This is a genomic window from Streptomyces sp. NPDC005423 (assembly GCF_040606415.1).
Classification (GTDB): domain Bacteria; phylum Actinomycetota; class Actinomycetes; order Streptomycetales; family Streptomycetaceae; genus Streptomyces.
The window spans coordinates 1-57,671 of the sequence record NZ_JBEXET010000031.1 but is presented as its reverse complement, the minus strand read 5'-3'; the positions used below and the strand labels follow the sequence as shown (position 1 = coordinate 57,671).

The 57,671-nt window shown below is 71.4% G+C and carries 45 protein-coding genes, 1 tRNA gene and 1 rRNA gene (1 of these 47 running past the window's edge); 17 read left to right on the top strand and 30 right to left on the bottom strand.

Annotation, left to right across the window (positions count from 1 at the left end):
* Positions 1-1,229 carry the 3' portion of a hypothetical protein gene (locus ABZT12_RS27440; protein WP_356389424.1) on the top strand. The gene continues 7 nt to the left of window position 1, outside the view, so the window shows 1,229 of its 1,236 coding nt (coding positions 8-1,236); the start codon falls outside the window, past its left edge; it ends in the stop codon at positions 1,227-1,229.
* A gap of 140 nt (positions 1,230-1,369) precedes the next feature.
* On the opposite strand, the gene hflX is transcribed toward ABZT12_RS27440, so the two are convergent.
* From hflX to miaA, 6 genes are all read right to left on the bottom strand, one after another.
* On the bottom strand, positions 1,370-2,863 hold the full coding sequence (hflX, locus tag ABZT12_RS27435) for a GTPase HflX (protein ID WP_356389421.1): 1,494 nt from the start codon (positions 2,861-2,863) through the stop codon (positions 1,370-1,372).
* A gap of 146 nt (positions 2,864-3,009) precedes the next feature.
* Positions 3,010-4,515: a M1 family metallopeptidase gene (locus ABZT12_RS27430; RefSeq protein WP_356389419.1), complete on the bottom strand. Its 1,506-nt coding sequence runs from the start codon at positions 4,513-4,515 to the stop codon at positions 3,010-3,012.
* Between the two features lie 69 nt (positions 4,516-4,584).
* Positions 4,585-6,732, bottom strand: a complete 2,148-nt coding sequence (locus ABZT12_RS27425) for an HD domain-containing protein (protein WP_356389417.1) — start codon at positions 6,730-6,732, stop codon at positions 4,585-4,587.
* Between the two features lie 286 nt (positions 6,733-7,018).
* A complete protein-coding gene (dapF, locus tag ABZT12_RS27420; RefSeq protein WP_356389415.1) occupies positions 7,019-7,888 on the bottom strand; it encodes a diaminopimelate epimerase in 870 nt (289 codons plus the stop codon).
* Positions 7,889-7,968: 80 nt separating this feature from the next.
* On the bottom strand, positions 7,969-8,469 hold the full coding sequence (locus ABZT12_RS27415; protein WP_356389474.1) for a hypothetical protein: 501 nt from the start codon (positions 8,467-8,469) through the stop codon (positions 7,969-7,971).
* A gap of 109 nt (positions 8,470-8,578) precedes the next feature.
* Positions 8,579-9,517 (bottom strand): tRNA (adenosine(37)-N6)-dimethylallyltransferase MiaA, encoded by a 939-nt coding sequence (miaA, locus tag ABZT12_RS27410; protein WP_356389413.1) that lies wholly within the window; start codon positions 9,515-9,517, stop codon positions 8,579-8,581.
* A gap of 183 nt (positions 9,518-9,700) precedes the next feature.
* On the opposite strand from miaA, the gene ABZT12_RS27405 reads away from it, so the two are divergent.
* Both ABZT12_RS27405 and ABZT12_RS27400 read left to right on the top strand, forming a co-directional pair.
* Positions 9,701-10,003 (top strand): hypothetical protein, encoded by a 303-nt coding sequence (locus ABZT12_RS27405; RefSeq protein ID WP_356389411.1) that lies wholly within the window; start codon positions 9,701-9,703, stop codon positions 10,001-10,003.
* 24 nt (positions 10,004-10,027) lie between these two features.
* The gene (locus tag ABZT12_RS27400) at positions 10,028-10,297 is read left to right on the top strand and encodes an antitoxin (RefSeq protein WP_356389408.1); all 270 of its coding nucleotides are present in this window, start codon (positions 10,028-10,030) and stop codon (positions 10,295-10,297) included.
* 82 nt (positions 10,298-10,379) lie between these two features.
* On the opposite strand, the gene ABZT12_RS27395 is transcribed toward ABZT12_RS27400, so the two are convergent.
* Both ABZT12_RS27395 and miaB read right to left on the bottom strand, forming a co-directional pair.
* Positions 10,380-11,090, bottom strand: a complete 711-nt coding sequence (locus ABZT12_RS27395) for a class III extradiol dioxygenase subunit B-like domain-containing protein (protein ID WP_356389406.1) — start codon at positions 11,088-11,090, stop codon at positions 10,380-10,382.
* A 78-nt stretch (positions 11,091-11,168) separates the two neighbouring features.
* A complete protein-coding gene (miaB, locus tag ABZT12_RS27390) occupies positions 11,169-12,686 on the bottom strand; it encodes a tRNA (N6-isopentenyl adenosine(37)-C2)-methylthiotransferase MiaB (protein WP_356389404.1) in 1,518 nt (505 codons plus the stop codon).
* Positions 12,687-12,903: 217 nt separating this feature from the next.
* On the opposite strand from miaB, the gene ABZT12_RS27385 reads away from it, so the two are divergent.
* Positions 12,904-13,902 (top strand): TAXI family TRAP transporter solute-binding subunit, encoded by a 999-nt coding sequence (locus tag ABZT12_RS27385; protein WP_356389402.1) that lies wholly within the window; start codon positions 12,904-12,906, stop codon positions 13,900-13,902.
* Here the strand turns inward: ABZT12_RS27385 and ABZT12_RS27380 are convergent.
* Both ABZT12_RS27380 and ABZT12_RS27375 read right to left on the bottom strand, forming a co-directional pair.
* Positions 13,892-15,298, bottom strand: coding sequence for a HAMP domain-containing sensor histidine kinase (locus tag ABZT12_RS27380; RefSeq protein ID WP_356389399.1), 1,407 nt, complete (start codon positions 15,296-15,298; stop codon positions 13,892-13,894). The two genes, ABZT12_RS27385 and ABZT12_RS27380, sit on opposite strands and share 11 nt — an antisense overlap.
* 9 nt (positions 15,299-15,307) lie before the next feature.
* Positions 15,308-15,994 (bottom strand): response regulator transcription factor, encoded by a 687-nt coding sequence (locus tag ABZT12_RS27375; protein ID WP_356389397.1) that lies wholly within the window; start codon positions 15,992-15,994, stop codon positions 15,308-15,310.
* Between the two features lie 289 nt (positions 15,995-16,283).
* Between ABZT12_RS27375 and ABZT12_RS27370 the strand changes: the two genes are divergently transcribed.
* From ABZT12_RS27370 to ABZT12_RS27340, 7 genes are all read left to right on the top strand, one after another.
* On the top strand, positions 16,284-17,060 hold the full coding sequence (locus ABZT12_RS27370) for an amino acid ABC transporter ATP-binding protein (RefSeq protein ID WP_356389395.1): 777 nt from the start codon (positions 16,284-16,286) through the stop codon (positions 17,058-17,060).
* 131 nt (positions 17,061-17,191) lie between these two features.
* Positions 17,192-18,031: a glutamate ABC transporter substrate-binding protein gene (locus ABZT12_RS27365; RefSeq protein WP_356389393.1), complete on the top strand. Its 840-nt coding sequence runs from the start codon at positions 17,192-17,194 to the stop codon at positions 18,029-18,031.
* A gap of 81 nt (positions 18,032-18,112) precedes the next feature.
* On the top strand, positions 18,113-18,781 hold the full coding sequence (locus ABZT12_RS27360) for an amino acid ABC transporter permease (protein ID WP_356389391.1): 669 nt from the start codon (positions 18,113-18,115) through the stop codon (positions 18,779-18,781).
* On the top strand, positions 18,778-19,686 hold the full coding sequence (locus ABZT12_RS27355) for an amino acid ABC transporter permease (RefSeq protein WP_356389389.1): 909 nt from the start codon (positions 18,778-18,780) through the stop codon (positions 19,684-19,686). The genes ABZT12_RS27360 and ABZT12_RS27355 overlap by 4 nt, the downstream gene beginning before the upstream one ends.
* A gap of 196 nt (positions 19,687-19,882) precedes the next feature.
* Positions 19,883-21,478, top strand: a complete 1,596-nt coding sequence (locus ABZT12_RS27350; RefSeq protein WP_356389472.1) for an FAD-dependent monooxygenase — start codon at positions 19,883-19,885, stop codon at positions 21,476-21,478.
* A gap of 245 nt (positions 21,479-21,723) precedes the next feature.
* Positions 21,724-22,257 carry a cysteine dioxygenase gene (locus ABZT12_RS27345; RefSeq protein ID WP_356389387.1) on the top strand — a complete coding sequence of 178 codons (534 nt, stop codon included), beginning with the start codon at positions 21,724-21,726 and terminating at the stop codon, positions 22,255-22,257.
* Entirely contained in the window at positions 22,254-22,670 is a 417-nt protein-coding gene (locus tag ABZT12_RS27340) for a rhodanese-like domain-containing protein (protein ID WP_356389385.1), read from the top strand. The genes ABZT12_RS27345 and ABZT12_RS27340 overlap by 4 nt, the downstream gene beginning before the upstream one ends.
* Positions 22,671-22,832: 162 nt before the next feature.
* On the opposite strand, the gene ABZT12_RS27335 is transcribed toward ABZT12_RS27340, so the two are convergent.
* The 3 genes from ABZT12_RS27335 to recA form a co-directional block, all read right to left on the bottom strand.
* The gene (locus tag ABZT12_RS27335; protein ID WP_356389383.1) at positions 22,833-23,795 is read right to left on the bottom strand and encodes a sugar ABC transporter substrate-binding protein; all 963 of its coding nucleotides are present in this window, start codon (positions 23,793-23,795) and stop codon (positions 22,833-22,835) included.
* Positions 23,796-24,316: 521 nt separating this feature from the next.
* Complete coding sequence (gene recX / locus ABZT12_RS27330; protein ID WP_356389381.1) at positions 24,317-25,216, bottom strand: recombination regulator RecX; 900 nt, start codon at positions 25,214-25,216, stop codon at positions 24,317-24,319.
* A gap of 3 nt (positions 25,217-25,219) precedes the next feature.
* Entirely contained in the window at positions 25,220-26,356 is a 1,137-nt protein-coding gene (gene recA / locus ABZT12_RS27325) for a recombinase RecA (RefSeq protein WP_356389379.1), read from the bottom strand.
* Between the two features lie 397 nt (positions 26,357-26,753).
* On the opposite strand from recA, the gene ABZT12_RS27320 reads away from it, so the two are divergent.
* Entirely contained in the window at positions 26,754-27,500 is a 747-nt protein-coding gene (locus tag ABZT12_RS27320; RefSeq protein WP_356389377.1) for a hypothetical protein, read from the top strand.
* 33 nt (positions 27,501-27,533) lie between these two features.
* Here the strand turns inward: ABZT12_RS27320 and ABZT12_RS27315 are convergent, their stop codons facing one another.
* Both ABZT12_RS27315 and ABZT12_RS27310 read right to left on the bottom strand, forming a co-directional pair.
* Positions 27,534-28,841 (bottom strand): AI-2E family transporter, encoded by a 1,308-nt coding sequence (locus ABZT12_RS27315; RefSeq protein ID WP_356389375.1) that lies wholly within the window; start codon positions 28,839-28,841, stop codon positions 27,534-27,536.
* A 59-nt stretch (positions 28,842-28,900) separates the two neighbouring features.
* Positions 28,901-29,095 (bottom strand): DUF3046 domain-containing protein, encoded by a 195-nt coding sequence (locus ABZT12_RS27310; RefSeq protein ID WP_356389373.1) that lies wholly within the window; start codon positions 29,093-29,095, stop codon positions 28,901-28,903.
* 80 nt (positions 29,096-29,175) lie between these two features.
* Here ABZT12_RS27310 and ABZT12_RS27305 point away from each other — a divergent pair, with 80 nt between their 5' ends.
* Complete coding sequence (locus tag ABZT12_RS27305; protein ID WP_356389371.1) at positions 29,176-30,120, top strand: hypothetical protein; 945 nt, start codon at positions 29,176-29,178, stop codon at positions 30,118-30,120.
* Between the two features lie 23 nt (positions 30,121-30,143).
* On the opposite strand, the gene ABZT12_RS27300 is transcribed toward ABZT12_RS27305, so the two are convergent.
* From ABZT12_RS27300 to ABZT12_RS27290, 3 genes are read right to left on the bottom strand one after another with little or no spacing between them, the layout of a single operon-like run.
* Entirely contained in the window at positions 30,144-30,452 is a 309-nt protein-coding gene (locus ABZT12_RS27300; protein ID WP_356389369.1) for an AzlD domain-containing protein, read from the bottom strand.
* Positions 30,449-31,303, bottom strand: coding sequence for an AzlC family ABC transporter permease (locus tag ABZT12_RS27295; protein ID WP_356389366.1), 855 nt, complete (start codon positions 31,301-31,303; stop codon positions 30,449-30,451). Before ABZT12_RS27295 ends, ABZT12_RS27300 begins: the two co-directional genes overlap by 4 nt.
* The gene (locus ABZT12_RS27290; RefSeq protein ID WP_356389364.1) at positions 31,276-32,166 is read right to left on the bottom strand and encodes an AraC family transcriptional regulator; all 891 of its coding nucleotides are present in this window, start codon (positions 32,164-32,166) and stop codon (positions 31,276-31,278) included. The genes ABZT12_RS27295 and ABZT12_RS27290 overlap by 28 nt, the downstream gene beginning before the upstream one ends.
* Positions 32,167-32,299: 133 nt before the next feature.
* Between ABZT12_RS27290 and ABZT12_RS27285 the strand changes: the two genes are divergently transcribed.
* The 3 genes from ABZT12_RS27285 to ABZT12_RS27275 all read left to right on the top strand — a co-directional run bounded on the left by ABZT12_RS27285 (position 32,300) and on the right by ABZT12_RS27275 (position 39,131).
* Positions 32,300-37,300 carry an ATP-dependent helicase gene (locus tag ABZT12_RS27285; protein WP_356389362.1) on the top strand — a complete coding sequence of 1,667 codons (5,001 nt, stop codon included), beginning with the start codon at positions 32,300-32,302 and terminating at the stop codon, positions 37,298-37,300.
* 122 nt (positions 37,301-37,422) lie between these two features.
* Positions 37,423-38,334 carry a DNA-formamidopyrimidine glycosylase family protein gene (locus ABZT12_RS27280; protein ID WP_356389360.1) on the top strand — a complete coding sequence of 304 codons (912 nt, stop codon included), beginning with the start codon at positions 37,423-37,425 and terminating at the stop codon, positions 38,332-38,334.
* Positions 38,335-38,366: 32 nt separating this feature from the next.
* Positions 38,367-39,131, top strand: a complete 765-nt coding sequence (locus ABZT12_RS27275; protein ID WP_356389358.1) for an SDR family NAD(P)-dependent oxidoreductase — start codon at positions 38,367-38,369, stop codon at positions 39,129-39,131.
* Here ABZT12_RS27275 and ABZT12_RS27270 read toward each other — a convergent pair.
* The 9 genes from ABZT12_RS27270 to ABZT12_RS27230 all read right to left on the bottom strand — a co-directional run bounded on the left by ABZT12_RS27270 (position 39,094) and on the right by ABZT12_RS27230 (position 53,493).
* Positions 39,094-39,357 (bottom strand): hypothetical protein, encoded by a 264-nt coding sequence (locus ABZT12_RS27270; RefSeq protein WP_356389356.1) that lies wholly within the window; start codon positions 39,355-39,357, stop codon positions 39,094-39,096. The two genes, ABZT12_RS27275 and ABZT12_RS27270, sit on opposite strands and share 38 nt — an antisense overlap.
* Before the next feature lie 351 nt (positions 39,358-39,708).
* Positions 39,709-40,083, bottom strand: coding sequence for a helix-turn-helix transcriptional regulator (locus ABZT12_RS27265; RefSeq protein ID WP_356389354.1), 375 nt, complete (start codon positions 40,081-40,083; stop codon positions 39,709-39,711).
* Positions 40,084-40,192: 109 nt separating this feature from the next.
* A complete protein-coding gene (locus tag ABZT12_RS27260; protein WP_356389352.1) occupies positions 40,193-40,738 on the bottom strand; it encodes a CinA family protein in 546 nt (181 codons plus the stop codon).
* A complete protein-coding gene (gene pgsA, locus ABZT12_RS27255; RefSeq protein WP_356389350.1) occupies positions 40,735-41,502 on the bottom strand; it encodes a CDP-diacylglycerol--glycerol-3-phosphate 3-phosphatidyltransferase in 768 nt (255 codons plus the stop codon). Before pgsA ends, ABZT12_RS27260 begins: the two co-directional genes overlap by 4 nt.
* Complete coding sequence (gene rimO, locus ABZT12_RS27250) at positions 41,499-42,971, bottom strand: 30S ribosomal protein S12 methylthiotransferase RimO (protein WP_356389348.1); 1,473 nt, start codon at positions 42,969-42,971, stop codon at positions 41,499-41,501. Before rimO ends, pgsA begins: the two co-directional genes overlap by 4 nt.
* A gap of 93 nt (positions 42,972-43,064) precedes the next feature.
* A complete protein-coding gene (locus tag ABZT12_RS27245) occupies positions 43,065-43,907 on the bottom strand; it encodes a RodZ domain-containing protein (RefSeq protein ID WP_356389345.1) in 843 nt (280 codons plus the stop codon).
* 264 nt (positions 43,908-44,171) lie between these two features.
* Entirely contained in the window at positions 44,172-46,916 is a 2,745-nt protein-coding gene (locus tag ABZT12_RS27240; protein WP_356389343.1) for a DNA translocase FtsK, read from the bottom strand.
* A gap of 123 nt (positions 46,917-47,039) precedes the next feature.
* The gene (locus tag ABZT12_RS27235) at positions 47,040-47,723 is read right to left on the bottom strand and encodes a response regulator (RefSeq protein WP_356389341.1); all 684 of its coding nucleotides are present in this window, start codon (positions 47,721-47,723) and stop codon (positions 47,040-47,042) included.
* 286 nt (positions 47,724-48,009) lie between these two features.
* Positions 48,010-53,493, bottom strand: a complete 5,484-nt coding sequence (locus ABZT12_RS27230; RefSeq protein ID WP_356389339.1) for a HAMP domain-containing protein — start codon at positions 53,491-53,493, stop codon at positions 48,010-48,012.
* Between the two features lie 326 nt (positions 53,494-53,819).
* On the opposite strand from ABZT12_RS27230, the gene ABZT12_RS27225 reads away from it, so the two are divergent.
* A complete protein-coding gene (locus ABZT12_RS27225) occupies positions 53,820-56,567 on the top strand; it encodes a SpoIIE family protein phosphatase (RefSeq protein ID WP_356389337.1) in 2,748 nt (915 codons plus the stop codon).
* A 67-nt stretch (positions 56,568-56,634) separates the two neighbouring features.
* Here ABZT12_RS27225 and ABZT12_RS27220 read toward each other — a convergent pair.
* The 3 genes from ABZT12_RS27220 to rrf all read right to left on the bottom strand — a co-directional run.
* Positions 56,635-56,710: transfer RNA gene (locus tag ABZT12_RS27220), tRNA-Thr, on the bottom strand.
* 94 nt (positions 56,711-56,804) lie between these two features.
* Complete coding sequence (locus ABZT12_RS27215) at positions 56,805-57,467, bottom strand: DegT/DnrJ/EryC1/StrS family aminotransferase (RefSeq protein ID WP_356389470.1); 663 nt, start codon at positions 57,465-57,467, stop codon at positions 56,805-56,807.
* Between the two features lie 113 nt (positions 57,468-57,580).
* A 5S ribosomal RNA gene (gene rrf, locus ABZT12_RS27210) occupies positions 57,581-57,671 on the bottom strand; the annotation flags it as partial.

The following is a 57,671-nucleotide window of genomic DNA, read 5'->3' as shown; positions in this document are numbered from 1 at the left end:
CCATACGGCCGTTCTTCACCGTCCGCCGAGGGAGGAGCGCGCCCGGCAGGATCTCCCCCGCGCCGGCCGCGCTCGTCCTCGCCTCGGTGCTCGCGCTCACCGCGACCGCCTGCGGTTCGAGCGGCACCGACGACAACGCGGGCGGTTCGGCCTCCGCCTCCGCGACCGGCGGTGGAACCGGTGACGGCAAGATCAAGATCCCGGACGAGCTCAGGCAGAAGCTCAAGGAGCACGGGATCGACATCGACAAGTGGAAGCGCGGCGCCTGGAAGAACTGGAACAGGGACGACTGGCTCCGCGAGGCCAACGACTACGTCAACCCGGTCATCAAGGGGCTGTGGAGCTCGGACCGGATGCGGGCCGCCGACGACCCGGACAAGGGCGTCGACACCAACGACCTCTCCGGCGACCAGGGTGTGACCGACCCGACGCCCGCCCCGGTGAAGGCGAAGGCCGTGACGCCCACCTACCACGCCAACGCGGCGGCGGCCGGCAAGGTGCTCTTCGACGCCCCCCAGGGCACGATGGTCTGCTCGGCGACGGTCGTGGAGGACCCCGCGCACCCCGGCAAGTCCAACCTCGTCTGGACGGCGGGGCACTGTGTGCACGCCGGCAAGAAGGGCGGCTGGTACCGCAACATCGCGTTCGTGCCGTCGTACAACAACGCCGGTGAGAACGCGGCCCAGTTGCAGGGGGCGACCCGGTCCGAGGTCGCACCGTACGGCGTCTGGTGGGGCGACTGGGCGCGGACCTCGCAGCAGTGGATCGATCAGGGCGGCGAGACGGGCGGCCAGGGATCGGCGTACGACTACGCCGTGATCCATGTGACGCCCGAGCAGGGCAGCGGCGGCAAGTCCCTTGAGGAGACGGTCGGTTCGGCGCTGCCGGTGAACTTCGACGCGCCCGCCGTGCCGAAGGTGTCGAGCCTCACCGCGACCGGGTACCCGGCGGCGCCGCCGTACGACGGCCAGACGCTGTACCAGTGCACGGACAGGCCGGGGCGGCTGTCGATCGACACGGCCGACCCGACGATGTACCGCATCGGCTGCACGATGACCGGCGGTTCGTCCGGCGGCGGCTGGGTCGAGACGGGATCCGACGGGAAGCCGGCGCTGGTCTCCAACACCTCGATCGGGCCGGTGACTTCGGGCTGGCTGGCGGGCCCACGCCTGGGTGCCGTGGCGAAGGCCGTGTACGACTCGGTCAGCAAGAAGTTCGCCGGCCAGTAGGCACCGCCCGGCCGCTGTGGGACCCACCGCGGCACGGCAGAAGGCCCGCCCCCTGTTGCAGGGGACGGGCCTTCGCTTCGTGCTGCGACCGTTGCGCCAGGGCCGTGCCTCCGGCCGTGTTCCGAGATCGGATACGGCGGTCAGGCCAGCGGTGCCGGTACGTACGGCGCGAGTTCCGCCGCCAGCTCCTCGTGCACGCGCAGCTTGAGCAGGGTGCCCTCCGCGGTGTGCTCCTCGGAGATCACCTCGCCCTCCGAGTGGGCGCGGGCGACCAGCTTGCCGTGCGTGTACGGCACCAGCGCCTCGATCTCGACCGCGGGGCGCGGCAGTTCGTTGTCGATGAGCGCGAGGAGCTCCTCGATGCCCTGACCGCTGCGGGCCGAGACGGCGATGGAGCGCTTCTCGTTCCGCATCAGCCGCTGAAGGGTCAACGGGTCGGCCGCGTCGGCCTTGTTGATCACCACGATCTCGGGCACCTGGGTGGCGCCGACATCCCGGATCACCTCGCGCACGGCGGCCAGCTGCTCCTCCGGGACCGGGTGCGAACCGTCGACCACGTGCAGGATCAGGTCGGCGTCGCCGACCTCCTCCATCGTGGAGCGGAACGCCTCGACCAGGTGGTGCGGGAGATGCCGGACGAAACCGACCGTGTCGGCCAGCGTGTAGAGCCGTCCGCTCGGCGTCTCCGCCCTGCGCACGGTCGGGTCCAGGGTCGCGAACAGCGCGTTCTCGACCAGGACGCCCGCGCCGGTGAGGCGGTTGAGCAGGGAGGACTTGCCCGCGTTGGTGTAACCCGCGATGGCGACGGACGGCACCTTGTGGCGCCGGCGCTCCTGGCGCTTGATGTCGCGGCCGGTCTTCATGTCCGCGATCTCCCGGCGCATCTTCGCCATCTTCTCGCGAATCCGGCGCCGGTCCGTCTCGATCTTGGTCTCACCGGGGCCACGGGTGGCGAGGCCGCCGCCCGAGCCGCCGCCCATCTGACGGGAGAGCGACTGGCCCCAACCGCGCAGCCTCGGCAGCATGTACTGCATCTGCGCGAGTGCCACCTGCGCCTTGCCCTCACGGGACTTGGCGTGCTGGGCGAAGATGTCGAGGATCAGGGCCGTACGGTCGATGACCTTGACCTTGACGACGTCTTCGAGGTGGATGAGCTGGCCGGGGCTCAGCTCTCCGTCGCAGACCACGGTGTCGGCTCCGGTCTCCAGGACGATGTCCCGCAGCTCGATCGCCTTGCCGGAGCCGATGTAGGTCGCCGCGTCCGGCTTGTCGCGGCGCTGCACGACGCCGTCGAGGACGAGCGCTCCCGCGGTCTCCGCGAGGGCGGCCAGCTCGGCCAGCGAGTTCTCCGCGTCCTGGACGGTCCCCGAGGTCCACACACCGACGAGCACCACGCGCTCCAGGCGCAGCTGCCGGTACTCGACCTCGGTGACGTCCTCCAGCTCGGTGGAGAGGCCCGCGACGCGGCGCAGAGCCGCGCGGTCGGAGCGGTCGAGCTGTGCGCCGTCCCGCTCTCCGTCGGTCAGCCGGCTCCAGGCGACGTCCTCTTCCATCAGGGCATCGGCCCGAAGACCCTCGGGGTAGGTGTGCGCGAGGCGCTCAGTGTCCTGGGGAGAGGAAGAAGAGGAGGTCATTGGGTCCTTACGTCGTGGGAATGCCTGCACAGGTCTCAACGCGCGAGTGCCCCTGGAGATTCCCGATGAACTCCCGGTCCCCGCGGCGTCGGCCCGACGATGGTCGCACGGCACGGCTCGTCCCGTCATCGCCTTATCCGGCGGCCCTATTTCTTGGCAGGGGGCCCCTGTGGGGCGGCGGACGGCGCCGGCTTCCAGTCCGGGTGTCCCGGCATCGGCGGGGTCTTCTCGTCGTACAGCCAGGCCTTGAAGAACCCGGTCAGGTCGCGGCCGGAGATCCTTGCGGCGAGGTCCTCGAAGTCGGCCGTGGTGGCGGTGGCGTCCCGGTGGACACGCACCCAGGTGCGCTCCACGCGCTCGAAGGCGGGGCGGCCGATCTCCTGGCGCAGGGCGTAGAGGGCGAGGGCGGCGCCGTCGTAGATGTTGGGGCGGAAGAGGCTGATCTTCTGGCCCGGGGCGGGGGCCTTGGGGAGAGCGGGCGGTCCGCCGGCGGCGCGCCAGCGGTCGGAGGCGCTGTAGGCGGCCTTCATCCGGTCCTCCATGGGCCGGTGCGCCGTCTCCTCGGCGTAGAGCTCCTCGTACCAGGTGGCGTGCCCCTCGTTGAGCCACACGTCCGACCAGGTGCGCGGGCTGACGCTGTCGCCGAACCACTGATGGGACAGCTCGTGGACCATGACCGACTCGACGTACCACTTCGGGTAGGCGGGCTCGGTGAAGAGGCCCTTCTCGAAGAGCGAGATCGTCTGGGTCTCCAGCTCGAACCCGGTGGACGCGTCGGCCATCAGCAGCCCGTACGTCTCGAAGGGGTACCGGCCGACCTTGCTCTCCATCCAGGCGATCTGGTCCGGCGTCTTCTCCAGCCAGGGCCGCAGCCGCTCGCGGTCCTGGGCGGGCACCACGTCACGCATCGGCAGGTCGTGCGGGCCGGTGCGGCGCAGCACGGCTGAGCGGCCGATCGACACCTGTGCGAGTTCGGTGGCCATGGGGTGCCGGGTGCGGTACGTCCAGGTGGTCGTCGCGCCGGACTTGTCGACGCCGGCCGGCAGGCCGTTGGCGACGGCCGTGTAGGCGTTAGGCGCGGTGACCCGGATGGTAAACATCGCCTTGTCAGAGGGGTGGTCGTTGCAGGGGAAGACCAGGTGCGCGGCGTCGGCCTGGTTGGCCATGGCGAGGCCGTCCTCGGTGCGCACCCAGCCGCCGTCACCGTCCCCGGTGGTCGAGGGATCGCTGGTGTGCCGCACGGTGATCCGGGTCCGGGTGCCCTGGGGCAGCGATCGCTCCGGGGTGACCACCAGGTCCTCGCCGGCGCTGGTGTAGGAGGCGGGCCGGCCGTCGACCTCGACCGACTCCACGGTGCCGTGGGCGAAGTCCAGGTTGATCCGGTCCAGCGCGGCGGTCGTCCGGGCGTCGATCGTGGTGACGGCCTGGAGCGGCTTGCTGTGGGAGCCGGTGTAGGTGAAGGAGAGGTCGTACGACGCCACGTCGTACCCGGGGTTGCCGAGGTAGGGGAAGAGGCGGTCGCCGACGCCCAGCGGCTCGGCGGGGGCGCTCGCCGCGACGAGGCAGACCGAGACGGCGGAGGCGAGGAGCGCCGCCTTCAGCCGGCGTGGAGCCCTGGCGCCGGGCCGGGAGGTGCGGAAAGTGAGCAGCATGCACCACCGCTACCAGCGCGCGCGTACCCGAGGACGATGACTCGCGCCAGGTCCACTCGAACGGGGTCTTCAGGAGGCCGTCGTGTGATGTTGCGCCCGGCTGACGTCGTACACGCCCGGCACGTTGCGCATGGCGCGCATCAGGGCGGGAAGGTGGGCCGCGTCCGGCAGTTGGAGCGTGTACGTGTGGCGCACCTGCTGCTGGGTCGGCGGTTCGACCGTCGCCGAGACGATCTCGGCGCCCTCCAGGGCCATCGCCTCGGTGAGGTCGGCCAGCAGATGGGGGCGGCCGAACGATTCGGCCACGAGCGTGACCCGGCAGGCGGTGGTGTCACCCCAGCGCACGCCGACCTCCGCGCGCCCCACGTTCTTCATCCGCGCCACGGCGGCGCACTCGACACGGTGGACGGTGACCACGCCCCCGCGCACCGAGAAACCGGTCACCTCGTCGGGCGGTACGGGGGTGCAGCAGCCGGCGAGACGGACGCTCGCGCCGGGCCGGTCGACGACGGGGGCGGCGAGGGGCGCGTCCGGAGCGCCGATGTCGGGGGCGCCGGTGCGGGCCGGGCGCACACCGGTGTCCCGCCCGCTTTCCGAGGGGTGCCCGGCCGCCTCGTCCTCGGCGCTCACCGGGTGGGCGGTGAGCCAGCGCTGGATGGCGATCCGGGCGGCGGCGGTGTGGGCGTGCTCCAGCCACTCCCTGGAGGGCTCGGAGGCCGGGTCCTGGCCCATGAGGAGCTGGACGGTGTCGCCGTCCGTCAGAACCGTGCTCAGGGTCGCCAGGCGCCCGTTGACGCGTGCGCCGATGCAGGCGTGCGCATCCTCGCCGTACTGCGCGTAGGCGGCGTCCACGCAGGTCGCGCCCTCGGGCAGGCCCAGGGTGCCGCCGTCGGGCCGGAAGACGGTGATCTCACGGTCCTGGGCGAGGTCTTCACGGAGGGTGGACCAGAAGGTGTCGGGGTCGGGCGCGGCCTCCTGCCAGTCGAGGAGGCGGGAGAGCCAGCCGGGCCGGGTGGGGTCGGCGCGCTCGCCGTCGGGCGCCGTCTGCTCCTCCGCGGGGGGCGCGTAGGGGTTGCCGAGCGCGATGACGCCGGCCTCGGCGACCTTGTGCATCTGGTGGGTGCGGACGAGGACTTCGACGACCTGGCCGTCGGCGCGGGCGACCGCGGTGTGCAGCGACTGGTACAGGTTGAACTTGGGTACGGCGATGAAGTCCTTGAACTCCGAGACGACGGGCGTCAGACAGGTGTGCAGTTCGCCGAGGACGCCGTAACAGTCCGCGTCCTCGTTGACCAGCACCAGGACGCGGCCGAAGTCGGAGCCGCGCAGCTGGCCGCGCTTGCGGGCCACCCGGTGTACGGAGACGAAGTGCCGTGGGCGGATGAGGACTTCGGCCGGGATGCCGGAGTCGCGCAGCACGGCGCGCACCTCGTCGGAGATGTCGGCGAGCGGATCGTCCGCCCGGGAGGCGTTGTCCGCGATCAACTCCCTTGTGTGCTCGTACTCCTCGGGGTGCAGGATCGCGAAGACGAGGTCTTCCAGTTCGGTCTTGAGCGCCTGGACGCCGAGCCGTTCGGCGAGCGGGATGAGGACGTCCCGGGTGACCTTGGCGATGCGGGCCTGCTTCTCGGGGCGCATCACGCCCAGGGTGCGCATGTTGTGCAGCCGGTCGGCCAGTTTGATCGACATCACGCGGACGTCGCTGCCGGTGGCGACGAGCATCTTGCGGAAGGTCTCGGGCTCGGCGGCGGCGCCGTAGTCGACCTTCTCCAGTTTCGTCACCCCGTCGACCAGGTAGCGCACCTCAGCGCCGAACTCGGAGCCGACCTGATCCAGCGTCACCTCCGTGTCCTCGACGGTGTCGTGGAGCAGGGAGGCGGTCAACGTCGTTGTCTCCGCGCCGAGTTCGGCGAGGATGAGGGTGACGGCGAGCGGGTGGGTGATGTAGGGCTCACCGCTCTTGCGCATCTGGCCGCGGTGCGAGGACTCGGCCAACACGTAGGCGCGGCGCAGAGCTTCGAGGTCCGCGTCGGGGTAGTGGGCGCGATGCGCCTCCGCCACGTGGCCGATGGCGTCGGGCAGCCGGTCGCGCGCGGCGGGGCCGAGCAGGGCGGCCCGGCCGAGTCGGCGCAGGTCGATCCGGGGGCGGGCCTTCCTGCGGGGCGCTGTGTCGGTCACAGGGCTCGGCGTCGCAGAGTTCGTGGCCTCCGCACTCATGGGCACCTCCGGCTGCTTGACCGGCGGACGGGTGCCCCAGGGCGTACTCGGCTCAGGGAACGACGACGATCCCCCGTCCGGGCCGGTGCTTGATGCTACCGAGCCCACCACGTGCGACGGACCGCCTCCCGCCGAGCGTGAAACGGATCACCTATTCGAGCGACGATCGGCGGGTTTACCGTTTCGCGCCACGGGATACGAGGTCGGCCGTGGTTTCGGGACACCACGGGCACCCGGCCTCTGCGGATGAGAGGATTCGAAACCGTCCTAGCTGGGATTCACCCGTTCAGCGGAGCGCGTTTTCCAGCCACTCGGTGTCGAACTCGCCCTCGGCGACGATCACCGCGGGACCGGTCATCTCGATCTCGCCGTCGGGCCGTTCGGTGACGACCAGCGTTCCGCCGGGCACGTCGACGGTGTAGGTGGCCGGAGTGCCGGTGACGGCCGGGTCCGCGCCGTCCCTGCGGGCGGCGGCCACAGCCACTGCGCACGCGCCCGTGCCGCACGACCGGGTCTCGCCGGAGCCGCGCTCGTGGACCCGCAACGCGACGTGCCGGGGGCCGCGGTCGACGACGAACTCGACGTTCGCCCCGTCCGGGTAGGCGGCGGCCGGGCTGAAGGGCGGCGGGGAGTACAGGTCGCCGGCGTCCGCGAGGTCGTCGACGAAGGCGACCGCGTGCGGATTGCCCATGTTCACGCTCCGCGCGGGCCAACTGCGCTCGCCGACGCTCACCGTGACGTCCCCCGCGGGCAGCCGCGCTCTGCCCATGCCGACGGTGACGTCCCCGTCCTTGGCGAGGTGCACGGTCTTCACGCCACCGCGCGTGGCGACCGCGAGGTCACCCTCGGTCACCCGCCCGGAGCGCTGGAGGTAGCGCGCGAACACTCGCACGCCGTTGCCGCACATCTCGGCGACCGAGCCGTCGCCGTTGCGGTAGTCCATGAACCACTCCGCCTCGGCCGCCATCGACCGCGCCTCGGGATGGGCGGCGGACCGCACGACGTGCAGCAGGCCGTCACCGCCGATGCCCGCGCGCCGGTCGCACAGGGCGGCCACGGCGGCCGGGGACAGGTCGATGACGTTCTCGGGGTCCGGGACGATCACGAAGTCGTTCTCGGTGCCGTGCCCCTTGAGGAAGGCGATCCGCGTGCTCATTCCTCGATCGTACGGGGTGGCTGTGACAGCCCGGGGGCGGGACGATCCAGGGGCGGCCGGGGGTACGGCGCTCGCGCCGGCTAACGCAGCCGGGCCACGCGCCACACGGCGAGGACGACCACCGCGGCGACGAGCACGACGTAGGCGAGGACCACGCGCCAGTCGGGGCGGCGACCGGAGCCGCGCTGCGGGAAGCCGGGCCACGTGTGGCCGACGCGGCGGGCGGCCATCATGCCCCAGCCGGCCGCGCAGGAGCAGATGAGCAGGCCGAGCATGGCGATCACGGCGCCGCTGTCGCCGAAGTCGAAGGCGAGCGGGAAGGCGAACATCAGGGAGCCGAGCGCGGCCAGGGCGACGATCGGGGCGAGCTGCCAGATGCGCAGCCGGCGCTGCGGACGCAGCTCCACCTCGACCTCGGGACCGGGGAACATCTCGTCCGGTTCGGGTCCGTCGGCGGTCACTCCGCCCGGGAGTTCGTCCGGGCCGTCCGGGCTCAGCCGGTCGTCGCCCTGTTCCGGTTCACCGAGGTCGGGGGTGACGTGCTCGGTGCCTTCTGCGGTGTCGCGAGGGCCGGCCTCCATCGCCACGCGCCCTCCCCACTCGGACTCCACTTTGGTCGATCGAAGCTCGATGATGGCACGCTCCCGGAGGCCGGGACGGCGGCCTGAGCGTCCCGATGCCATGACGTGATCAGGCTGTGACCGGTCGTTCCACCAACGCCAGTGCGAGGTGCGGAAGTTCCGTGAGATCCGCCGCGGCCCCACTCAGCCAGTGCACCCGCGGATCGCGTCTGAACCACGAATCCTGACGGCGCGCGAAGCGCTTGGTGGCACGGACGGTCTCCGTACGCGCCTCGTCCTGGGTGCACTCCCCCGCGAGCGCCGCGAGCACCTGCTGGTACCCGAGCGCACGCGCTGCCGTACGCCCCTCGCGCAGCCCTCGCGCCTCCAGGGCGCGCACCTCGTCCACGAGCCCCGCGTCCCACATCCGGTCGACCCGGCGCGTGATGCGCTCGTCGAGTTCGGGGCGGGCCACGTCGACGCCGATCTGGACCGTGTCGTAGACCGAGTCGTGCCCGGGGAGGTTGGCGGTGAAGGGCTTGCCGGTGATCTCGATGACTTCTAGGGCCCGGACGATACGGCGGCCGTTGCTCGGCAGGATCGCGTGCGCTGCCTCGGGGTCGGCGGCGGCGAGGCGGGCGTGCAGGGCGCCGGAGCCGCGCAGGGCGAGCTCCTCCTCGAGGCGGGCCCGGACCTCCGGGTCGGTGCCGGGGAACTCCAGGTTGTCGACGGCCCCGCGGACGTAGAGGCCGGAGCCGCCGACGAGGACCGGCCAGCGGCCGTCGGCGAGCAGTGCGTCGATCCGCTCCCGGGCGAGGCGCTGGTACTCGGCGACGGACGCCGTGACCGTCACATCCCAGATGTCCATCAGGTGGTGCGGGACGCCGGCGCGCTCCTGGGGCGTCAGCTTGGCGGTGCCGATGTCCATCCCTCGGTAGAGCTGCATGGAGTCGGCGTTGACGACCTCACCGCCCAGACGCCGGGCCAGGAAGACGCCCAGATCGGATTTTCCGGCCGCGGTCGGTCCGACGACGGCGATGACTCGGGGGGCGGGGGGTGCGCTGCTCACGGCCCCAGTCTCGCAAACCTCACGCACTGGTCTCGAACGAGTTACGTGACGGCGCGGTTCCGGGGTCGTTGCCCGTTGCGAGGTATTCGCCGCCGCTTTCGAGGGGCGGTGCCCCGGGGCGACGCAGACGGACGCACCGGGCTACGCGGGAGTTCGCCCGCACAAGTAACGTATGGAGTGGATATGGGCGTTTTTGCACGACTTCTGCGGAGGTCGAAGGCCACGGAGGAGGGGTCGACCGCAGAGGCACAGGCCGCCCCGGAGACGGCCGAAGCCGCCGCGGAGCAGGTTGTGGTGGGCGAAGCCACCGTTGCGGACCCCACCGGCTCCACCGACGGCACCGCCGCCAAGGAAGCCGAGGACGCCGAGGTGGCCGCCGAGACCGAGGCGGAGGGGAGCGCCGGTGCCGAAGCCGTCGAGATCCCCAAGCAGCAGTCCGCCGAGAAGGCCGCCGACAGTGGGGCCGGCGAAGGCGCCCGCACTTAACTGCCCCGCGTGGGAAGGTGGACCATGGGTCTGATGGACAACTTGAAGGCCAAGCTCGCCCCGGCCAAGGACAAGGTCTCCGACCTCGCCCAGCAGCACGGAAGCAAGATCGAACAGGGTCTCGACAAGGCCGCGAAAGTGGTCGACGAGAGAACCAAGGGCAAGTACAGCGACAAGATCGAGACAGGCACGGGCAAGGCCAAGGACGCCATGGACCGACTCGCGCACAAGGACGGCCCGGGAACGCGGGACGGCACCATCGCGCCGCCCGCGTCGCCCCCGCCGGCCTCCTGAGCGGCGCGGAGCGACCACCGGACGGCCGGGGGGCGAGAGCCTCCCGGCCGTCCGCCGTTCACCGCCTCCCGGGGCGCTGACGCTACGACCAGGCCGCGACCACGTATCCGACACCGTAGGGCGCGCCCTCGTACAGCAGCGCGCCGCCGAGCCCCGCGCCCTCGGCCGCGCCCGCGAGCACCTGCCAGGGCGCGCGACCGGAAGCCTTCAGCTCGTACGACAAATCGGCGTCCAGCGCCTCCAGGGCCGCCACGTCAGCCGCCCCCAGGGTCCGCCCGACCGCCGCGTCGAAGGGCGCCGCCCGTTCGTCGAGATAGCCGGGCGCCTTGAGCGTGCGGCACGCGCTGGCGTCGCCCATCACCAGCAGCGCGACCCGCCCGGCCCGCGCGCCGATGTCCCGGCCCACCGCGACGCAACGGTCGGCCGCCAGGGACTCCCCCACGCCGAGTCCCTCGATCGGGGCGTCGGACCAGCCGGTCCGCGCCAGCAGCCACGCGGCGACCGCGAGCGAGGGCGGCAGCGCACGCTCGGTCCGCACGCCGTCGGCGCCCAGCCGTACGTCGAGATCCACGCCGAAGCCGCGGAACGAGCCCCGCGTGCCCTCCGGGTGCGGTCCCCGCCCGTCCTTCCCGGCCGGTCCGACGACCACGAGACGGTCGGGGCGGGCGGCGGCGAGCACGCCCAGCGCGTCCGTGCAGGCGGCCCGCACGAAGTCCAGTTCGGGCGCGGCGCCGGCGGCGACGTCCGGCACGAGCAGCGGCGGGCAGGGGCAGGCTGCGGCGGCGACAAGCATGATCCGCAGGGTACGCCGTCGGGCGGAACGGCTGCGTGACAGACGGCCCGGCCCGCGCCCGGCCCGCGCCCGGCCCGGTCAGTCGCAGCCGCAGCCGCTGGCCGCCGCCACCGGGAGCGGCTGCGGGGCGCCGATCCTCGGCAGGCCGAGCATCACGCCGGCCGGCTTCGCGGCCTGCGCCGCGTTGCGCTTCTGCCAGGCGTCGCCCGCGCGCGTGGGGCGCACGTCCAGGACGGCGCCCTCGGCGAGGAGGTGGTGCGGGGCGGCATAGGTGATCTCGACGGTCACCACGTCACCGGGGCGGACCTCCCGGTCCGGCTTGGTGAAGTGGACGAGTCGGTTGTCGGGGGCGCGCCCGGAGAGGCGGTGCGTGGCACCGTCCTTGCGGCCCTCGCCCTCGGCGACCATGAGGTCCAGGGTGCGGCCGACCTGCTTCTTGTTCTCCTCCCAGGAGATCTCCTCCTGGACGGCGACGAGACGCTCGTAGCGCGCCTGGACGACCTCCTTGGGGATCTGGTTCTCCATGGTCGCCGCCGGGGTGCCGGGCCGCTTGGAGTACTGGAAGGTGAAGGCCTGCGCGAACCGCGCCTCGCGGACGGCGTGCAGGGTCTGCTCGAAGTCCTCCTCGGTCTCCCCGGGGAAGCCGACGATGATGTCCGTGGTGATCGCCGCGTGCGGGATGGCGGCGCGCACCTTCTCGATGATCCCCAGGTAGCGCTCCTGGCGGTACGAGCGGCGCATGGCCTTCAGGACCGTGTCCGAACCGGACTGCATCGGCATGTGGAGCTGCGGCATGACGTTCGGCGTCTCGGCCATGGCGGCGATGACGTCGTCGGTGAAGTCGCGGGGGTGCGGCGAGGTGAAGCGGACGCGCTCCAGGCCCTCGACGCTCCCGCACGCCCGCAGCAGCTTGCCGAAGGCCTCGCGGTCGCCGATGTCGGAGCCGTAGGCGTTGACGTTCTGGCCGAGCAGGGTGATCTCGGAGACGCCCTCGCCGACCAGGGCCTCGATCTCGGCGAGGATCTCGCCGCTGCGGCGGTCCTTCTCCTTGCCGCGCAGCGCCGGGACGATGCAGAAGGTGCAGGTGTTGTTGCAGCCGACGGAGATGGAGACCCAGGCCGCGTAGGCGCTCTCCCGCCGGGTCGGCAGTGTCGAGGGGAATGCCTCCAGGGACTCCGCGATCTCGACCTGCGCCTCCTCCTGCACGCGGGCACGCTCCAGCAGGACGGGCAGCTTGCCGATGTTGTGCGTGCCGAAGACGACGTCCACCCAGGGCGCCTTCTTGACGATGGTGTCGCGGTCCTTCTGGGCGAGGCAGCCGCCCACGGCGATCTGCATCCCGGGGCGCCTGGTCTTCATCGGGGCGAGCCGGCCGAGGTTGCCGTAGAGCCGGTTGTCGGCGTTCTCGCGCACCGCGCACGTGTTGAAGACGACGACGTCCGCGTCGCCGTCGGAACCGTCGGGCGCGCGCACGTATCCGGCCTCCTCCAGGAGACCGGAGAGCCGCTCGGAGTCGTGGACGTTCATCTGGCACCCGTAGGTGCGCACTTCATACGTTCTGACGTCCACGGCCCCGCTCGGCTCACTGCTGCTCATGCGACAAGGGTAGGCGGTCCGGCGAGTGCCTCCTCCGGCGCCCGGTAGCGCTCCGGTGGCGGCGGAGCGCGCGTCGAGGCCGAACGCCCGAGGGAACTCACGGACCAGGCCGGCGGGCGAGGAACCCACTCACCGACCGTACCGGCCGCCACCGACACTCCGGCCGCGTCCGCGCTGCCCTGGTCAGCACCGCGCACGGGCTGGCAGGATCGCGCGCATGCTCCAGGTGCTCCCCCGAATCGGCAGGCGCCGGGCCCTCCAGGGCGCGGCGGTCGGCTTCGTCGTCCTCGGGCTGCTGCTGTGGTGGCTGCTGCCGCTCGGTGAGGAGCCGCCGGGCGGGACGATCACGATCAGCACGGGCTCCCCGCTCGGGGTCTACCAGGAGTACGGCAAGCTGCTCCGCACCGAGCTGGACCAGGACATGCCGGACCTGAAGGTGAAGCTGGTCAACAGCGCCGGGTCGCAGGAGAACGTCGCGCGCGTGGCGACCGGAAAGGCCGACTTCACCATCGCCGCGGCCGACGCGGTGGAGACGTACGAGGTGGACGGCGGGCGCGGCGCCGCCGGGCTGCGCGGGGTGGCGCGGCTGTACGACGACTACGTGCAACTCATCGTGCCCCGCGACTCGGACGTCGACTCGATCACGGATCTGCGCGGCAAGCGGGTGGCCGTAGGACTGGAGCACTCCGGTGTGCGGCTGATAGCCGACCGGGTGCTGAAGGCGGCGGGCATCGACCCGGAGAAGGGCATCACGCCGATGGCGGACGGCATCGACACCGGGCCCGACCGGCTCAGGCGTGGGCAGCTCGACGCGTTCTTCTGGTCGGGCGGGCTGCCCACGGCCGGACTGAAGGATCTGGCGGCCCGCTACGCGTTCCGGTTCGTGCCGATCGAGGCGGACCTGGTGGCCAAGATGCACCAGCAGGGCGACGCGACGCGCTACTACCGGGCCACCAACATGCCGGAGTCGGCCTATCCCACCATCCAGCTGGGCTCCACCGTGCCGACGATCGCCGTGTCCAACCTGCTGATGACCCGGGCGGATCTGGACCCCCGGCTCACCGAGTGGGTCACCAGGACCGTGATCAAGAGCCGGGACGGAATCGGCGCGCACGTCCACTCCGCGCAGCTGGTGGACCTGCGTACGGCGATCTACACCGACCCGCTGGCCCTGCACGAGGGTGCCCGGCGCTACTACCGCTCCGTCAAGCCGTAGGCCCGACGCGGGGCACGGTGACGGTCACCCTCAGTCCGTGCGGCTCGTGCCGGGCGTAGGCGATGGAGCCGCCGCCCGCGGCGAGCAGGACGCCGGAGATGGAGAGGCCGAGGCCGGAGCCCTTGATGTTCTGGTGGCGGTTGCTGCGCCAGAAGCGGTCGCCGACGCGGGCGAGTTCCTCGTCGGTCAGACCCGGGCCGCGGTCCGTGACGACGACGGTCGAGCTCCCTCCGTCGGCCGCGACCGTCACCTCGACGGACTCGCCCTCGGGGGTGAACTTCACCGCGTTGTCGATCACCGCGTCCAGGGCGCTGGACAGGGTGACCGGGTCGGCCCACGCGGTGACCGGCGGACAGCTGCCGACCAGCCGAACTCCCTTGGCGCACGCGGTCGGTGACCAGGCGGCGACGCGCTCGGCGGTGAGCGCGCCGATGTCGGTCAGCCGCAGGTCGGCCTCCGCGTGCTCGGCCAGGGCCAGGTCGAGCAGGTCGTCCAGGACCTGGGTCAGGCGCTTTCCCTCGGTACGGACCGAGGCGATCTCCGCGTTGTCCTCCGGCAGTTCGAGTGCGAGCAGTTCGATACGCAGCAGCAGCGCCGAGAGCGGGTTGCGCAACTGGTGCGAGGCGTCGGCGACGAAGGCGCGCTGCTGCTCCAGCACATCCTCGACGTTGTCCGCCATCTCGTTGAACGAACGGGCCAGGCGCCGGAGTTCCGGCGGTCCGCCGGCCGCCGCGACCCGGGACTTGAGCCGCCCGGTGGCGATGTCGTGGGTGGTGGCGTCCAGGACCCGGACCGGCAGCAGCACCCAGCCGGTCAGCCGGAGCGCGGCGCCCACGGCCAGCAGCATCGCGCCGGTCTCGCCCGCGGCGATGGTCAGCCAGCCGCGCAGCGTCCGCGAACGCATCGGACCGGTGGGCGAGTCGGTGACCACGACCGCGACGACGTCACCGTCCCGTATCACCGGCGAGGCGACGACGAGGCGGTTGCGCTGCCAGGGCCACACCTGCGGCGGATCGTGGCTGCGCCGGCTCAGCAGCGCCTCCTGGAAGGCGTCCCGCACCTCGCCGGTCCCGGGCAGCGCGAATCCGTCCGGGGCGATCGCCATGGAGCTGCCGGTGCGGTAGAAGACGCCGGCCCTGATGCCGTAGACCCCGTAGTAGCTGGCGAGTTCACGGATCAGGGTCTCCCGGCGCTCGTCCTTCGTCGTGGGACGCGACCCGGTGGGCGCGTCGGTGACGAACTGGGCGAGGGCCGCGAAGCGCGCGGTGTCGTCGATGCGGTCGACGACCACCTTCTGCTGCTGGGCGGCGGCCACGCTGAGGGCGAGCGGGACTCCGAGGGCGAGCAGAACCGCCGCCATCAGGACGATGAGCAGCGGGAGGAGACGTGTGCGCACCCGGGCACGCTACGCGGCCGGGACGACGAGCCGGTAGCCGACGCCTCGTACGGTCTCGATCAGCGCGGGCAGCCGCAGCTTGGCGCGCAGGGAGGCGACATGCACCTCCAGGGTGCGTCCGGTCCCCTCCCAACTGGTGCGCCACACCTCGCTGATGATCTGCTCCCGGCGGAAGACCACCCCGGGTCGCTGCGCGAGCAGGGCCAACAGGTCGAACTCCTTGCGGGTCAGCTGGACCGGCGAACCGTCCACGCTGACCTGGCGGGTGAGGAGTTCGATGTGGATGGGACCGAGCCGCAAGGTGGTGTCGGCGGCGCCGCTCGCGTCCTCGTGGACGGTGCGCCGGCTGACGGCGTGGATCCGGGCGAGGAGCTCCCCGGTGTCGTAGGGCTTCACCACGTAGTCGTCGGCGCCCAGGTTGAGGCCGTGGATGCGGGAGCGGACGTCGGAGCGGGCGGTGACCATGATCACCGGGGTGGCGGTGCGCTTGCGGATCTTGCCGCAGACCTCGTAGCCGTCCTGGTCGGGCAGGCCGAGGTCGAGGAGCACGACCCCGAAGCCGTCGCTCTCCGGGATGAGGGCCCGGAGCGCCTCCTCGCCACTGCGCGCATGCGTGACGTCGAAGCCGTGCCGCGCCAGGACGGCGGACAGGGCGGCGGCGACATGGTTGTCGTCCTCGACGAGGAGCAGTCTCATTCCGGCCCCCTCCGCTTCATCATCGGTCTGGTCTCGGCCTGTACGGAAAACACGTCGCACGCGCGCGTGCACCCCGTGCAGTCACGCTGATGGACGAAGACGCAGTCAAGCGGGTTCCGGTTGCGCGGTGCTTCCGTTATCCAGCCGGTACGCCGCCCGCGACGGCGATTACCACACGTGTCCGATTGATATCGGATCGTGATGCTCAGATCTCCCTCAGATGTAATGACGCTGGTCGCACGGCCTCACTACTGTCCTCCGCAACCGAGGAGGACGGAGCCAACAAGCGATGACCGAAGTATCGGTGGCCGACGACAACACGGCCGCGACCGGCGATCTGGTCGCCCTGAGGAGCGTCAACAAGCACTTCGGCGCGTTGCACGTACTCCAGGACATCGACCTCACGATCGCCCGTGGTGAGGTCGTCGTGGTCATCGGGCCCTCCGGGTCCGGGAAGTCCACCCTTTGCCGCACCATCAACCGCCTGGAGACGACCGACTCCGGCACGATCGAGATCGACGGCAGACCGCTCCCGCAGGAGGGTAAGGCGCTGGCCCGGCTGCGTGCCGACGTCGGGATGGTCTTCCAGTCCTTCAACCTCTTCGCCCACAAGACCGTGCTGGAGAACGTGGTGCTGGGCCAGGTCAAGGTCCGCAGGACCGACCGGAAGACGGCCGAGGAGAAGGCCCGCGCCCTGCTCGACCGGGTCGGGGTCGCCTCCCAGGCGGACAAGTACCCGGCCCAGCTCTCCGGCGGCCAGCAGCAGCGCGTCGCCATCGCGCGAGCCCTCGCCATGGACCCGAAGGTGATGCTCTTCGACGAGCCGACGTCGGCCCTCGACCCGGAGATGATCAACGAGGTCCTAGAAGTCATGCAGCAGCTCGCCCGCGACGGCATGACGATGATCGTCGTCACTCACGAGATGGGCTTCGCCCGTTCGGCCGCCAACCGTGTGGTGTTCATGGCCGACGGCCGCATCGTCGAAGAGGCCGCGCCGGACCAGTTCTTCAGCAGTCCGCGCAGCGACCGGGCCAAGGACTTCCTGTCCAAGATCCTTCACCACTGACCCTCCCGCGGCCCAACAGGCCCGCGCCGCCCCGCCCTTGACGCACGCCGGGCGGAGTGTGCCGCCGCCCTCCCGACTCGACCCGCTGGTCCGACAACCGCCAACTCACCTCCAAGCAAAGGACGTTCACCATGCAGCTCCGCAAGGTCACCGCCGTCGCCGCCACCGCGCTCGTCCTCTCCGTCACCGCCACGGCCTGCGGGGGCGGCGGCAAGGACTCCTCCGGTTCGGGCTCGGGAGGCGGCAAGATCAAGATCGGCATCAAGTTCGACCAACCGGGTCTCGGACTGAAGCAGCCGAACGGTACCTACGCCGGTTTCGACGTGGACGTGGCGACCTATGTTGCGGGCAAGCTCGGCTACAAGCCCGGCCAGATCGAGTGGGTCGAGACCAAGAGCGCCGACCGTGAGAACGCCCTGGCGCGCGGTGACGTCAAGTTCATCGCGGCCACCTACTCGATCACCGACGAGCGCAAGCAGAAGGTCGACTTCGCCGGCCCGTACCTGCTGGCCCACCAGGACCTGCTCGTCAAGAAGGACTCTACGATCTCCAAGGGCACGGATCTCAACGGCAAGAAGCTCTGTTCCGTGACCGGCTCCACCTCGGCGCAGAACGTCCAGAAGACGATCGCCCCGAAGGCCGACCTCCGTAAGTACAGCGGCTATTCGGAGTGCATCGCGGGTCTGCAGAGCGGCGCCGTGGACGCGCTGACCACCGACGACTCGATCCTCGCGGGCTTCGCGGCGCAGGACAGGTACAAGGGCCAGTTCAAGCTCGCGGGCCTCAAGCTCAGCAACGAGAACTACGGCATCGGCGTCAAGAAGGGCGACTCCGCGACCGTCACCAAGATCAACTCCGCGCTCACCTCGATGGTCAGCGACGGCGCCTGGCAGAAGGCGGTCACCAAGAACTTCGGCCCGGCCGACTACAAGAACGAGCCCGCCCCGAAGATCGGCGTCATCGTCAAGTAGCCCGTATCAGGCCGGTACCGCCCAAGGCCCCTCGGCCTGAGCAGGGTTCCGCAGACCACCCACCCGGAAGCGCGGGAGATCGTGTTCGCTTTTCTTCAAGGTTATGACGTCCTCGGGGCGTTCTGGATGACGGTGAAACTCGCCGTCCTCTCGGCCCTGGGTTCGCTGGTCTGGGGCACCCTGCTGGCCGCGATGCGGGTCAGCCCGGTCCCGCTGATGCGCGGAGTCGGCACCTTCTACGTCAACACCGTCCGCAACATCCCCCTCACCGTCATCATCGTCTTCTCCTCGCTCGGCCTCGCCGACATCTTCGGCGTCACCATGGGCGCGTCCGACGACTTCACGGTCCAGAGCTTCCGGCTCGCGGTGCTCGGTTTCGTCGCCTACCACGCGGCCTTCGTCTGCGAGGCGGTGCGCTCCGGCATCAACACCGTGCCGGTCGGCCAGGCGGAGGCGGCCCGCGCGATCGGGCTGAGCTTCAGCCAGGTGCTGCGGCTGGTCATCCTGCCGCAGGCATTCCGTTCGGTGATCACCCCGCTGGCCAACGTGCTGATCGCGCTCACCAAGAACACCACCGTGGCGGCCGCGATCGGCGTCGCCGAGGCGGCCACCCTGATGAAGTCGATGATCGAGAACGAGGCCCAGACGGTCGCCATCGGCGCGGTCTTCGCCTTCGGCTTCGTGGTACTGACCCTGCCCACCGGCCTCCTGCTCGGCCGGCTGGGCAAGCGACTGGCGGTGAAACGATGACCTCGACCTCCGTCCTCTACGACGCTCCCGGCCCCCGCGCCAGGCGTCGCAACGCGCTCCTCGCGGTGGCCTTCCTCGTCCTGCTCGCCCTCTTCCTGTGGTGGATCTGGCGGACGATGGACGACAAGGGCCAGCTCAAGTGGGCCCTGTGGCAGCCGTTCACCACCTCCGACGCCTGGACGACGTATCTGCTGCCCGGTCTCGGCAACACGCTGAAGGCCGCCGCGCTCTCCATGGTGATCGCCCTCCCCCTGGGCGCGCTCTTCGGTATCGCCCGCCTGTCCGACCACCGCTGGGTCCGCGTACCGGCCGGCGTGGTCGTCGAGTTCTTCCGCTCGATCCCGGTCCTGCTCCTGATGCTCTTCGCCAACGAGTTCTACGTCCGCTCCACGGGCATCGGCAGCGCGGAACGGCCGCTCTACGCGGTCGTCACCGGCCTGGTGCTCTACAACGCCTCGGTCCTCGCCGAGATCGTCCGGGCGGGCATCCTCTCCCTGCCCAGCGGACAGTCGGAGGCCGCGTACGCCATCGGACTGCGCAAGGGCCAGACGATGACGAGCATCCTGCTGCCGCAGTCCGTCACCGTCATGCTGCCGGCCATCGTCAGCCAACTCGTGGTCATCGTGAAGGACACCGCGCTGGGCGGTGTGCTGCTCAGCTTCACCGAACTGCTCAACGCGCGCAGCACGCTGGCGGCCAACTACGCCAACGTCGTCGCGAGCTTCATCGTCGTCTCGGTGATGTACATCCTGCTCAACCTCGCCCTCACGACCTTCGCCGGCCGGCTGGAGCGCCGGCTGCGGCGCAGCAAGAAGAGCACCGGCACGGTCCTCGGCCCCGAAGACGCGGTGGAGCTCAACCCGGCCCAGATCGGCGGCGGCTTCGGCACGGGTGCCGCCATCTGACGGCGCGGGGCACGGTCCGATGAGCTGTCAAGTGGCATGAGAAGCACGGAGGCAGTGGCATGATCGCCACTGCCTGCGGTCACTTGACGCAAGCACCGGCAATGGGTTGCATACGTTCTGTGATCGCGCACCCCGCCCCACCTCGCTGTTCGCCCGCGTCCCCAGGGACGCCGTCATGGGCAGGGGGCGGCGCGCCGTGGACCCGGTGATCATCGTCGGCGGAGGGCCCGTAGGACTCGCGCTCGCCCTCGCGCTGGCACGGCAGGAGGTGCCCTCCGTCGTCCTCGACGAAGGGCCGGGGACGGACGAGACGCGCCCCGCGCGCACGGTCGTACTGCGCGAGGACACCACCGCGCTCGTCGAGCGGCTGACCGGTGTGCCGCTCGGCGCGGCGGGCACCCGCTGGGCCGGATGGCGGTCGATGCGGCGCAAGCAGGTGATGCGCGAGATCACGTTCGACGACACCGAACCGGGGCCCCTGCACCTCGCCCAGCACGTTCTGACCGGCGCCCTGCGCGCCGCCGTCACCGGTGAGCCGCTGATCGGGCTCGCCGTCAACAGCCGCCTCGACTCGCTCGAACAGGAGCCCTCGGGCGTCACCGCGCACACCCGCGGGCCACAGGCCACCTGGTGGCGCGGCAGCTTCCTGGTCGGGTGCGACGGCCCCCGCTCGACCGTGCGCAAACTCCAGGACATCCGCTTCCCCGGCCGCACCGCGGTGGAGCGACACGCCGTGGCGGCCCTGCGGACGGAACTTCCCTGGCCCGACCACGCGTTGCTCCATCGACTGCCGCCGTGGCGGACGTCCGGCGGTTCGAGCGGGGAGGTGACCGGACGCCCGCTGCCCGACGGCGTGTGGCGGCTGGACTGGCTGTTGCCGCCGGGCAAGGACCTGGTCACGCCCGAGCTGCTGCTGGCCCGGGTGCGCGAGACGCTCGCCGGCTGGACCGGGGGGCCGACCCCGCCGTACGAACTGCTCGACACCGGTGTGCACACCGTGCACCACCGGCTCGCCCGGCGGTGGCGGGCGGGGCGGGTGTTCCTCGCCGGGGACGCGGCCCACCTGCTCGGCGCGCTGGGTGCGCAGGGGCTGGACGAGGGGCTGCGGGACGCCGACAACCTTGCCTGGAAGCTGGCGTCGGCCTGGCACCACGGGCCGCACGAGACGCTGCTCGACAGCTACCAGGCGGAGCGGCGGGCCGTCGTCGCCGGTCGGCTGCGCGCCGCCGACCAGGCGCTCCCCCTGGTGCGCGGCGGCGCCGGACTGCGCGCGGTCGTGCCCGGCTCGGCCCGGGGCCACGACGTGTTGTTCACGGACGGTCATCTGGGGCGCGGTGCGCTCGGTGCGCCGGGGGCGTACACCGATTCGCCCCTCACGCCCCGGCACATCGAGGCGGAGGTCCCCGTCGACACCCCGCCCGGCGCTCCGGTCACCGATGTGCTGGTGACGGCGGAGGACGGTTCGTCCGTCCGGCTGCGGGACCGGCTGGGGCGCGGCGCGCTGCTCGTCGTACTGGTCGCGCCGGGCACCGGCGTGTGGGAGCGCAAGCACTGGGTCACCGCGGGGATCATGCCCCGGCTCGCGGCCGCGGTGACCGCCCTGCCGCACCCCGCCGAGCTTCTGGTCACCGAGAGTTACCCGGGCGCGGCGGCCCACACCGTGCTTCTGGTACGGCCCGACGGCCATCTGGTAACGGCGTTGAACGGCGTGCGCCCCGCCGACCTGTACACGGCCGCCGAGGCGACGCTCGGCGGCCCGGCCAGGACGGAGGCCACGGCCGGCTCGCGCTGACACCTCCCTCTTGATCACGCTGTCCACATAGTGACGGTGAGTTGACCGGCACGCACCGCCATGCTGTACTCCGGATCGTGACCGACACCTCTGTCCACCTGTGGCGGAAGGTCCATCTGGACCTAGTCCGCTATGTGGGCTGCGTGTGTCACACCTCCTGCTGAATTCGCATCCCTCTCCTTCGCGCGCGCCTTCGCGGCTTTTCGCGCGCTCTCTCGCGAACGCTCACCAGGACGGTGTACGACATGTCTGTCTCCCCCTCTCTCTCCAGCCTTGCGCCCGTCCAGGCGCCCACCCAGGCCGACCTGCTCGAATTCGTCCGGCGCGTGGCCGCCGACGCCGAACTGATCGGCTCGCTCCCGCTCGATCCCGAGGGCCGTACCTGGGTCCGGCTGGAGGGGCCCGGCGGCAGCGAGGCGTGGCTGATCGGCTGGCCGCCCGGCTCGGGGACCGGCTGGCACGACCACGCCGAGTCGGTCGGCGCCTTCCTCACCGCGTCGGGCGAACTCAAGGAACACTCGTTGGCCGCTCGGCTCCCCGCCGACGGCTGGAAGACCCTGGAACTGGAGGAGGGCGTGGACCGCGAGCGACAGCTGCCGGCCGGCAAGGGCCGCGCCTTCGGCCACCACCACGTGCACGAGGTGCTCAACGAGTCCACCGAGGAGCACGCCATCTCCGTCCACGCCTACTACCCGCCCCTGCCGCAGATCCGCCGCTACAGCCGTACCGGCCAGGTGCTGCGCCTGGAGCAGGTCGAGCGCCCGGCGGACTGGCAGTGAGCGGCACCGGCGAACAGCCTCAACGCCCGCTCGGTATAGACGAGTTGCTGGAGCGGGTGCGCGCGGAGTACGAGCGGGTCGAGCCGCGCGAAGCCTTCGAAGCGGCACGGGACGGCCAGGCGCTCCTGGTCGACATCCGGTACGCCGCCCTGCGCGCCCGGGACGGTCTCATCCCGGGCGCGCTGGTCGTCGAGCGGAACGAGCTGGAGTGGCGCCTGGACCCCCAGGGCAGCCACCGCGCACCCGAAGCCACCGGCCACGACCTGCGCGCCGTGGTGATCTGCAACGAGGGCTACGCCTCCAGCCTGGCCGCCGCGTCCCTGCACCGACTAGGCCTGCACCGGGCGACGGACCTCGTCGGCGGCTTCCAGGCCTGGAAGGCCGCGGGACTGCCGGTCTCGTCGTCACCGTGACGTCCCCGCCGGACGCGCCACGGCCCTACGACGTCAACTGCCGCACGAGACACGGGCTTTACGACGGCAAGGGCTCAATGACGTCAACGGCCGTACGTGTCGGAAGCTTTACGACATCGACGGCTCTACGACGTCACCCGCTCCCGGCGCCGGTGCCGGCGCTCAGACGTTGTCCGACGGGCAGTAGAGCGGGGCGGTGTCCGCGTTCGTCTTGGTGATCAGGCGGGCCGGGGTCGTGGCGATCTTCCGCACCTTCTCCTCGCGGAGCAGGCCGATGGTGTTCGTCACGGCCAAATCCCCAGTGTCCTTGGCCGAGTTGGAGACGGTCGCGGCGAAGCGGCCGTCCTTCAGCGCGGCCAGGGCCTCGTCGGTGCCGTTGACCGTCACGATCTTGACGCCCCGGGCGCCGGCCGCGTCGAACGCCTTGCGGGCCGCGAAGGCCATCTCCTCGTTGGCGACGAAGGCGTAGTCCAGGTCGGGATGGTCCCGGATCATGGTCTCCGCGACGCTCGCCGCCTTTGTCGCGTCGAACATGGCGGGCACGTTCGCGACCACCTTCGCGTTCGTCGGCAGCCCCTTGATGAAGCCTCCGACGAGCAGGTCGGAGGCGGCTCCGGGCGCACCCGCGATCACTCCGACCTGGACGGCGCGGCCCGCCGCCGCCTCCCCGATCCAGCCGGCGTCCAGCTTCCCCACCGCCTTCAGATCGACGACGACGGCGCCCAGGATGTCGGACGGCTCGACACTCACCGACGTCAGGAAGATCGGGATGTGCGCGGCTCTGGCCTTCGCGATGTCGCTCTTGAGCGCGTCGGTACTGACGGTCTGCACGATGATCGCGTCGACATGGCGCGCGATCATGGCCTTGATGTTGGCCAGTTCCGTCGCCGCGTTCTGGTGCGAGTCGGCGGTGACGAGCTTCGCGAAGTTGCTCTCGGCCGTGTCCTTGATCGACTCCCGCAGGCAGGTGTGGAACTCGGTGTTGCCCCCGTTGACGAACCCGATGGTGACCGGACCGGCGTCGGAGGGCGCGGCACTGGACTCCAGGCCGCAGCCGCTCAGCAGCAGACCGGTGCCGGCGAGCGAGGCGGCCAGCCTTCTTCGGGGGTGGGCGGGCAAGGACAAGGGACGGCCGCCTTTCCTGGCATGCGAGCCCATGCCAGGCGAGTCGCCGGCACGCGCGGACCGGCCGCTGGCACGGCCCGCGAACGCTCGGGCGCGCCTGTCCCGGGACTGCCTGACTGTCGGCTCGGCAGACCGGGAAGGCCGGGGTGACGGCAGCCGAAGCTACCTCCGCGGCACCTCTGCGAACCCCGCCGGGAACGCACGTTAAGCATGCGCAACGCGTGCCCCCGGAGACGCAACCGTGCGACTCCGGAATCCATGCCCCGGGGAGCGACTCCTGTTCCCCGAGTCCTGGTCCCCGGCGTCTGCCGCCCCCGCTCCTGCTCCCCGTGCCTAGCGCCAGACTCCTGCTGCTCCCGTGCCTGGCGCCCGGCTCCTGCTGCCCCGTTCCTGCTGCCCGGCCATCCCCGCTGTCGCCGTACCGGCGCGCCGGCGCGGAGGCCGGGGAGGGGGGCTCAGGGGGGCGGGGATGCCGTCCGGCGCGCGGGAACGGGGCGGCGGGCGCCCGCACCGACGAGGCGTCAGAACTCTTCGTCCGTCAGGGACTCCGTGTCCTCGCCCTCTTCCTCCAGTGCCTGTCGGACCACCCGGAGGGCGAGCCCCTGGGAGTAGCCCTTGCGGGCGAGCATGCCCGCGAGGCGTCGCAGCCGCTTGTCCCGGTCGAGCCCCCGGGTGGACCGCAGCTTGCGGGCGACGAGGTCCCGGGCTGTCGCCTCCTCCTGCTCGGAGTCGAGCTGGGAGACGGCCTCGTCGATCAGCGTCGTCTCGACGCCCTTGTTGCGCAGCTCCTGGGCGAGGGCGCGGCGGGCCAGTCCTCTGCCGTGGTGCCGGGACTCCACCCAGGCCTCGGCGAAGGCGCCGTCGTTGATGAGTCCGACCTCCTCGAACCGCGACAGCACCTCCTCCGCCACCTCGTCCGGGATCTCCCGCTTGCGCAGGGCGTCCGCCAGTTGTCTACGGGTGCGCGGGGTCCCGGTGAGCAGGCGCAGACAGATCCCCCGCGCCCGCTCGGCCGGGTCCGCCGGCGGCTCCTTCTTCTCGGCCCTCGCCGAGGGAGGGAAGCCCTCGTCGGCATCGGACGGCTCCGTGGAGCCGCGCCCACGGCGCCCCCGTCCGCCGCGCGCACCGCCACCGCGAAAGCCGCCGTCGCCCAGCCCGCCACGACCACGGCGTGAGCCGTAGCCGGGCGATCCGGATTCCGCCGATCCGCCCCGGGACCGCGAGCCCGGTGGGGGCGGACCGGCATCACCGGTGAAGCCGTCGGCAGTCCACTCGCCGCCGGACTCACCGCCGTACGGCCCGTCACTGCCGTACGGCTCGTCGGGTGCGCCGTCCGTGCCACGGGCCGCGTCGCCGCCGCTCCCCCGTCCCTGGGGAACGGCGGGTCGGTCGAACTCGGCCCAGTCGGTTCGTCGTGTCACGGGTCAGCTCTTGGCCGCCGCGGCCTTGGGCTTGGTGGCCTTGGCCGCCGCCGGAGCCGGCACCGTCTTGGCGTCGTCCGTGGCAGCAGCGGGAGCCGCCGCCGCGTCCGCGACCGCGCCCGGCTCGGCGGTCTCCTTCTCCGGCCGGACCCCCACGCCCAGCTTCTCCAGGATCTTCTTCTCGATCTCGTCGGCCAGATCGGGGTTGTCCTTCAGGAAGTTGCGCGCGTTCTCCTTGCCCTGGCCGAGCTGGTCGCCCTCGTACGTGTACCAGGCGCCGGCCTTGCGGACGAAGCCGTTCTCCACGCCCATGTCGATCAGGCCGCCCTCGCGGCTGATGCCGTGCCCGTAGAGGATGTCGAACTCGGCCTGCTTGAAGGGGGGCGCGACCTTGTTCTTGACGACCTTGACGCGGGTGCGGTTGCCGACCGCGTCGGTGCCGTCCTTCAGCGTCTCGATCCGGCGGATGTCGAGCCGCACCGAAGCGTAGAACTTCAGGGCCCGGCCACCGGTCGTGGTCTCCGGAGAGCCGAACATCACGCCGATCTTCTCGCGGAGCTGGTTGATGAAGATCGCGGTGGTCTTGGACTGGTTGAGCGCGCTGGTGATCTTCCGCAGGGCCTGGCTCATCAGCCGGGCCTGCAGACCCACGTGGCTGTCGCCCATCTCCCCCTCGATCTCCGCACGCGGGACGAGCGCGGCGACGGAGTCGATGACGATGAGGTCGAGGGCGCCGGAGCGGACCAGCATGTCCACGATCTCCAGGGCCTGCTCGCCGTTGTCCGGCTGGGACAGGATCAGGTTGTCGATGTCGACGCCGAGCTTCTTCGCGTACTCGGGGTCGAGAGCGTGCTCCGCGTCCACGAAGGCGACCTGGCCGCCGGCCCGCTGGGCGTTCGCCACCGCGTGCAGGGTCAGGGTCGTCTTGCCGGAGGACTCCGGGCCGTAGACCTCCACCACGCGGCCGCGCGGCAGGCCGCCGACGCCAAGGGCGACGTCGAGCGCGGTCGACCCGGTGGGGATCACCTCGATGGGCTCGTTCGGCCGCTCGCCCAGGCGCATCACCGCGCCCTTGCCGAATTGCCGTTCAATTTGTGCGAGCGCGGCGTCGAGCGCCTTCTCGCGGTCGGTTCCTGCCATGGGTTCCACCCGATTTGCTTGTGTCGATCGCTTCACGTCAAAGACGCTAACGCCTGCCACTGACAATGCGTCCCGACGCCCGTCCAGCCTGTGGATAACTCGGACACTTCGCCATCAAACCCCTGCCGGGATCCCCGCCGAGAACTCCGCCGGGGCTTCCATCAGAATAGATGTTCGATTTTCGTGTCAAGCGCACCACGCGACACTCGCGACCCCCACGTCCGCCATCCGACGACGGCCGGGACCTAGGAGGCGGGAGGCGGGAGGCGGGAGGCGGGAGGCGGGGCTTGCGACCGGACGGCTCCCCCGCCCCCGCCAGGGGCTACTTCCCGCGGCGTACGGCAGGTGTCTTCGGTGGGACGACGACCGGGCGGCGGGTGCTCGGGAGGCTCTGGTTATGAAGAACCGCATACGCCCCGCCGAACGGCTCTGCCACGCCACCGGTGCCGTCCTGATCCTGTCCGGCCTGGCGCACCTGGTGGTGTTCGCCGTCGACGGCGGCCCCTGGTACGGGCCGGTCTCCTGGCGCAAGCCCGTCACGTTCGGGCTCTCCTTCGGCGTGACCCTGATCGCCGTCACCTGGGTCACCTCCTCTCTGCGCGTCGCGCCCCGGCTGCGCACCGTCCTGCTCGTCGTGTTCGCCGCCGACTGCGGGGTGGAGGTCGGCGGCATCACCCTCCAGGCGTGGCGCCGGGTGCCCTCGCACCTCGACATGGAGACGCCCTTCGACTCGGCGGTCTCCATGGCGCTCGCGGTGGGCGGTGGTGTCCTGGTGGTGCTGCTCGCCGTGTTCGCGGTGGCGTCCTTCCGGCACCGGCCGGCGGGCCCCGCGGGGATGTCCCTCGCGATCCGCTCCGGGTTCGTGATCCTCCTCGTCGCGCTGGCCTCGGGCGCGGCGATGATCGTGCGCGGGGTGGTGCTCGTCCGGACCGGCCACCAGGAGGCCGCCTACAGCTCGACGGCTCCGCTCAAGCCGTTGCACGGAGTGAGCCTGCACGCCGTCCTGGTGCTGCCCGCACTCGCCTGGCTGCTGTCCCGGACGTCCTGGAGCGGCCCGGTCCGACGGCGGGTCGTGGCCACGGCCGTCGGCTGCTACACGGCCGCCGTGGTCTGGGCCGGGGTCTGGGCGCTGCTCACATACTGACGGGGGCGGACGCCGTACGGGCAGGGCGACGGCTCAGGAGGGACCGGTTCCGGAGTCCCCCGACGCGGAGTCGGGGGCTTCGGGCGAGCCTGTCGGGCGGGTGCTCGGGGTGTTGCCCGGCTGCCGTCCCTCCCACAGTCCGCGCACCCGCGTCAGCGCGCCGGGACCGCCCGAGCCTCGGACCCGGTGCCCATGGACGCGGGGATCGTCCGTGACGTCGTAGCGCTTCACATACGCCCCCAGGAAGGCCTGCAGCGTGGCGACGGCCGGGATGGAGATCAGCGCGCCGACGGCGCCCAGCAGCGCGGTGCCCGCAACCACCGAGCCGAAGGCGACCGCGGGATGGATGTCGACGGTCTTCGCCGTCAGCTTGGGTTGCAGCATGTAGTTCTCGAACTGCTGGTAGACCACGACGAAGATCAGCACCCACAGCGCGTACCAGGGGTCCACCGTGAAGGCGACCAGCATGGGCAGGGCGCCCGCGAGATAGGTGCCGATGGTAGGGATGAACTGCGAGACCAGGCCCACCCAGACGGCGAGCACGGGCGCGTACGGGATGCCCAGCGCCTGGAGCAGGACGTAGTGCGCCACACCGGAGACGAGCGCCATCAGACCGCGGGAGTACAGATAGCCGCCGGTCTTGTCGACGGCGATCTCCCAGGCGCGCAGCACCTCGGCCTGCCGGGCGGGCGGCAGTACCGAGCACAGCGCGCGCCGCAGCCGGGGCCCGTCGGCGGCGAAGTAGAACGAGAACAGCACGATCGTCAGCAGCTGGAAGAGGCCGCCGAGCACCTGGGTGGACACGTCCAGCACCCCGCTCGCACTGTTCTGCACGTACTTGCGCAGCCAGTCGGAGTGGAGCAGCCCCTTCTGGATGTCGACCCGTCTCAGGTCGGTGCGGAAGTGGATGTTGACCCAGTTGATGACGGAGTCCAGGTAGGCCGGGAACTCCTCGATCATCTTGATGATCTGGCCGGCCAGCATCGACCCGAGCAGCGTGACGAACCCGGCGGTCACGACCAGCAGGCCGAGGAAGACCAGGAAGGTCGCGAGTCCTCGGCGCATACCCCGGTTGGCCATCCGGCTCACGGCGGGTTCGATCGCGAGGGCCAGGAAGAACGCGATGAGGATGTTGATCAGCAGCCCGATGAGCTGGTGGAAGGCCCAACTGCCCAGCTGGAACACGGCGACGAGAGCGAGCGCCAGCACCATGGCGCGCGGCAGCCAGGGCGGCATACCCGTGCCCGGCACGGCGCCGTCGGCCGGCGGCCGTACCGGCGGTGTCGTACCGGAAGGGGATGTCTGCTGGGCGTCGTGCCCGGACTCGTCAGTGGGTGCCACGGTGCCAGTCTCACCTACGCCACTGACAGTCGGCCGCCCCCTGCGATCTTCGTGACCGATCAGCGACTTTCCCGCGGAACGTTCATGACGGCGCAGACCACACGCCATACGTCCTTGGTCTCCCAGCCCGCGTCCAGCGCCTCGTTCACCGTGTGCCCGCCGAGCTCCGTCATCACGTGGTCGCGGGCGAAGGTCTCGGCGTACCCCGCGCCGAAGTGCTCCGCCATCCGCTCCCAGAAGACCGTCAACCGCATGACATCAGTATCCCGCCCCTGAGAGTGGGCCCGGACCGGGACCCCTCGCCGAGACCGCTTTCCGTCCTACGGTCTGACCCATGGCCGCAACAGGAGCTTCCCCACTCCCCCCGACGCCCCCGGCGCACTCCCCGCTCTTCCGCGCCGAGCACTTCGTCTGGCTCACCGCGCGCGTGCTGGAACAGCGCCTCTTCGCGTACCACTTCCTGAACGGCGCTCCCGATCCGGTGGAGACGGCGCTGGACGCCTACCGCAACGAGGACGGCGGTTACGGCCACGCCCTGGAGCCCGATCTGCGCGGTCCGCTCAGCCAGCCGCTGCACACCGGTCATGCCCTGGGGGTCCTGGACCGCATCGGGCGCTGCGGCGGACAGCGGGTAGAGCGCGTCTGCCGGTATCTGACCTCCGTCTCGACGGCCGACGGCGCCCTGCCGGCGATCAGTGCCGGCCAGCGCGACTATCCGACGGCTCCCTTCGTGCCGATCGTGGACGACCCGCCGAGCGAACTCCTCGCCACCGGGCCGGTCGTGGGCCTGCTGCACCGCAACGAGGTGTGGCACGCGTGGCTGTTCCGGGCCACCGACTATTGCTGGCGGGCCGTCGACGCCTTGGAGAACTCCCATCCGTACGAGATCGAGGCGGCCGTGACGTTCCTGGACTCGGCGCCCGACCGTCCGCGCGCGGAGGCGGCGGCCGACCGTCTGGGCCGGCTGGTGCGCGAGCACCGGCTCGCGGCACTGGACCCGGAGCGGCTCGACGCCTGTCCCGTCGCCCCCGGCTACGCCCCCGGGGAGCACCACTTCCCGCACGACTACGCCAAAGCGCCGTCCTCCCTCGCGCGCGCGTGGTTCACGGACGACGAGATGGCACGCTCCCTGGACCACCTCTCGGCCGAACAGCGGGAGGACGGCGGCTGGCCGGTCCGCTGGCGCCGGTGGGCACCGGCGCCCGCCCTGGAGGCACGCCCCATGGTGACGATCCAGGCGCTGCGCACCCTCAGGGCGTACGGCCGTGCCGTCGGCTGACACCGGTCCCCGGGTGCCGCAATTCACCCCGCGAGGGCCCGTACCCCCGCCGTCACCACCACGGCCGCTCCGACGACGAGCAGGAACGGAGCGCGCAACAGCAGCGCCACGGCGGCCGCGGTGAGCCCCGCGGCCCGCGCGTCCAGCACGAGCGCGTGCCCGTCGGTGAAGGTCTGCTGGGCCGTGAGGGCGGCGAGGAGGGCCACGGGCAACAGGGCGGCCAGCCGCCGTACCAGCGGCCGCTCCAGCGCGTCGGCGGGCACCAGCAGGCCGGCGAGCTTGGCGAGATAGCAGCCGACAGCGGTCGCGCCGATCGCGATCCAGGTGTTCAACGGTCCTCCCCTGGTGCGTCGGTGTGCTGCGCATCCGCGTCCCCCGCGTCCGTGCCTCGGGCGTCCGCGTCGTGTGGGTCCGCGTGTCGCGGGCCTGTTTCCGCCGCGTCCGCTCGCTGTCCGTCCGCTCGTTGTGTCCGGGCCCGTCGACGGTTCTCCACGTAGAGCACGGCGGGGGCCGCGAGTGACGCTGCCAGGACCGGCACTCCGGCGGGCAGTACGGGCAGCAGACCGAGCCCCAGGAGGACCGCGAAGGCCGCGACGGCACGCTCGGTGGGGGTCCTCAGCATGCGGGCGAGCAGGGCCAGGAAGACGGCGGGGCCGGCCGCGTCGAGCCCCCACGCGTCGGTGTCCCCGAGGGCCTTGGCGCCCAGGGCGCCGAGCAGCGTGGTGAGGTTCCACAGCACGTAGAGGGCGAGTCCGGTGACCGTGAACCCGATCCGCGCGGCACGCCGGGTGGGCTGCGCCAGCGCGACGGCCGTCGTCTCGTCGATCACCCAGTGGGCGGCGAACGGCCGCACCGCGCGCGGGAGGGCCAGCAACTGCGAAAGGCGCAGCCCGTAGAAGGCGTTGCGCACGCCCAGGAAGAAGGCGCCCGCGGCCGCCGTCAACGGGCTGCCCCCGGCGGCGAGCGCCCCCACCAGAGCGAACTGGGAGGCGCCGGTGAACACCAGGAGGCTGAGCACGCAGGTCTGCGGCAGGGTCAGCCCGCCGCCGGCCGAGGTCACCCCGAAGGCGAACCCGGACAGTCCGACGGCGACCCCGACTCCGAGGGCGTCCCGGACGACGGCGGAGTCGGGTTTTTCCCGGTCCTCGGCGCGCGTCACTTCTGGAAGGGTCTGTTCTGCCACGTGCCGGACCTTAGAGCCGGTGCCTGCTCCGCGTCTTGTACGTTCTTGCGCTCCCGCTGGTAGGCGCCCGGGGGTACGCCCACGATCCGGGCGAAGTGCCGGTTGAGGTGCGGCTGGTCGGTGAACCCCACGGCCACGGCGGCCTCGGCGGGCGCCGTGCCGGCGTCCAGAAGGAGCCGGGCCCGGCGCACCCGGGCGTCGGTCAGCCAGGCGTGCGGCGGCAGCCCGTAGGCGTCCCGGAAGGCGCGCAGCAACGCGAAGGGGCTGGTCCCCAGGTCTCCGGCGAGATCGTTCAGGGTGGGCGGCTCCGCCATCCGCTCCTCCAGCACGGCACGCGCGCGTGCCGCGGCCCGGCCGCCCGCCGTCCGTACGACGCGCTGGGGCAGGGGTCCGCCGTTCAGCCGGAGCAGCCGGGTCACCGCGATCCGCAGCAGGGTGTCGGCGGCGAGCGCGTTGCCCTCGTCGGCTGCGCGCAGGATGCGGTGCACGAGGCCGACGGTGTACGGGTCGTCGAGCACGGGGCCGGTGAAACCGGGGTTGCCGCGGATCGAGGTGGTCTCGGCGGCTATCGCGGCCACCACCTCCGGCGACGGGTAGACCGCCCCGTACCGCCAGCCCTCGGGCACCCCGGCCCGCCCCGTGTGCGGGGTGTCCGGGTTGACCAGCGCGAGCATGCCAGCCCCGGCGTACTGATCGGCCCCGCGATGGTGGAAGACCTCGACGCCGTCGGAGATCGCCGCGATGACGAAGTTCTCGTGCGTGTGCCGGACGAACGTCTTGCGGATGTACCGGGCCCGCAGCAGATCGACGCCGGGAAGCTCCGCGTACCGCCAGTGCCGCGCCAGCTCACCCGAACGTGCCATGCAGCCATTCTGCGCCACGACGGCCGGGACGCACCGCGGCGGGCGGCGCCCCGCGGTGGCCACGCGGCGCTCGGCTGCGCCACCGTTCCCGCAGGTCAGGCGCATTGTCAGTGGGCGGGTGCAGGATGGACGCATGGTCAGCTCCACGCATCGAGCCCTCGACGGCTTCTCCCCCGCCACCCGCGGCTGGTTCACGGGGGCCTTCTCCGCGCCCACCGCGGCCCAGGCGGGCGCGTGGCAGGCCATCGGTGAGGGCTCGGACGTGCTGGTGGTCGCGCCGACCGGCTCCGGCAAGACGCTCGCCGCGTTCCTCGCCGCCCTGGACCAGCTCGCCTCGACACCCCCGCCCGCCGACCCGAGGAAGCGCTGCCGCGTCCTGTACGTGTCTCCGCTGAAGGCCCTCGCGGTCGACGTGGAGCGCAACCTCCGCTCCCCCCTCACCGGTATCCGCCAGGAATCGGTGCGCCTGGGCCTGCCCGAGCCCGAGATCAAGGTGGGCATCCGCTCCGGTGACACCCCGCCCGCCGAGCGCCGCGCTCTCTCCACCCGGCCGCCGGACATCCTGATCACCACTCCGGAGTCGCTGTTCCTGATGCTGACATCGGCCACGCGCGAAGCGCTGACCGGCATCGAGACAGTGATCCTGGACGAGGTGCACGCGGTGGCGGGCACCAAGCGGGGCGCGCATCTCGCGCTCTCCCTGGAGCGGTTGGACGAGCTGCTGCCGAGGCCGGCCCGCCGGATCGGTCTCTCCGCGACCGTCCGGCCGGTCGACGAGGTCGCCCGCTATCTCTCCCCGCACCGCAAGGTGGAGACCGTCCAGCCGACGTCGGGCAAGGAGTTCGACCTCTCGGTGGTCGTCCCGGTGGAGGACCTGGGTGAGCTGGGCGGCTCCCCGGTGGCGGACGGCGGCGAGGGCAAGGAGAAGCCGTCGATCTGGCCGCATGTCGAGGAGCGCATCGCCGATCTCGTGCAGTCGCACCGCTCCACGATCGTCTTCGCCAACTCCCGCCGCCTCGCGGAGCGCCTGTGCAACCGGCTCAACGAGATCGCCTACGAGCGCGCGACCGGCGAGACCCTGGACGAACACCACGCGCCGGCCGAGCTGATGGGCGGTTCCGGCGCCGCCCAGGGCGCGCCGACGGTCATCGCCCGCGCCCACCACGGCTCGGTCTCCAAGGAGCAGCGTGCCCTCGTCGAGGAGGACCTCAAGGCGGGCCGGCTGCCCGCCGTGGTCGCCACGTCCAGTCTGGAGCTGGGCATCGACATGGGCGCCGTCGATCTCGTCATCCAGGTGGAGTCCCCTCCGTCGGTGGCCTCCGGTCTCCAGCGCGTCGGCCGCGCGGGACACCAGGTGGGCGCGGTCTCCACGGGGGTGGTCTTCCCGAAGTACCGCGGTGACCTCGTCCAGGCCGCCGTGGTGACCGAGCGGATGCGCACCGGCTCCATCGAGTCGCTGAAGGTGCCCTCCAACCCTCTGGACGTCCTGGCCCAGCAGCTCGTCGCGATGACAGCGCTGGACACCTGGCAAGTCGACGACCTGCTCGCCACGGTGCGCCGCGCGGCCCCGTTCGCCTCGCTCCCGGAGTCGGCGTTCACGGCCGTGCTGGACATGCTCGCGGGCCGCTATCCGTCCGACGCGTTCGCGGAGCTGCGTCCGCGTGTGGTGTGGGACCGCGTGGCCGGCACGATCACCGGCCGCCCCGGAGCCCAGCGCCTCGCCGTCACCTCCGGAGGCACGATCCCCGACCGCGGGCTCTTCGGTGTCTTCCTCGCGGGCGCCGACCCCAAGAAGGGCGGTGGCCGGGTCGGCGAGCTGGACGAGGAGATGGTCTACGAGTCCCGCGTGGGGGACGTCTTCACGCTCGGCACGAGTTCCTGGCGGATCGAGGACATCACCCGCGACCGCGTCCTGGTCTCCCCGGCACCGGGCGTTCCGGGACGCCTGCCGTTCTGGAAGGGCGACCAGCTGGGCCGCCCGCTCGAACTGGGCCGCGCGGTGGGCGCGTTCCTGCGCGAGGTCGGCTCGCTGCCCAAGGAGGACGCCCGGCTCCGGTTGCTCACCGCGGGCCTGGACGCGTGGGCCGCGGAGAACGTCCTGTCCTACCTGGCCGACCAGCGCGAGGCCTGCGGTCACATCCCGGACGACCGGACGATCGTCGTCGAGCGCTTCCGGGACGAGCTCGGTGACTGGCGGGTCGTCGTGCACTCCCCCTTCGGCGCCCAGGTGCACGCCCCGTGGGCGCTCGCGCTCGGCGCCCGGCTGGCCGAGCGGTACGGCATGGACGCGCAGGTCATGCACGCCGACGACGGTCTCGTCCTGCGCCTCCCGGACGCCGACCTGATGAGCCTGGACCTGCTCGACCAGGAGCCGGCGGCGGCCTTCGGCACGGAGTCCGACAGCCGGCACGCGCCCGTGGGCGCGGCGGACGTCGTGTTCGACAAGGGCGAGGTCGACCGCGTGGTCACCGACCAGGTCGGCGGTTCGGCCCTGTTCGCCTCCCGCTTCCGGGAGTGCGCCGCCCGCGCGCTGCTGCTGCCGCGGCGCAGCCCCGGCAAGCGCACCCCGCTCTGGCAGCAGCGCCAGCGCGCCTCTCAACTGCTCCAGGTGGCAAGCGAGTTCGGCTCGTTCCCGATCGTCCTCGAAGCGGTCCGCGAATGCCTCCAGGATGTCTTCGACGTCCCGGGCCTCACCGAGCTGATGGGCGACATCGAGTCCCGCAAGGTGCGCCTGGTCGAGGTCACCACCCCCGAGCCGTCCCCCTTCGCCCGCTCCCTCCTCTTCGGCTACGTCGCCCAGTTCCTCTACGAGGGTGACTCCCCGCTCGCCGAGCGCCGGGCCGCCGCCCTCTCCCTGGACTCCCATCTGCTGGCCGAGCTGCTCGGCCAGGCGGAGCTCCGCGAGCTGCTCGACGCCGAGGTGCTGACCGAGCTGGAGCGGGAGCTGCAGTGGCTCACCGAGGACCGGCGCATCAAGGACGCGGAAGGCGTCGCCGACCGGCTGCGGCTCCTCGGCCCGCTCACCGAGGCCGAGTTGGCCGAGCGGGGCGCCGAGCCGGGATGGGCCGGGGAGCTGGCCGCCGCCCGGCGGGCGATCCGCGTCCGGGTCGCGGGCTCCGACCACTGGGCGGCGATCGAGGACGCCGGACGGCTGCGGGACGCGCTCGGCACGGCGCTGCCGGTCGGCGTCCCGGAGGCGTTCACCGAGCCGGTCAAGGACCCGCTCGGTGATCTGCTCGCGCGTTACGCCCGCACCCACGGGCCCTTCACCTCGACCGCGGCGGCCGCCCGCTTCGGCCTGGGCGTGGCGGTCACCGAAGGCGCCCTTCAGCGGCTCGCCGCGAACAGCCGTGTCGTACAAGGGGAGTTCCACCCGGCCGGGATCGGCCAGGAGTGGTGCGACGCGACGGTGCTGCGTCGCCTCCGCCGCCGCTCGCTGGCCGCGCTGCGGCACGAGCTGGAGCCGGTGCCGCCGGCCGCGCTCGCACAGTTCCTGCCGCAGTGGCAGCACATCGGCAAGGGGCACGGGCTGCGCGGCATCGACGGACTGGTGCGCGCGCTGGAGCAGTTGCAGGGCGCGTCCGTGCCGGCGTCGGCCCTGGAGAAGCTCGTTCTGCCGTCCCGCGTCGCGAACTACGCGCCCGCGATGCTCGACGAACTCACCGCCGCCGGAGAGGTGGTGTGGGCCGGCGCGGGCTCCCTGCCGGGCAAGGACGGCTGGGTCTCGCTCTATCTGGCGGACGCCGCCCCGCTGCTCCTGCCGCCACCACACCCGCTCGAACTCACGGCGCTCCACCAGTCGGTCCTCGACACTCTCTCCGGCGGTTACGGTCTCTTCTTCCGCCAGATCGCCGACCAGATCCGCGCCACCACCCACCCCGCCGCCAGCGATGCCCAACTGGCCGACGCGGTCTGGGACCTGGCCTGGTCCGGACGGCTCACGAACGACACGCTGACCCCGATGCGGTCCCTGCTGGGCTCGGGCCGTACGGCGGGTTCCACGGCGCACCGGGCCAAGCGCGCGGTCCCGCGCGGGCGTTACGGCTCGCTGACGGCCGCCGCCCGCCCCGCGTCCCGCACCGGTCCGCCCACCGTCGCGGGCCGCTGGTCCCTGCTCCCCGCCCACGAACCGGACCCCACCGTGCGCGCCCACGCCCTCGCCCGGACCCTCCTCGACCGGCACGGGGTGGTCACCCGGGGGGCGGTCTCCGCGGAGGGCGTCGAGGGCGGCTTCTCGGCGACGTACCGCGTGCTGTCCGTCTTCGAGGAGAGCGGCCAGGCGCGACGCGGCTACGTGGTGGAGGGTCTCGGCGCGGCCCAGTTCGCGATGGACGGAGCCGTGGACCGCCTCCGCGCGGTCGCCAATGCCCGCGACCGGGGCGACGGCCTGCCGGCCCCGGCTCTCGGCGAGGGCACCTTCGACTTCGCGGTGCCCGGCGAGCCGGTCACCCCCGGCGGCGCCTGGCTGCCCGCCGGCTCGGACGCACCCAACGGCTCCTTCCCGCCTCCCGCCGCAGCTCCGACCGACGGCCCCGCCGGGCTCGACGGCGCCGGCGGCTTCGACGACCATGGCTCCCCGGACGACCACGCACCCCCGCGCACCGGCGCCTCCCCCGGCCTGCCCCGGGACGCGTACGCCTCCCCTCAGGACTTCGCCTCCCAGGCGCCCCGAGGCAACGGCTCCTTCCCGTACGGCCCGGCCTTCCCCCCCGACCCCGGCCGCCGCCCCCGCGCCACACCCGGCTCCCTGGCCGTGGTCCTGGCCGCCGCCGATCCCGCGAACGCGTACGGTGCCGCCCTGCCCTGGCCCGAGCCGCCGACCGACGCCGGCCACAAGCCGGGGCGCAAGGCGGGCTCGCTGGTCGTCCTCGTCGAGGGTGAGCTGACGCTCTACATGGAGCGGGGCGGCAAGACACTCCTGGCCTGGCCCTCGGCCCCGGACACGGAGGCCACCGAGGACCCGCGTGTCCAGGCCGCCGCCGAGGCCCTCGCCGCGGCCGCCCGCGCGGGGTCCCTCGGCACGGTCACCGTGGAGCGCGTCAACGGCGCCTCGGCCCTCACCTCACCCATCGGCACCCTCCTGGAAGGAGCAGGTTTCATCGCGACCCCCCGCGGCCTGCGCCTCCGCGCATGACCGCTCCCCAGCGCTCACCCCGGTGCTCGGGGCACTCATGAACCGGACCGCGGGCCGCCCGATCCCGGCGTCCAGCACCCCGCGCCGGGCCGCCCCGTCGCACCCCGTGTCAGGCTTGCCCCATGCCCGAAGGTGACACCGTCTGGCAGGCCGCGAGCCGTCTGCACACCGCCCTCGCGGGCAAGGTGCTGATCAGAAGCGACCTTCGGGTGCCGAGGTTCGCCACCGCCGACCTCACCGGTCGCACCGTCCTGGACGTGACCCCGCGCGGCAAGCACCTGTTGACCCGTGTCGAGGGCGGCCTGACGCTCCACTCGCATCTGCGCATGGACGGCGCCTGGAAGGTGTACGAGAACGGCAGACGCTGGAGCGGCGGCCCCTCCCACCAGATCCGCGCGATCCTGGGCACGAGCGATCTCGCGGCCGTCGGCTACCGGCTCCCCGTACTGGAGCTCCTCCGCACCGCCGACGAGCAGCGGGCCGTGGGCCACCTCGGCCCCGACCTCCTGGGCCCCGACTGGAACCCCGAACTCGCCCTCGCCAACCTGTTCGCGAACCCCGCCCGCTCCCTCGGCGAGGCCCTGCTCGACCAGCGCAACCTCGCCGGCATCGGCAACGTGTACAAGAGCGAGCTCTGCTTCCTGCTCGGCGTGACCCCCTGGCTCCCCGTCGGCGCCCTCCCCGCCGACCGCGCCGCGAGACTGCCCGCACTCGCCCAGCACCTCCTTGAGGCCAACCGTGACCGCCCGGTCCGCAACACCACGAGCACGGTCATGAGGAGCCCCACGGGCAGCACCACCGGCGCCAGCGCCCTGCGCCCCACCACCTCGCGCACTTCAGGCCCCCGCCTGCCGGACATCTTCGTCTACGGCCGCGCCGGCCGCCCCTGCCTGCGCTGCCGCACCCCGATCCGCGTCGCCGACCAGGGCGACGGCTCCCGGGAACGCCCCACCTACTGGTGCCCGGCCTGCCAGCCGGGACCCACGCCCGACTCCGCCCCGTACGGCAGAACTCCACGCCGCACTACTAATTGACGATCCGTCAGAAACCCTCGTACGGTCCAGTCATGCCCGTCAAGGCGTACGACCTCACCGGACGCACCGCTTTCGTCACCGGCGCGGCGAGCGGTATCGGCCGCTCCTGTGCCGTGCTGCTCGCGGAGGCGGGTGCCACCGTGCACTGCGCCGACCGTGACGCACAGGGCCTGGACGAGACGGCGACGTTGATCAAGGGTGGCGGCGGCACCGCCCACACCCACCAGCTGGACGTCACCGATCGCGCCCGGCTCAGAGAGGCCGTGGACTCCTGCGCGAAGCTGGAGGTGATGGCGGCGGTCGCCGGGATCATGCACAGCAGCCCGGTCCTGGAGACCCGCGACGAGGATCTGGACCGGGTGCTGAACGTCAACTTCAAGGGCGTGCTGTACGCCTGCCAGGAGGCGGCCCGGCTGATGCTCGAGCGGGGCACCAGGGGCAGCATCGTCACGATGGCGTCGGGCGCGATCGACACCGGCGGACCCGGGCTGCTCTGTTACAGCGCGGCGAAGGCGGCCGTCGTACAGCTGACGAAGACGCTGGCGACCGAGCTGGGCGGGCACGGTATCCGGGTCAACGCGGTCGCCCCGGGCTGGATACGCACTCCCATGACCGACCGCCACGAGGGCGCGGCACAGGCCCGCACGGAGACGCTGATGGCCCGGCTGTCGCCGTTGGGCCGGGTCGGTGAACCCGAGGACATCGCCCACGCCGTGCTGTACCTGGCGTCCGACGCGTCGTCGTTCACGACCGGCCAGATCATCCGTCCGAACGGGGGCGTGGCGATGCCCTGGTAACGCCGGACATCCGCCAGGCCTCCGTCCACCGGCCCGAGGCCAAGGCTCCGGCCGCCCGAGCCTTCGGCACGCAGTGCACCGGAAGCAGGCTCAGGCCCCAGCCGCCGGTCGCGACCGCCCCTTCCAGCGCCCCGGCGTCCGGGGCCAGCGCGAGCCGCAGTACGGCCCACCACCACAGAGCGCCGCAGCCCAGCGCGGCCCCCCAGCGCGCTATTCGCCCCGCCATGGCCGCCACCTCCAGCCCGACGCCAGACCGGCGCGATCATCCGCGGGGAGGGCGTGTCAGCGGCGCCCGGGCGCAGTGCCCGCTGCTCGGCCCCGGCCAGGCGGGTCCGGGCCGTCGCGTCCCTCCACGATGACCGCGCTCCCCCGTACCGGCAAACGGACGGAACCGGGGAGAGCACCTCCTCAAGAAGGCGGCACCCCGGGCGCGAGAAGGCCCCGGCGGCACCTCTCCGGATCTCCCGGAGAAGCCCTCGCCGGGGCCTCGCACACTTCTTCGTCGGCGTTCGTCGGCGTGCCCAGCACACCGGCACCGCACGGTCGGCGCGTCAACTCACGCACGTACACGTGGGTCTTACGCGGCGACCACGTCCACCGCCTCGGCGGGGGCCTTGATGGTCACCCGCTCCGGCGGTACACCGGTCACCGACACGGAACCCAGCATCGGGCGGACCGACGTGGGTACGGGATCGGTGGCCGCGGCAGACCGGGCGAGCTCCGCGAGGGCGAGCTCGTCGCTCACTTCCCGCATGAGCTCGGACATCCGTACGTCCAACGCGTCGCAGATGGCGGAGAGCAGCTCGGAGGATGCCTCCTTCTGCCCCCGCTCCACCTCGGAGAGATAGCCGAGTGAGACTCGGGCGGACGAGGAGACTTCGCGCAGAGTACGGCCCTGGCGCTGGCGCTGCCGACGCAGCACGTCACCCAGTAGGCGACGGAGCAGAATCATCGGTGGCTCCCTCCTCGGACCGCGTAGCCGCATCCTTCACGCCCCACCGTACCGCCTTGCGCCGCGGCCGTGCGGGGAGCGATGTCGTGTTCACTCAGGGCTGCAAACATCAAAACCCCCCGTTCTGTTCCGTATCCTGTGCGCGCTCGTTCCCGGTCTGTTCGCTCGTCAGCTGCTCCAGGAGCAGTGCGAGTACGCTCCGTACACTCTCTTTACGAATTTCCGCCCGGCCGCCGTTCAACCGCAGCGAGGCCACTTTCCCGCCACCGACCGCACCTGTTCCAGCGGGCGCAGGACCGGCTACGGCGACGAAAACCGTCCCCACGGGCTGCCCGTCCTGCGGGTCCGGACCGGCCACACCGGTGGTCGCGACGCCCCAGTCGGCACCCAGGGCCCGGCGGACTCCGGCGGCCATCTGGGCCGCGACCTGCGGATGGACCGCGCCGTGGGCGGCGAGCAGAGGGGCCTCGACTCCGAGCAGTTCGTGCTTCAGCTCGGTGGCGTAGGCGGTGACCGAACCCCGGAAGGCCTTGGACGCTCCGGGTACCGAAGTGATCTCCGCGGCCACCAGACCACCGGTGAGCGACTCGGCGACAGCGAGCGTCGAACCGCTCACGGTGAGGAGTCGCACCACTTCAGTGGCGGTGGAATTCACGCTTCCGTTCCCTCCGAGGCCGCCGCGCGCTCGGCGAGTCCCTGCCGGCGCAGCACAATGGCCTGTCTCACATAGTCGAGCCCGCTCAGCACGGTCAGGACGACCGCCGCGGCCATCACCCAGAACCTCAGTGAGGCCAGCCACCCCGTCAGCGCCAGGACGTACATCCCGACCGCCACGCCCTGGACGAGCGTCTTGAGCTTGCCGCCGCGGGACGCGGGGATGACGCCGTAGCGGATGACGATGAAACGCAGCAGCGTGATGCCGAGTTCCCGGCCGAGGATGACGACCGTCACCCACCACGGGAGATCACCCAGCGAGGAGAGGCAGATCAGAGCCGCACCCATGATCGCCTTGTCGGCGATGGGGTCGGCGATCTTGCCGAAGTCGGTGACGAGGTCGTAGGCCCGCGCGAGGTGGCCGTCGAACAGGTCGGTGATCATGGCGACGGCGAAGGCCGCCCAGGCCAGCGAACGCATCGCCGGGTCGTATCCGCCGTCGGCCAGCATCAGGGCCACGAAACCGGGGACGAGCAGCAGGCGGAGCATGGTCAGGAGGTTGGCGATGTTCCAGACGCTCGCCTGGTTGACGGCCGCGGCGGCGATCTTCCCGCCGCGCACCGGCTTGGTCTCCCCCGGCCCGCCGGAGGCAACGGACTGGAGCGCACCGGTAGGGGCGTCGGAGGCCGCACCGGGAGCCGCGCTCGCGGTCGCGCCGTTCGCGCTGGGGGGGCCGCCCGCCGCCGATGCCGGGACTCCGGTCATCTGCCCGCCTCCTCACTACACGAGAGCGAGCCCGGGAGCGGCTCGGCCATCAGGTCGACACCTTCTGTGCCGACCACCTTCGCCTCGACCATACGGCCGACGCTCAGGCCTTCGCCGCTCGTGAGCAGCACCTGGCCGTCCGTCTCGGGCGCCTGGTGCGCGCCACGGCCGTGGACACCCTCCTCCGGGTCCACGGATTCCACCAGTACCTGCACCGTCTCACCGACCCGGTCCTCGGCGCGCTGCGAGACCAGCTCCTCGGCCAGCCGCGAGACGCGTGCCAGCCGGGCGGCGACGACGTCCTCGTCGAGCTTGCGGTCGTACGTCGCCGCCTCCGTGCCCTCCTCGTCGGAGTAGCCGAAGACGCCGATGGCGTCCAGCCGCGCGCCGTCGAGGAAGCGCTCCAGCTCGGCCAGGTCGGCCTCGGTCTCGCCGGGGAAGCCGACGATGAAGTTGGAGCGGACGCCGGCCTGCGGGGCCTTGGAGCGGATGGTGTCGAGCAGCTCCAGGAAGCGGTCGGTGTCGCCGAAGCGGCGCATCGCGCGGAGCACGTCGGGCGCGGAGTGCTGGAAGGACAGGTCGAAGTAGGGCGCGACCTTCGGTGTGGAGGTGAGCACGTCGATCAGGCCTGGGCGCATCTCGGCCGGCTGGAGGTAGCTGACGCGGATCCGCTCCAGGCCGTCGACGTCGGCCAGTTCCGGCAGCAGCGACTCCAGGAGGCGGATGTCACCCAGGTCCTTGCCGTACGACGTGTTGTTCTCGGAGACCAGCATGATCTCCTTGACGCCCTGCTCGGCCAGCCAGCGGGTCTCGTTCAGCACGTCGCTCGGGCGGCGGGAGATGAAGGAGCCGCGGAAGGACGGGATGGCGCAGAAGGAGCAGCGCCGGTCGCAGCCGGAGGCGAGCTTGACGGAGGCGACCGGGGCGCCGTCCAGTCGGCGCCGCAGGGGCGCGCGGGGGCCCGAGGCGGGCGCGAGTCCGTCCGGGAGGTCGGCGGGGCCGTGACCGGGCAGCGCCACCTCGGCCGCGGACTGCTGCCGTTCGGCGGGGCTGATCGGCAGCAGCTTGCGGCGGTCGCGGGGCGTGTGGGAGGCATGGATGCCGCCGTTCAGGATGGTCTGGAGGCGGTCGGAGATGTCGGCGTAGTCGTCGAAGCCGAGTACGCCGTCGGCCTCGGGCAGCGCCTCGGCCAGTTCCTTGCCGTAGCGCTCGGCCATGCAGCCCACCGCGACGACGGCCTGCGTTCTGCCGTGCCCCTTGAGGTCGTTGGCCTCCAGGAGGGCGTCGACGGAGTCCTTCTTGGCGGCCTCCACGAAGCCGCACGTGTTGACGACGGCAACGTCCGCGTCCTCGGCGTCCTCCACGAGGTGCCAGCCGTCCGCCTCCAAGCGGCCTGCGAGCTCCTCCGAGTCCACCTCGTTACGGGCGCAGCCAAGAGTGACGAGTGCGACGGTACGGCGTTCAGGCATGGGCTCAAGAGTACTTCGTCCCGCTGACACCCCACGTCGACGGGGTTGGCCGATTCCGGCCGGCCCCGTGCGCGCTCCCCGTACCCGCGACGGCTATCCGACGGCGGGGTCGCCCTTCGTGTAGGTGAGGCGTTCCACCGCGCCGGGCTGGAAGGTGTCCTCGATCTTCTTGCCGTTGACGTAGAGCTGGATCGCACCGGCGTCACCGAGGATGAGGTTGATCTTCGAGCTGTCCTGGAAGGTCTTCGACTGCCCCTTGTCGAGGAGTCCGTCGAAGAGCATCCGGCCGTTGTGGTCCTTGGCCGAGATCCAGCTGCGGCCGTCGGCGGCGCTCACCCGGACGGTCACCTTGTCCTGCGGCGCCGCGGCGATCGCGCTGTCGGACGGCTCGGACTTGGGAACCACGGGCTTGCCGCTCTTGGCCGTGGGCGAGACCGGCTTGCTCGTCGACGGCGTGGCACCCTCGGCGACCTGTACGGCGTCGTTCCCGTCGTCGCCGCCCTTGAAGGCCGTGAACCCGACGAAGGCCACCACGGCGACGATCGCGGCGACCATGGCGGCGGTCCAGTTGGGCCCCCGCCGCTCGGGGCGGATGCGTTCCGCCTCGAAGAGGGGCGCGGCCGGAGTGGGAGCCGGGCGCCCGCCGTGAGCGCCGTCGAACCGCTCCAGCAGCGGCACCGGATCGAGATGGACGGCCTTGGCGATGGTCCGGATGTGTCCGCGGGCGTAGACGTCGCCGCCGCACGGGGTGAAGTCGTCCGCCTCGATGGCACGCACGATGGCGATACGGACCCGGGTGGCGGTGCTGACGTCGTCGACGGTCAGCCCGGCGTCGATGCGTGCCTGCCGCAGGGCTCGGCCGATGGAAGGGCGGGCTTCTTCCTCACGGGCGTCCTCGAACGGACGCTCGTCTTCAGGGGAGTTGCCGATGGACACGGGGGCGCCTTTCGAGCGTATGGCCGCCTGTGCTGGAGGTTCAGTCTAGGGGGGGTGCGAAAGGGTGGGGCAACCGGGCGATAGCACTTTGTACGCCATCGGAATGGCCGGACACGCCGACGACCGGTCGGACGGGATCCCGAGGTGGGACCCCTGTCCGTATTCTCGCGGTTCTCGCTCAACTTGACATGCGACGAACGGAAACGGTTGCCCGGCACTCCCTAACGGGTGAGTCACGGTCGGCCGCGTCCCCTCGGAGGACGTCTACCCAGACTCTCCGCGGATGACCGACAGCACGCCGTCCAGTTCGTCGGCCTTCACGAGAACGTCACGCGCCTTGGAACCCTCGCTGGGCCCGACTATGCCCCGGGACTCCATGAGGTCCATCAGCCGGCCGGCCTTGGCGAAGCCGACGCGCAGTTTGCGCTGGAGCATCGACGTGGACCCGAACTGGGTGGAGACGACCAACTCGGCCGCCTGGCACAGCAGATCGAGGTCGTCACCGATGTCCTCGTCGATCTCCTTCTTCTGCTGGGTGCCCACCGTGACGTCGTCCCGGAAGACCGGCGCCATCTGGTCCTTGCAGTGCTGCACGATCGCCGCGACCTCGGCCTCGGTGACGAAGGCGCCCTGCATACGGGTCGGCTTGTTCGCGCCCATCGGCAGGAAGAGCCCGTCACCCTTGCCGATCAGCTTCTCGGCACCGGGCTGGTCGAGGATGACCCGCGAGTCGGCGAGCGAGGAGGTGGCGAACGCCAGCCGGGAGGGCACGTTCGCCTTGATCAGACCGGTGACGACGTCCACGGACGGCCGCTGGGTGGCGAGCACCAGGTGGATGCCGGCCGCGCGCGCCAGCTGGGTGATGCGCACGATGGAGTCCTCGACGTCCCGCGGCGCGACCATCATCAGGTCGGCCAACTCGTCGACGATCACCAGCAGATACGGATAGGTCTTGAGCTCCCGCTCGCTGCCCTCCGGCGTCTTCAGCTTGCCGTCCCGGATGGCCTGGTTGAAGTCGTCGATGTGCCGGTAGCCGAAGGCCGCGAGGTCGTCGTAGCGCAGGTCCATCTCGCGGACGACCCACTGGAGCGCCTCGGCGGCCCGCTTGGGGTTGGTGATGATCGGCGTGATCAGGTGCGGGATGCCCTCGTACGCGGTCAGCTCGACGCGCTTGGGGTCGACGAGGACCATCCGCACGTCCTCCGGGGTGGCGCGGACCATGACGGAGGTGATCAGGCAGTTGATGCACGAGGACTTGCCGGAACCGGTGGCTCCGGCGACCAGCAGGTGCGGCATCTTCGCCATGTTCGCCATCACGTAGCCGCCCTCGACGTCCTTGCCGAGCGCGACCAGCATCGGGTGGTCGTCCTCGGCCGCGTCGGCGAGGCGCAGCACATCGCCGAGGTTGACCATCTCCCGGTCGGTGTTGGGGATCTCGATGCCGACCGCGGACTTGCCGGGGATGGGGCTGATGATCCGCACATCGGGGCTGGCGACGGCGTAGGCGATGTTCTTGGTGAGGGCGGTGATCCGCTCGACCTTGACGGCGGGTCCCAGTTCGACCTCGTAGCGGGTGACCGTCGGGCCGCGGGTGAAGCCGGTGACGGCCGCGTCAACCTTGAACTCCATGAAGACGTTCTGCAGCGAGGCGACTATGGCGTCGTTGGCCGCGCTCCGCGTCTTGCCAGGGCCCCCGCGCTCCAGGAGGTCGAGCGAGGGCAGGGAGTAGGTGATGTCGCCGGACAGCTGGAGCTGCTCGGCGCGCGGCGGCAGCTCGCGCGGCTCCGCCGGGGCCGACTTGGTGAGGTCGGGCACCGCGACCACGGGCTCGGCCTTGAACTTGCCCTGCCGGGGGCGCCCGGCCGGGATCGGGACGGGCGTCGGGGTGGTCTCCTCCCGGTCGCCGGCCGCCCGTACGCCCTGGGTGAGGTCGGCGACGACCGGCGAGGGCGGCATGCCGTGCAGGACCGCCCCGTCGAGCGCAGCGGCAGCCGCCGCGGCGACGTCCACGGCGTCCATGGGGCGGTGCGGGTCGGGCTGCGGCACCGCGGAGCGCCGGGGGCGGCTCCGGCGCTTGGAGAGGGCGTCCTGCTCCGCGCCGCCCGGGTCGTACGGTTCGGGGGCGCCGGCGCGCCCGCGGGGGCGCCCGGGCCGCGCCTCGCGCCACTGGTCGTCGTAGCGTTCGTCGTGCTCGTCGTGCTCGCTGAAGTCCCCGTACTCGTACGCGCCACGGTCCTGCACGATGCCGAGCCGCACCCCGAGCAGTCGCAGCCGCTGCGGGATGGCGTTGACGGGCGTGGCCGTGACGACGAGCAGCCCGAAGACGGTGAGCAGCACGAGCAGCGGCACGGCGAGCACTTCGCCCATGGTGTACGTCAGCGGGGTCGCCGCCGCCCAGCCGATCAGGCCGCCGGCGTCCCTTATCGCCTGCATGCCGTCGCTGCGCGCCGGTCCGCCGCAGGCGATGTGGACCTGACCGAGCACGCCGATGACGAGCGCGGACAGGCCGATCACGATCCGGCCGTTGGCCTCGGGCTGCTCGGGGTGGCGGACGAAGCGGACGCCGATGACCGCGAGCAGGATCGGCACGAGCAGGTCGAGCCGGCCGAACGCGCCGGTCACCAGGATCTCGACCAGGTCGCCGACCGGGCCGCGCAGATCGGCCCAGGTGCCGGCGGCGACGATCAGCGCGAGACCGAACAGCAGCAGCGCGACACCGTCCTTGCGGTGGGCCGGGTCGAGATTCCGCGCGCCCTGCCCGATCCCGCGGAACACCGCCCCGACGCTGTGCGCGGCGCCCAGCCAGATGGCCCGTACGAGCCGGTAGACGCCCCCCGTGGGGCTCGGGGCCGGCCTGGGGGCGGGTCTGGGCGCGGCCTTCCGGGCGGGCGCCCTCTTCGCCGGTGCCCTCTTCGCGGCGGCGCTCCTTGCCGGTGCCTTCGCCGGTGCCTTCGCCGGAGCAGCCTTCTTCGCGGGCTGCTTCTTGGCTGCGGAGGGACGTGAGGCCATAGGTGTGAGGTTACCTGTGGAGACGGCAGCGGACACGTGTGCCCACTGCTTCACCCGTTCGTGTCGCCTTTGCGGAACGGGGAACTGACGCGCGCTCACGCGCAACTGGCCCCCGGCCGGACGTCAGTTCTGCGACCGCACCGAGGGGGACCCGCCGCCCGTGCCCGGTTCCAGCGCGTCGAGCGCCCGGCGCAGCCCGGTCAGTTTGCGTTCGAGATGGGCGGCGGTGGCGACCGCCGCCGCGTCCGCCGACTCGTCGTCGAGCTGCTTGGAGAGCGCCTCCGCCTGTTCCTCGACGGCCGCCAGCCGCGCGGAGAGCTCGGCGAGCAGCCCGGCCGGTTCCTTGGCCGAACCGACCTCGGCCCTGCCGCCGCCCTCCAACTGGAGCCGCAGCAGCGCCGCCTGCTCCCGCAGCTGGCAGTTCTTCATGTACAGCTCGACGAAGACCGAGACCTTCGCGCGCAGCACCCACGGGTCGAACGGCTTGGAGATGTAGTCGACCGCGCCCGCCGCGTACCCCCGGAAGGTGTGGTGCGGGCCGTGGTTGATCGCGGTGAGGAAGATGATCGGGATGTCCCGGGTCCGCTCCCGCCGCTTGATGTGCGCGGCCGTCTCGAAACCGTCCATGCCCGGCATCTGGACATCCAGCAGAATGACCGCGAAGTCGTCCGTGAGCAGTGCTTTGAGCGCTTCCTCCCCGGACGATGCCCGGACCAGTGTCTGATCGAGCGCGGAGAGGATGGCCTCCAGCGCCAGCAGATTCTCCGGCCGGTCATCGACCAGGAGGATCTTGGCCTTCTGCACCATGGCCCGCCCTCCTCGCCCCGGATGTGCACCGGGCGCCGCCCCTGCAGACGACTCCCTTGCGCCGCCCGTCCTTGTGCCGGTCATGGTAGCCGCACCCCGCTTGTCGCCACACCCTGTCACCGCGATGTCACTGTGCACGTAGCAGAAACGTAGCGGGAGACCAGAAGGTTCCCCGCATCCCGTACTTCTACACGGCCGCGGCCACACTGAGTCAGCGACTCGATGTACACGCCGAACGTTCCCGTCCCGGTTCCCGTCACTTCTACCGCACGTCCGCTCCTCGCCGTCACTCCGCCCGCATCCACTGCTCCATCACCGACAGCAGATGATCGGGATCGACCGGCTTCGTGACGTAATCGGAGGCACCGGACTCGATCGCCTTCTCCCGGTCGCCCTTCATCGCCTTCGCGGTGAGCGCGATGATCGGAAGCCCGGCGAACTGCGGCATCCTGCGGACCGCCGTCGTCGTGGCGTACCCGTCCATCTCCGGCATCATGATGTCCATCAGGACGACCGCCACGTCGTCGTGCTGCTCCAGGACCTCGATGCCCTCGCGGCCGTTCTCCGCGTACAGCACCGACAGCCCGTGCTGTTCCAGGACGCTGGTCAGCGCGAACACGTTGCGGATGTCGTCGTCGACGATCAGCACCTTCTCGCCGCCGAACCGGATGCCCCGGCGCACGTGCGGCGTCACCGCCTCCTCCGCCCAGTGTTCCTGGACCGTCTGATCCCGCTGGCCGCCGTGCGGCTCACCGTTGGTGACGGCCCGGCGCCGCCGCCTGAAGAGCGCGGCGGCACCGTTCTGGGTCTCCTGGTACGAGCGCACCTCGGCCGGCGTCTCGATCCCCACCTCCGACCGCTCCGGCAGCCCGCCCGGCAGCAGCTCACCGGTCTCCAGGGCCGGCAGCTGCTGGTAGCCCTGGGGCGGCAGTTCGCTGGGGTGCAGCGGCAGGTACAGCGTGAACGTCGAGCCGCGCCCCGGCTCGCTCTGGGCGTAGATCTCCCCGCCGAGCAGCTGGGCGATCTCCCGCGAGATCGACAGCCCCAGACCCGTACCGCCGTACTTGCGGCTGGTCGTGCCGTCCGCCTGCTTGAACGCCTCGAAGATCACCCGCATCTTGCCCGCCGCGATCCCGATCCCGGTGTCGGTCACCGAGAACGCGATCAGGTCGGCGTCCGCGTCCCGCAGCGAACCCGCCTCCAGGAGCTGCTCCCGGATCGCCAGCGGCACATCCGCCCCGGCCGGCCTGATGACCAGCTCGACCGCCCCGGAGTCGGTGAACTTCACCGCGTTGGAGAGCAGGTTGCGCAGCACCTGGAGCAGTCGCTGCTCGTCGGTGTGCAGGGTGGCGGGCAGCTCGGGCGAGACCCGTACCGACAGGTCGAGGCCCTTCTCCGCGGTCAGCGGGCGGAAGGTGGCCTCCACGTAGTCGACGAGCTGGACCAGCGCGATCCGCGTCGGGGAGACGTCCATCTTGCCCGCCTCGACCTTCGACAGGTCGAGGATGTCGTTGATCAGCTGGAGCAGGTCGGAGCCGGCGCCGTGGATGGTCTCGGCGAACTCGACCTGCTTGGGCGAGAGATTGCCCTCCGCGTTGTCGGCGAGCAGCTTGGCGAGGATCAGCAGGGAGTTGAGCGGGGTGCGCAGTTCGTGCGACATGTTCGCCAGGAACTCGCTCTTGTACCGCATGGATACGGCGAGTTGCTCGGCGCGCTCCTCCAGGACCTGCCGGGCCTCCTCGATCTCGGTGTTCTTGACCTCGATGTCCCGGTTCTGCTGCGCCAACAGCTCGGCCTTCTCCTCCAGTTCGGCGTTGGACGCCTGGAGGGCCTTCTGCCGGTTCTCCAACTCAGCTGACCGCTCCCGGAGTTGCTCGGTCAGCTCCTGCGACTGCCGTAGCAGTACTTCCGTCTTGGTGTTGACGGAGATGGTGTTGACGCTGGTCGCGATCATCTCCGCGATCTGGTTCAGGAAGTCCTTCTGGATATGGGTGAAGGGGGTGAAGGAGGCCAGTTCGATGACGCCCAGCACCTTGCCCTCGAACAGCACCGGCAGCACGATCACCTGCGCGGGCGGTGCCTCACCGAGCCCGGAGGAGATCTTCAGATAGCCACTGGGGGCGTTCTCCACGAGGATCGTGCGCTTCTCCTGCGCGGCCGTCCCGATCAGCGCCTCACCGGGCCGGAACGACGACGGCATGGATCCCATCGAGTAGCCGTACGACCCGAGCATGCGCAGTTCGTACGCGTCCTCCGGGTCGGCGCCCGCGTCCTTGCCGTCGACCAGTGGCATCGCGAGGAAGAACGCGCCGTGCTGGGCGGTGACCACCGGGGTCAGCTCGCTCATGATCAGCGAGGCCACGTCGTCGAGGTCGCGGCGGCCCTGCATCAAGGCGGAGATGCGGGCCAGGTTGCCCTTCAGCCAGTCCTGCTCCTTGTTGGCGATCGTGGTGTCGCGCAGGTTGGCGATCATCTTGTTGATGTAGTCCTGGAGTTCCTGGATCTCGCCCGCGGCGTCCACGTCGATCTTCAGGTTCAGGTCGCCCCGGGTCACCGCGGTCGCCACGCGCGCGATGGCACGCACCTGCCGGGTGAGGTTCCCGGCCATCTCGTTCACCGACTCCGTGAGGTCGCGCCAGGTGCCGTCGACGTCCCGCACGCGGGCCTGACCGCCCAACTGGCCCTCCGTGCCCACCTCTCGGGCCACCCGGGTGACCTCCTCGGCGAACGACGAGAGCTGGTCGACCATGGTGTTGATGGTGGTCTTCAGCTCCAGGATCTCGCCGCGCGCGTCGATGTCAATCTTCTTGGTCAGGTCGCCCTTGGCGATGGCGGTCGTGACCATCGCGATGTTGCGCACCTGCCCGGTCAGGTTGGACGCCATCCCGTTCACCGACTCGGTGAGGTCCTTCCAGGTGCCGGCCACCCCGGGGACGCGCGCCTGTCCCCCCAGGATGCCGTCCGTACCCACCTCGCGGGCCACCTTGGTGACCTGGTCGGCGAACGAACTCAGCGTCTTCACCATGGTGTTGAAGGTGTCGGCGAGCTGCGCGACCTCGCCGCGCGCCTCGATCGTCACCGTCCGGGTCAGGTCACCGTTGGCGACGGCCGCCGCGACCTGGGAGATGTTCCGCACCTGCATGGTCAGGTTGTTGGCCATCAGGTTGACGTTGCCGCTGAGGTCCTTCCAGATACCGGTGACCCCGGGCACGTGCGCCTGGCCGCCCAGGATGCCCTCGGTGCCGACCTCGCGGGCCACCCGGGTCACCTGCTCGGCGAAGGACGACAGCTGGTCGACCATCGTGTTGACGGTGGTGACGAGTTCGAGGATCTCGCCCTTCGCGTCGACGGTGATCTTCTTCGACAGGTCGCCCTTGGCGACGGCGGTCGTGACCTCGGCGATGTTGCGCACCTGGATGGTCAGGTTGTTCGCCATGAAGTTGACGGACTGCGTGAGGTCCTTCCAGGTGCCGGAGACACCCTGCACCTCGGCCTGCCCGCCCAACTGCCCCTCGGTGCCCACCTCCCGGGCCACCCGGGTGACCTCCTCGGCGAACGAGGAGAGCTGGTCCACCATCGTGTTGAGGGTGTTCTTCAGCTCCAGGATCTCGCCGCGCGCGTCCACGGTGATCTTCTGGGACAGGTCACCGCGCGCCACCGCCGTGGCGACCTGGGCGATGTTGCGCACTTGGGCGGTGAGGTTGCCGGCCATGCCGTTCACGGAGTCGGTGAGGTCGCGCCACACACCGGCGACCCCGGGCACCTGTGCCTGACCGCCGAGGCGGCCCTCCGTGCCCACGTCGCGGGCGACCCGGGTCACCTGGTCGGCGAAGGCGGAGAGCTGGTCGACCATCGTGTTGATGGTGTTCTTCAGCTCCAGGATCTCGCCGCGCGCGTCGACGTCGATCTTCTGGGACAGATCGCCCTGGGCGACGGCCGTCGTCACCTGCGCGATGTTGCGCACCTGCGACGTCAGGTTCCCCGCCATCGAGTTGACGGAGTCGGTGAGCTCCTTCCAGGTGCCCGAGACGCCGTCCACCCGGGCCTGCCCGCCGAGGCGGCCCTCGGTGCCCACGTCCCGCGCCATCCGTGTCACCTGGTCGGCGAAGGACGACAGCTGGTCCACCATCGTGTTCACGGTGTTCTTCAGCTGGAGCATCTCGCCGGAGACGTCCACGGTGACCTTCTGCGACAGATCGCCGTTGGCGACGGCCGTCGTCACCTGGGCGATGTTGCGCACCTGCCCCGTCAGGTTGCGGAACGCCGTGTTGACGGAGTCGGTCAGGTCCTTCCAGGTGCCCGCCGCGCCGGGCACCTGCGCCTGGCCCCCCAGTTCGCCCTCCACGCCGATCTCGCGCGCCACGCGCGTGACCTCGTCACCGAAGGACGACAGCTGGTCGACCATGCCGTTGACGGTGTTCTTCAGCTCCAGCATCTCGCCGGCCACGTTCACCGTGACCTTCTGCGACATGTCACCGCTCGCCACGGCCGTCGTCACGGCGGCGATGTCGCGCACCTGGATGGTCAGGTTGCGGAAGACCGTGTTCACCGAGTCGGTGAGGTCCTTCCACGTGCCCGCCGCGCCCGGCACGTTCGCCTGCCCGCCGAGCTGTCCCTCGGCACCGACCTCGTTGGCCACCCGCGTGACCTCGTCGGCGAAGGTGCGCAGCGTCTCGGTCATCTGGTTGATGGTCTCGGCGAGCTGGGCGACCTCGCCGCGTGCCGAGACGGTCACCTTCTGCGACAGGTCACCATTGGCGACCGCGGTGGTGACCTGGGCGATCCCCCGCACCTGCGCGGTGAGGTTGCCGGCCATCAGGTTCACCGAATCGGTGAGGTCCTTCCACACGCCGGCCACCCCGGGCACCTGTGCCTGCCCGCCGAGCTCGCCCTCGGTGCCCACCTCACGGGCGACCCGGGTCACCTCGGAGGAGAACGAGGACAACGTCTCCACCATCGTGTTGACGGTGTTCTTGAGCTCCAGCATCTCGCCGGCCACGTGAACCGTGACCTTCCGCGACAGATCACCCTTCGCGACCGCCGTCGTCACCAGCGCGATGTCCCGCACCTGCGCCGTCAGCCGGTACGCCATGGTGTTGACCGAGTCCGTGAGGTCCTTCCACGAACCCGACATGCCACGCACGCGCGCCTGCCCGCCGAGCTTGCCCTCGGTACCGACCTCGCTGGCCACCCGCGTGACCTCGTCGGTGAAGGTCGACAACTGGTCGACCAGGTTGTTGACGGTCCTGCCGACCTTCAGGAACTCCCCGCGCAGCGGATGCCCGGTCCCGTCCGCCGCCTGCGTGCGCAGCTCCATCCGCGGGGAGAGATCACCCTCCGCCACCGCGGAAAGCACCCGGCTCACCTCGGAGACCGGCCGTACGAGGTCGTCGACGAGCGCGTTCGACGCGTCGATCGCGGCGGCCCAGGAGCCCTCGCTGGCGCCCGTCTCCAGCCGCTCCGTGAGCTTTCCCTCACGCCCTACCATGCGCCGTACACGCGACAACTCGCCCGTGAGGTGCAGATTGCGGTCGGCGACCTGGTTGAAGACCGCCGCGATCTCCGACATCACGCCGTCGCCGGAGACCGTGAGCCGCTTGCGGAAGTTGCCGTCCCGCATGGCCACCAGAGCGGCCAGCAGACGGTTCAGCGCGGCCGCGTCCACCTCGGCGGTCCCGTTGCGCGGTTTGTTCTGCTTGTCCAGGGACTGTCCGGACTGTCCGCCTCTCGCGCGCGTCTTAGTGCCCCGCGTCGCTGCGCCAGACTCCACTGTGTCCCTCCCGCAGGGGTCGACCGTCACTGCTGTGCCCGAGTGCTCTCGCTCGGCGTGTCCGTACCACTGGCCGGTACTGCTCTGCCGGCCCGGACCTTCGCCACCAGCCTGCCCAGTGTTTCACCCAGTCTGAACCAGGCCATAACAGTTCGGCAGCTTCACACATCGTCCGCACACCCTCCGGACGGAAACACTGCGGACCGGCATCCGCAGGGACCGCGAAGGTAAGTAACCTTGCATGCGGCTGTCCAGCCGCGCCGGTTCCGTCCGGCCTGGGCGGTGGCACGAGCACGAGCGGGCAGGCATCGGAGGGGCACCGCACCATGACCACCGGACTGCATCCTGGGGGAACGCCCCAGGATCCCCCGCCGACCAGGAGCCAGCCGCTGCCCGGGCAGGCGCCGATCGGCATTGGAGCCCTGCCCGACAACAGGCCGAGGAGTTCTGTGATCACCGCGCGCGCGGCCGCCAGCTTCGAGCCCGTCGGACGATCGGTGGCGACCGCCCGGTCCTTCGTCCGTGACACCCTCCAGGGCTGGGGCTTCGCCGACATCGTCGACGACGCGGTGGTCCTCACCAGCGAACTCGTCACCAACGCCGTGGTGCACGCGGGCACGGCCGCGGACGTCCTCTGCCTGCGCACCGACGAGGGCGTACGGGTCGAGGTCGCCGACCACTACCCGGAGCGTGAGATTCCTCTCCAGGGCTCGCCGGCCACCATGGGCAGCCCCGACCGGGAGGGCGGCCGCGGCCTCCAACTGTGCGCGGCCCTGGCCGGCCGCTGGGGAGTGGAGTACACGCCCACTTACAAACAGGTCTGGTTCCAGCTCACCCTCCCCGACCGCCCGGTGGGCGCGCGCGCGGCCGGCCCCTCCCTCCCCACCGACCTGCTCCCCCTCGCCGACGGCCGGGTCCGCGTCGCGGTGATCCAGATCGACCGCAAGGGCTCGATCTCGGCCTGGAACGAGGACGCCGAGGAACTCTTCGGCCACACCGCCGCGCAGGTCATCGGCGAACCCCTCACCGAGTTCACCGCCTGGCCGCACACCCCGGGCACCAGCACCGGAGTCGCCGAGGCGCTCCAACTCTCGCGCTGGGAAGGCAGTTACGGCATCCGCGGCGCCGACGGACGGGTCACTCCGGTCTACGCCTCGCACCTGCGCGTGCGCGACGCGGGCGGCGAACCCTCCACCGTCTGCCTTCTCGTACGGGACCACGAACGCGCCGTTCTGCAGACCCCGTCGCGCGGCCCCGCCCCCGACGCGGCCGGCAGCGCCGAGGGCCGGCACGCCGACCCCTTCGAGGTGTTCATCGGCTCGCCCGCGCCCGACGACCTCGACGGCCTCCTCCAGCGCACGGTGGAGCGCGCCCGCGACATGCTCGACGGCGACTCGGCCTTCCTGCTCCTGGCGACCGACGACGAGACCGAGTTGGAGGTGCGCGCCTCCACCGGCCTGCCCTCCGCCCGCCAGCGCTTCGCCCGCGTCCCCGTCGAGGCGGGCCCCGGCCGCTACGGCTCCGCCCGCATGCCGGCCGTCCACGAGGACCTGGTCGCCGTCCCCGGCGCCGTACCGCTGCTGAGCGGCACCGGCATGCGCTCGGTCGTCACGGTCCCGCTGAAGGTCGAGGGTCGCCTCACCGGCTCCCTCGGGGTGGCGGCCGAAGGCCCCGGCAGATACTCCAACGAGGAGGCGCTGCGCCTCCAATTCGCCGCCGACCGGATCGCGTTGGCCGTCGAGTCGGCCCGCCTGGGCGAACTGGAACGGCTGCGCCGCGGCTCCCTCAGCTTCCTGGTCGAGGCCTCGGACCTCCTCGCGGGCACCCTGGACCGCGACCAGACCCTGGCCCTGATGGCCCAGATGACGGTCCCCACACTGGCCACCTGGTGCGCCGTCTACACGATCGCCGACCAGTCCTCGGACCCCTACCTCTCGTACGTCCTGCACGAGGACGAGGAGTTCATCGACGGCATCAAGTCGTTGCTGTCGAAGATCCCGCCGCCGGACCCGGTACCCACCCCCGGCGCCCGGGTCTGGGCCGCCCCCGCCGAGGCGGCCCACCAGGCCGCCCTGCGCACCTCCATGCGCAACCTCGGTCTGGACGAACCGACCCGCCGCGTCAGCGCCGGCATCGGCACGACCCTCGCCACGGCCTCCGCGGTCGGCGGCGAGACGGTGGTCCTCCCCCTCGTCGCACGCAACCGCGTCATCGGCATGCTGACCCTCGGCAAGCCGACCGATGAGCACTTCCGCCAGGAAATCCTCGAACTGGCCGAGGACTTGAGCCGCCGCGCCGCCCTCGCCCTCGACAACGCCCGCCTGTACTCGGAGCGCACGGCGATCAGCCAGTCCCTCCAGCGCAGCCTCCTGCCGCCCGACCTCCCGCTCATCGAGGGCGTCGAGGTCGAGGTCATCTACCGAGCGGCCGGCGAGGGCAACGAGGTCGGCGGCGACTTCTACGACCTCTTCCCCATCCGCGACGGCGTCTACGGCTTCGCCATCGGCGACGTCTGCGGCACCGGCCCCGAGGCGGCGGCGGTCACCGGCCTGGCCCGGCACGCCCTCCGCCTCCTCGCCAGAGAGGGCTTCAGCGGCCCGGCGGTCCTCCAGCGCCTCAACTCCGCGATCCTCGACGAGGGCGCCCGCAGCCGCTTCCTGACGCTCCTCTACGGCGAGTTGTGGCCCCAGGAGGACGGCAGCGCCAAGCTGCGGGTGGTCTGCGCCGGCCACCCGCTCCCCCTCCGCCTGCGCCAGGACGGCACGGTCGAACCGGCCGCCGACCCTCAGCCGCTGCTGGGCGTCATGGAAGACCTGGAGCTGTACGAGCAGACGGTCACCCTGGACCCGGGGGACGTCCTCCTCTGCGTCACGGACGGCGTCACGGAACGCCGCGAGGGCACCCGCATGCTCGGCGACGACGGCCTCGCCGACGTCCTGACCACCTGTACCGGCCTCACGGCGGGCGCGGTCGCCGCCCGTGTCATGCGCGCGGTCGAGCGCTTCGCGTCGGACGCCCCCTCCGACGACATGGCCATCCTGGCGATGCGCGTCCCCGGCCTCCAGAAGGACTGAAGGCCGGTCCCCGAACAAGCAGACAGCAGAAAAGGCCCCACCCGGAAGGGCGAGGCCTTTTCTGCTGTGGAGCCCCCTAACGGAATCGAACCGTTGACCTTCTCCTTACCATGGAGACGCTCTACCGACTGAGCTAAGGGGGCCTGTCGCTTTACCGAGGTTTCCCCGTGGCAACGGAATAGAGCATACCCCGAACAGGCCCGTGCTCCCAACCTCCGCCGCCCGACCAGGATTCGGTCAGAAAGCGGGCTGGAGGAGTCCTCCGAGCGCATTGCACGCCGAGACGATCCGCTGCATCTCCCGCCTGGTCAACGAGGCGTCCACCGGCAGCGCGAGCGTCTCGTCCGCGGCCCGCTCGGTCTCGGGCAGCGCCACGCACCGCCGGAACTCCGGCAGCCGGTGCACGGGTGTCTTCACCGGCACCTGGCACTCGACTCCCCTGCCCCGCACGGCTCTTGCGAAGGCGTCGCGGTCCGGCCGGCCGTTCCCCGGCACCCGCACGACGTACTGCTGGTAGGTGTGCCCGTCCCCGCCGTCGGGCGTGCGCACCCCCCGCAGCTTGGCATCGAGATAGGCAGCCCGCTCCCGCCGCTGCGCGATCTCGTCGTACGGCGCCTCGGACTCCCCCTGCTCCAGCACCAACAGCCCGTGCCGCTGGCCCAGTTGACGCAACCCTCCGATATCGGCCGACCGACCGAACCGGTGTACGGCGACGACGGCAGCGGTACGGGGAGTCACAACGGCCTCGACGGTGAAGGCGTCGACGCAGTACGTCAGCGGATCTATGTCGGCGAACACCGGAAGCGCACCGGCGAGCGTCACCGCCTCGGCGACTTCCACGTTCCCGAACGCCGGCACGATGACCTCGTCACCGACGCCGACACCAGCGGCCCTGAGCATTGCAGCAGTACCCATGCTCGGATGGTGAGTGCGCAACGTGAACTCCAAGTGACGCACAACAAAAAAGGGTTGGACCCCGAACCGAAGTTCAGGATCCAACCCTTTCAAAGATTGTTCGGCGGTGTCCTACTCTCCCACAGGGTCCCCCCTGCAGTACCATCGGCGCTGTAAGGCTTAGCTTCCGGGTTCGAAATGTAACCGGGC

Excerpts from the sequence above, each read along its gene's own strand:
- hflX (WP_356389421.1), bottom strand. The coding sequence starts at position 2,863 with ATGACCTCCTCTTCTTCCTCTCCCCAGGACACTGAGCGCCTCGCGCAC.
- ABZT12_RS27430 (WP_356389419.1), bottom strand. The coding sequence starts at position 4,515 with ATGCTGCTCACTTTCCGCACCTCCCGGCCCGGCGCCAGGGCTCCACGC.
- ABZT12_RS27425 (WP_356389417.1), bottom strand. The coding sequence starts at position 6,732 with ATGAGTGCGGAGGCCACGAACTCTGCGACGCCGAGCCCTGTGACCGAC.
- dapF (WP_356389415.1), bottom strand. The coding sequence starts at position 7,888 with ATGAGCACGCGGATCGCCTTCCTCAAGGGGCACGGCACCGAGAACGAC.
- ABZT12_RS27415 (WP_356389474.1), bottom strand. The coding sequence starts at position 8,469 with ATGGAGGCCGGCCCTCGCGACACCGCAGAAGGCACCGAGCACGTCACC.
- ABZT12_RS27405 (WP_356389411.1), top strand. The coding sequence starts at position 9,701 with ATGGGCGTTTTTGCACGACTTCTGCGGAGGTCGAAGGCCACGGAGGAG.
- ABZT12_RS27400 (WP_356389408.1), top strand. The coding sequence starts at position 10,028 with ATGGGTCTGATGGACAACTTGAAGGCCAAGCTCGCCCCGGCCAAGGAC.
- ABZT12_RS27395 (WP_356389406.1), bottom strand. The coding sequence starts at position 11,090 with ATGCTTGTCGCCGCCGCAGCCTGCCCCTGCCCGCCGCTGCTCGTGCCG.
- miaB (WP_356389404.1), bottom strand. The coding sequence starts at position 12,686 with ATGAGCAGCAGTGAGCCGAGCGGGGCCGTGGACGTCAGAACGTATGAA.
- ABZT12_RS27385 (WP_356389402.1), top strand. The coding sequence starts at position 12,904 with ATGCTCCAGGTGCTCCCCCGAATCGGCAGGCGCCGGGCCCTCCAGGGC.
- ABZT12_RS27375 (WP_356389397.1), bottom strand. The coding sequence starts at position 15,994 with ATGAGACTGCTCCTCGTCGAGGACGACAACCATGTCGCCGCCGCCCTG.
- ABZT12_RS27370 (WP_356389395.1), top strand. The coding sequence starts at position 16,284 with ATGACCGAAGTATCGGTGGCCGACGACAACACGGCCGCGACCGGCGAT.
- ABZT12_RS27365 (WP_356389393.1), top strand. The coding sequence starts at position 17,192 with ATGCAGCTCCGCAAGGTCACCGCCGTCGCCGCCACCGCGCTCGTCCTC.
- ABZT12_RS27355 (WP_356389389.1), top strand. The coding sequence starts at position 18,778 with ATGACCTCGACCTCCGTCCTCTACGACGCTCCCGGCCCCCGCGCCAGG.
- ABZT12_RS27345 (WP_356389387.1), top strand. The coding sequence starts at position 21,724 with ATGTCTGTCTCCCCCTCTCTCTCCAGCCTTGCGCCCGTCCAGGCGCCC.
- recA (WP_356389379.1), bottom strand. The coding sequence starts at position 26,356 with ATGGCAGGAACCGACCGCGAGAAGGCGCTCGACGCCGCGCTCGCACAA.
- ABZT12_RS27320 (WP_356389377.1), top strand. The coding sequence starts at position 26,754 with ATGAAGAACCGCATACGCCCCGCCGAACGGCTCTGCCACGCCACCGGT.
- ABZT12_RS27310 (WP_356389373.1), bottom strand. The coding sequence starts at position 29,095 with ATGCGGTTGACGGTCTTCTGGGAGCGGATGGCGGAGCACTTCGGCGCG.
- ABZT12_RS27305 (WP_356389371.1), top strand. The coding sequence starts at position 29,176 with ATGGCCGCAACAGGAGCTTCCCCACTCCCCCCGACGCCCCCGGCGCAC.
- ABZT12_RS27290 (WP_356389364.1), bottom strand. The coding sequence starts at position 32,166 with ATGGCACGTTCGGGTGAGCTGGCGCGGCACTGGCGGTACGCGGAGCTT.
- ABZT12_RS27285 (WP_356389362.1), top strand. The coding sequence starts at position 32,300 with ATGGTCAGCTCCACGCATCGAGCCCTCGACGGCTTCTCCCCCGCCACC.
- ABZT12_RS27280 (WP_356389360.1), top strand. The coding sequence starts at position 37,423 with ATGCCCGAAGGTGACACCGTCTGGCAGGCCGCGAGCCGTCTGCACACC.
- ABZT12_RS27275 (WP_356389358.1), top strand. The coding sequence starts at position 38,367 with ATGCCCGTCAAGGCGTACGACCTCACCGGACGCACCGCTTTCGTCACC.
- ABZT12_RS27270 (WP_356389356.1), bottom strand. The coding sequence starts at position 39,357 with ATGGCGGGGCGAATAGCGCGCTGGGGGGCCGCGCTGGGCTGCGGCGCT.
- ABZT12_RS27265 (WP_356389354.1), bottom strand. The coding sequence starts at position 40,083 with ATGATTCTGCTCCGTCGCCTACTGGGTGACGTGCTGCGTCGGCAGCGC.
- pgsA (WP_356389350.1), bottom strand. The coding sequence starts at position 41,502 with ATGACCGGAGTCCCGGCATCGGCGGCGGGCGGCCCCCCCAGCGCGAAC.
- rimO (WP_356389348.1), bottom strand. The coding sequence starts at position 42,971 with ATGCCTGAACGCCGTACCGTCGCACTCGTCACTCTTGGCTGCGCCCGT.
- ABZT12_RS27240 (WP_356389343.1), bottom strand. The coding sequence starts at position 46,916 with ATGGCCTCACGTCCCTCCGCAGCCAAGAAGCAGCCCGCGAAGAAGGCT.
- ABZT12_RS27235 (WP_356389341.1), bottom strand. The coding sequence starts at position 47,723 with ATGGTGCAGAAGGCCAAGATCCTCCTGGTCGATGACCGGCCGGAGAAT.
- ABZT12_RS27225 (WP_356389337.1), top strand. The coding sequence starts at position 53,820 with ATGACCACCGGACTGCATCCTGGGGGAACGCCCCAGGATCCCCCGCCG.
- ABZT12_RS27215 (WP_356389470.1), bottom strand. The coding sequence starts at position 57,467 with ATGCTCAGGGCCGCTGGTGTCGGCGTCGGTGACGAGGTCATCGTGCCG.